Here is a 55,218-nt window from a genome sequence, read left to right as displayed (position 1 = left end):
TTTGGAAGGACTATCCGCCCATGAGATCTTGGAAAAGGTGTACGAAGATTTAAAAGGCAAAAGGATCACAATTTTGGCACCTTTGGTCAGAGGCAAAAAGGGGGAATTTAGGGACCTCCTGAGGGAACTTGACAAAAAGGGCTACAGTAGGGTTAAAGTGGATGGAGAGTATCTCCGCATAGTGGATGTTCCACCTTTGGAAAAAAACAAAAAGCATGATATTGACCTTGTAATAGACCGATTCGTTTTGGAAGAGGATGAAAGAGCAAGGGCTTTAAACGCCATAGAGAAAGCCTTTGAACATTCAAAGGGTCTTGTGAAAATTGACGATGTGGACGGTGGAAAGGAACTAATATTCAGTCAGAGTAGGACCTGTCCCGAACATGGCTTTTCGGTGCCAGAGTTAACACCAAGACTCTTTTCCTTTAACTCTCCTTACGGTGCGTGTCCTACGTGTAAGGGGCTTGGTGTAAGGTGGGAGATCAACCTCAAGCTTCTGGTGGATGAAAAAGAACCTGCGGTAGATGCCTTTAGGATTACAAAAAACGGCTTTTTTGACTACCTTAGATACCCTGTTGCCAACATACTGAGAAGGCTTGGCTACCATCCAGAAACACCCTTTGGAGAACTGCCCAATTCTGTTAAAGAGCTCATTCTTTATGGGGGTAAGGTGCTAAATACAGAATTTGAAGGCATAATTCCACACCTTGAAAGACGCTTTTTGGAAGAGGATTCAGAAAGGCTGAGAGAAGAAATCGGAGAGTATATAAAGGAAAGACCGTGCCCTGCCTGTGGAGGTTCAAGGCTAAGACCAGAAGCCCTCTCCGTGCTCTTAAACGGTAAAAACATATACCAAGTATGTAGTATGCCTATAAGACAGGCTATGGAATTCTTCAAGGAAACCTACGAAAGATTGACAGGCAAAGACCGCATAGTGGGAGAAAGGCTCATAAAGGAGATCACCGACCGGCTTAGCTTTTTGATAAAGGTAGGCTTGGACTATTTGGACTTAGCACGCAGTGCAACCACCCTCTCTGGGGGAGAAATGCAAAGGATAAGGCTTGCCACCCAGATAGGCTCCAAGCTAACGGGTGTGCTATATGTTTTGGATGAACCCTCCATTGGTTTGCATCCCAGAGACACCCATAAGCTCATAGAAACCCTCAAGGACCTTAGGGACCTTGGCAACACAGTCATAGTGGTGGAGCACGATCCGGAGACTATACTCTCTGCTGATTGGATCATAGACCTCGGTCCAGGAGCTGGGAAAAACGGAGGTTATGTAGTAGCAGAAGGTACACCTGAGGATATAATGAACAATCCAAACTCTTTAACAGGTGCCTACCTTTCTGGTAGGCAGGGCATACCTCTGCCAGAAAAGAGAAGACCTCCGGGCAAGAGGTGGCTAAAAATAATCAACGCCAGAAAGCACAATTTGAAAAACATAACCGTCCAGATTCCGGTGGGTCTCTTTGTGTGTGTAACGGGGGTCTCCGGTAGTGGAAAATCCACACTAATATACGACATACTTTGGGAGTATGCGAGGGGACTTTTCTATGGTGGCAACGTGGATGTGGAAGGGGTGGATAGTATAGAGGGGCTTGAGTACTTTGACTATGTTATCAACGTGGATCAGTCTCCCATCGGTAGAACTCCCAGAAGCAATCCCGCTACTTACACAAAGCTGTTTGACTCAATAAGAAACCTGTTTGCCCAGACGCCTACCGCAAGGGCAAGGGGTTACACACCGGGTAGGTTCTCCTTTAATGTGCCGGGTGGAAGGTGCGAAGCATGTCAAGGAGAGGGTGTGATAAAGGTAGAAATGCACTTTTTGCCACCCGTGTATGTGACCTGTGAAGTGTGCAAAGGGACCCGATACAACAGGGAGACCTTAGAAGTGCTCTATAAGGGTAAAAACATAGCGGAAGTATTAGACATGACCGTGGATGAAGCCTACGAATTCTTCTATCATCATCCTCCCATACGCAGAAGGCTTGAACTTTTGAGGGATGTGGGGCTTGGGTATATAAAGCTGGGGCAACCGGCTACTACCCTTTCCGGTGGAGAAGCCCAGAGGATCAAGCTCGCCCGAGAGCTTTCAAAGAAGGAAACAGGAAGGACCCTCTACCTCTTGGACGAGCCCACCACTGGGCTACACATGGACGACGTGAAAAAACTAATAGAGGTTCTCCAAAGGCTCGTGGATAGGGGAAACACGGTTGTGGTTATAGAGCATAACCTGGATGTGATAAAGTGTGCGGACTGGATCATAGATTTGGGTCCTGAAGGTGGAGACAGGGGCGGGTACATTGTAGCAGAGGGGACTCCAGAGCAGGTGATGGAAAATCCTAACTCCTACACAGGGCAATATCTTAAAGAGTATTTGAAGTATAATCATAGGATAGAAGCTTTAAACAGGAGGGCTTAGATGGCAAAAATATACTATGACGGAGATGCCAGTTTAGAAGCGCTAAAAGGTAAAAGGGTAGCCATTTTAGGTTATGGCAGTCAGGGGCATGCCCATGCCCTCAACCTCAGGGACAGTGGCATTGATGTGATAATTGGGCTACATCCAACCAGCAAGTCAAGGGAAAAGGCACAGAGGGATGGATTTGAGGTTTACGAACCCTCAGAAGCGGTAAAGAGGGCGGACATTATAATGTTTTTGACGCCAGACCCTGTGCAACCGGAACTCTACAAACAGTGCGTGGAGCCTCACTTAAACCCTGGGAAAACCTTAGCCTTTGCCCACGGCTTTAACATACACTTCAAGCAGATAGTTCCACCAAAGGATGTGGACGTTTTTATGGTGGCACCCAAGGGACCTGGGCATTTGGTAAGGTGGATGTATGAAGAGGGTAAAGGTGTGCCTGCCCTGGTAGCCATCTATCAAGATGCCTCCGGCAACTGCAAAGAAAAAGCCCTGGCTTACGCCAAAGCCCTTGGATGTACTAGGGCGGGTGTGATAGAAACCACCTTTAAAGAGGAGACAGAAACAGACCTCTTTGGGGAACAGATGGTTCTGTGCGGTGGTGTAACTGCCTTAATAAAGGCAGGGTTTGAAACCCTCGTGGAAGCAGGCTACCAGCCAGAGGTTGCCTACTTTGAATGCTTGCACGAGCTAAAACTGATCGTAGATTTAATATACCAATACGGTATAGCGGGTATGAGATATTCCATTTCAGACACTGCCAAGTATGGGGACCTCACCCGAGGTGAGAGAATTTACAAGGTAGTTAAGCCCTTGATGAAAGAAGCCCTTGAGGAGATCCAAAAAGGTGAGTTTGCAAGGGAGTGGGTCCTTGAAAATCAAGCAGGAAGACCTGTCTTTCATGCCCTCCTTGAGAGAGATAGACACCACCTTATAGAAAAGGTAGGAGAAGAACTCAGAAAGATGATGCCTTGGATCACGGGTAAGGAGCTAAAATGAACCTGACTAAAAGAAGGGAATCTTTAAAAAAGCTCTACACGCCCTTGGGCGTTGCCCTCTACAGGCTACACCTTCCTCCTAACTTTATAACCTTGCTGTCTGTTATAACGGGCATGCTATCCGCCTACTTTTTCTGGCATGGCAAACTTTTAACCGCGGTGGGTTTTTTGCTTCTCTCTGGGCTTTTGGACCTTATGGATGGCGTGGTAGCAAGGCTCTCTGAAAGGGCTTCAAAGTTCGGTGCGGTTTTTGATTGGTTGGCGGACAAGTGGGTGGATGGCTTTGTGCTTGGCACCGTAGGATACCTATATGCGGGTCCCTTTACAGCCATACTGGCAATTACCGCATCCATGCTACACTCTTTCATAAAGCCGGTGGTCTATTCAGAAATAGGCTACAGTGCGAGGATTAAAGGAAAAATCCAGGATCCTTTGGAGGGGGTAGGCTTCTTTGGAAGACCCGAAACCCACCTTACCTTAGCCCTTTTTGCGGTCCTTGAGAGGTTCAACATGCCCTTGGGACTCTCCTTTGGCATAAAGCTTATCGCACTCCTTACACTGCTTTCCCTATTTTTGCGCATAGCATATCTGTATAAACATTTCGGAAAGGTGTACGAAGAATGAGGCCCTATGTGATCATAGTCTCTGAGGTTAGTGTGGACGGAAAGCTCACCCTCTACCGGGGGGCTTCAAGTAAAGAGCTGATGAGTCTTATGGATATGGAGGCATACAGGTATTTACACGAAATAAGGGCTAAGGTGGATGGCATAATGGTGGGTTGTGAGACGGTAAGGACAGATAACCCAAGCCTAACGGTTAGGTACGCGGAAGGTAAAAACCCTGTGCGTATAATACCATGCTCCACCGCCAACGTGCCCTTAGACGCCAACATCTTTTCAAAGGACGCACCCACCATAATAGTTTCCACCCTGAGGGCTCCAAAGGAGAGGATAGAAAAGATCAGGGAGCTGGGTGCAGAGGTTTGGATAGTGGGCGAGGACCTTGTGGATTTTGACAAGCTCCTTCCCATGCTCTACGAGAGGGGTATAAAGAGCCTTATGGTGGAGGGTGGGTCCTCCATAAACTGGGAGTTCGTCAAGAGGGGGTATGTGGATGAAATAAGGCTTATACACCTGCCTGTTATAGTGGGTGGGGAGAATGTACCCACCTTAGTGGGTGGGGAGGGCTTTAAGAGTCTGAAGAACGTTCTCAATCTAAGACTTAGAGCCCACTTCAAGAGGGGACATCACCTGATCACTGAATGGGAGGTGGTAAGATGAACGAATACTTGGGGATTTTGATTTTTTTTGTGATAGCGTTGGGGGTCGGTTTTGTTTTCACCGTAGCAAACAGTATCCTTGGACCAAGGATCAAGGAAAAGATGGAGGATTATCCTTACGAATGCGGTGTGCCTCTGTATGACCCAGAAGCAAGGGGCACCTTCAAGCAAGGCTATTATCTGCTGGGACTTTTGCTCATTCTCTTTGACATAGAGGTTGCCTTCTTGTTCCCTTGGGCGGTTGTCTTCAAAGACATCGGCATATACGGGCTCATTGAGGCGGTTTTGTTCATAGCCATACTCTTTTTGGGCTTTGTTTATGCTTGGAGGAAGGGTGCCCTAAAGTGGCAGATTTAGAGCTTTTCCTTTGTGGAGGGAAGCTCTCCACCCACCAGAGAAACAGACTGCTTTAAGGCTAAGGCAAAGGCTTTAAAGCAAGCTTCAGCAATGTGGTGGAGGATCCTTCCGGATAAAACCCTTATATGCAATGTGCTTTTGGATTCCAAGGCAAAGCCCTTGAAGAACTCCCATATAAGCTCAAAGTCAAAGTCTGTGATCTTTCCACGCAATCCTAAGTCTTCATAAAAGAAAAGAGGTCTGCCAGAAATATCAATGCTACACAAGACCAAAGCTTCATCCATGGGAACAATGCTATAACCATACCTTTGAATGCCCCTTTTGTCTCCCAAGGCTTCAAGCACCGCCATGCCCAAGGTTATGCCCACATCCTCCACCGTGTGGTGATGGGAAACATGTACATCTCCCTTTGCCTTCAGTTCAAGGTCAAAGCGTCCGTGCCGGGCAAAGGTTTCAACCATGTGTGTGAGAAAACCTACCGGTGTGCTAACGTTGAACCTCCCAGAGCCATCCAGGTTAATCTCCAGTTCAATCTGAGTCTCCCTTGTTTCCCTCAGAACTTTTGCTTTTCGCATGGAAAAATTATAGATTAAAACCAAGTCCTTTAGCTTCTTCTATTCTCCTTAATATTTCAATTCTTAGCTCTGAAAATTTCGCCTTTATTTCTCTTGGGTCCACTGGCTCTATCATATCAACAGCCCAAAGTTCAATCTGGTCTGGAAAACTTTCAACTTCTTTTAAAGCAACAGCCAACCAGTATAGATCAAACCCTAGATCTTTTTGTTTGGCAAGCTCTGTTAGTTTCCAAAAATCTTCATTTTTCAAGATAAAAAACAGATCAACAGCATCCCTGGGTTCCACTCTTCCAAAAAACGCAAGAAGTTTATCAACTATTAAATCTGTGTAGTCATTAACTTTAATACCTATGTCTGAATCCACAGGTTCTCCAAACCTGAAGGTTGAATCAAGGGCTATTTGAACCTTTGTTTGCGCAATTCCATCTGACACTTCAAACTCAGCGAAGTTTAATAATCTTCTTATGGTCTTAACCTGAAAAAGTTTCTTCATTGTCTCCTCAAAGGTATGTGAAAATTGGATTGCAAAGCCTTTCTCGGTAGTAAAAAGATCAAGGTCATAGGACCTCCTGTGGGCTAAATAGAACTCTGATAAAGCTGTCCCGCCTGTTAGGTAGAACATCTCACTTCCTGGTATTTCAGAAAAGACTAGTAAAATCTTCCTTTGTAAGTCAGTTATGATCCCTTTGCCCTTTAGAAGCAAAATATTCCTCCCACAACGCCCTTATTGTTTCTGGAAGCCTCAGCTCAGGTAAAAGTCTCCTGACCTCTTCCCAATCAAGCTCCATAATGTCTTCTGTCCTTCCATATGTTAAAACCTGCTGTATATACCATTTTCTTTGGAAAGGGTCATCAAGGTTTATTTCTTTGTCCGTGCTCCAAACTATATATCTCTTTGGTTTAATATAACCTGAACGCATAGCATTTAATTTAATCTAAGATAATCTCTCATCTAAATCCAGTTATAATCTATGCTATGGAAGTTTTAATGGGAGTTGGAAAGGGTGGTTTAAAAGCGGGCAACAAGCCGGACATTTTGGTAATCCTTTTGCCACATCCTTGCACCGCATCTTTTCTCTTTACAACCAATCACTTCAAGTCCGCAAGCGTTATATACTCAGAAAGAGTCCTAAGGGAAAGGGATACCATAAGGGCATTGGTTATAAACAGTGGGAACGCCAACTGTGGAGTAGGAGAGGAGGGTATAATCCATGCGGAAATGATGGCAAGAGAAACCGCCAAGCATTTAGACATTGACTATAGGGAGGTCCTTGTCTTTTCCACTGGAATTATAGGAAAGCCCTTGCCCATAGAAAGCGTTCTTGAGGGTATAGCCTCCGCCTGTAGGATATTGGAACCGTTGGACCTAAAGAGGGCAAGCGAGGTAATCTCCACCACAGACCGATTTCCCAAGTATGCCTTTGTCAAAAAGGGTGCTTTAGAGGTATTTGGCTTTGCAAAGGGTGCGGGCATGATACATCCCCAGATGGCAACCATGCTGAGTTTTATCTTTACCAACGCGGAGGTAGAAGGTGATGTCCTTAGGAAACTTCATAGAGAAATAAACGAAAGGACATTTAATTCCATAAGCGTAGATGGGTGCACCAGTACTAACGATAGCTTTGGCATCATAAGCCTTGGGTTTATGAAGGAGGACTTGGAAAATCTAAGGCAGTCTTTGGAGGAGGTTTCCCTTAGCTTGGCTAAAAAGATCGTAGAGGATGGGGAAGGTGCCACTCGGATCATCAAAGTGGTTGTCAAAAACGCATCCATAAGCCTAAAAGCTAAAACCATAGCGGAAAAGATCGCCACCTCAAACCTGGTTAAAACTGCCATATTTGGAAGAGACCCTAACTGGGGCAGGATAGTCGCCAGTGCCGGTTCCACTCCATTCCCTATAGACCAGTTTAAGCTGAGAGTTTATATAGGAAGCCATCTCGTCTATGATGGAAAGCCCCATCCGAAGGCAGTAGAGTCCGCCAAAAAGTACTTGGAGGAAAACAGAGAAATTGAAATCACTTTAGACCTAAGGGAAGGCAAGGAAAGCTGGACCTACTACACCTCGGACCTAACCTACGATTACATAAAGATCAATGCGGAATACACAACTTAGCTCTTTATAAGCTCACCAAGCTTGAATATGGGCAAGTAAAGGGCTATGAGTATGAGCCCCACCACGCCACCTATGAACACAATCAACATGGGTTCTATAAGCTTTATGAGACCATCAACCGTTTTGTCAAACTCATCTTCGTAAAATCTTGCTATAGTTTCTAGCATGTCGTCAAGCCTACCAGTATCCTCTCCCACTCTTATCATAGCTATGACAATCTTTGGGAAGAGACCCGTTTTGTCAAGGGCTTTGTACATAGGCTCTCCTTCCATAACTGCCTTTCTTGCCTGATCAACAGCTTCCTTTATTACGATATTACCCGCCGTCTGCCCCGCTATTTCAAAGGCTCTCTCTAAGGCAACACCTGAGGAAAAGAGGGTAGCCATTGTTCTGGCAAACTTTGCCATCGTACTCTTTACCACCAGATCGTTCATCTTTGGTACCCTGAGGGAAAGCCTGTGTATAGCCTTTCTGAAGGTGTAGTTATTTCTGTAAAGATATCTAAAAATCCAGGAAAAAATCACTATAAATGCTATTATTGCTGGAAGGCTATTTCTCAGGGCGTTTGACGCTGCTATCAACATCTGAGTTGGCAAAGGCAACTCTCCTCCCAACCCTTCGTATATCTGCGCAAAAGTAGGAACCAAAAAGTAAAGAATACCAGAAACGATTAAAGTGGCCACCACAACCACAAAGGTGGGATAGAAGGAAGCGCTTTTTATCTTACTCTTTATCATAGCAATCTTCTCGTAATATTCCGCAGCTTTTAGCAGTGAGGTATCCAAACTACCCGTCTCTTCACCAACCCTTACCAGATTTACCACAAACTCCGGAAAAACCTTTGGATGCCTTTGCATGGCGGCGGATACTGACATACCCTCTCTGACCTTGGCAGACACATCCTTCGCCGCTTCTGAGAGTCTTTTGTTTGGCAACTGTTCTGCTATTATGTCCAAAGCATCCACCACGCTGAGACCTGCGTTGATCATTGTGCCAAGCTGTCTGCAGAAAATGGATATGTCTTGGTCGCTTACACCCCCACCAAAGGGAAGTGTTATCTTTATGGATTTTTTCTCCTTTTCTTCTTCGTCTATTCTCTCTATTCTCACTAAAGAAAGACCGCTTCTTGCAAGCTCTCCCAGAAGAACCTCTTCACTTGGATACACCACTTCCCGTTCAATCACATTCCCTGTTTCATCTATTGCTTTGTATCTAAACCTTGGCATTACACTTGACTCCTAACACCAAGCATTCTTTCCAGTTCTTTGATATCTGGAGAATACCTGAATGCATCCTCCAGGGTTATAAGACCGCTTTTGTAAAGGCTGGCTAAGGATTGGTTCATGGTTTGCATGCCCGTTTCTGCTTGTCCGTTTTGCATGATGGAGTATATCTGTTGCAGTTTGTTTTCCCTTATTAAACTCCTAATGGCAGTGTTAGGAATAAGCAGTTCATATGCCAGAACCCTACCTCCGCCTATTTTGGGTATGAGTCTTTGAGAAATAACCCCTTGCAGAACAAAGGAAAGCTGTATTCTAATTTGCTCCTGTTGGTTTGGAGGGAAAACATCTATTATACGGGTGATGGTTGAAACTGCGGTGTTAGTATGCAAAGTTCCAAAGACCAAGTGCCCCGTCTCCGCTGCCCTGAGGGCTATTTCCATTGTTTCTAAATCCCTCATTTCTCCCACAAGGATCACATCTGGGTCTTCACGAAGTGCTGCCCTGAGGGCATCCGCAAAGTTATCCACATCTTCACCTATCTCCCTCTGATTTACTATACTCTTTTTGTGGTGGAACACATACTCTATAGGGTCCTCTATGGTTATTATGTGATGAGGGAAGTTTTCGTTTATGTAATTGATGAGAGTAGCCAGAGTTGTGGTTTTACCAGAGCCAGTGGGACCGGTGACGAGAACAAGCCCCATACTTCTATGACAGAGCTCCAATACCTTTCTGGGAAGTCCTATCTCATCAATGGTCATTATTTCGCTGGGGAGCCTTCTGAAGGCTCCAGCTACAGAACCTCTCTGGAAGAAAACGTTAGCACGGAACCTGCCTACATCCTTCACACCAAAGGAAAAATCTACTTGGCCCTTTTCTTCCAACTGCTTCCTGTGTTTTTCGGACATAACTGAGTAGAGCAGTCTTTGCGTCATTTCTGGAGTCAGGATGGGATATTCCATCAAAGGTGTTATCTTTCCGTCTATTCGGACCACAGGTCTTGAACCTGCGGTTATATGAACGTCCGATGCCTTTAAAACAGTTGCTTTATAGAGTATTTCTACAAGCCTTATTTCTTGATTTTGTTGTCTATCCATCGGCTTCATCAAAAACTCCCTTCTTTTCCATTTTAAACTATCCTGAGAAAAGGAAGAACTATAGTAAGGGCTTATAGTCCTATAAGCAAATTTTAAGACATTTTTCATAATGCAGGGTGTAAAATTCCCACTATCAACAAAAGGGAGGTGATGTCATGAGAAAAGTTATCTTAGCGTCCGCACTGCTGGGTGCTGTAAGTCTTTCCTTTGCCACCAACGGAGACAACCTTATAGGTGTGTCTCCTGCTTCAAGGGGTATGGGTGGTATAGGCGTGGGTATGCCCGTAGGACCCACCGACACCATCTTCAGAAACCCCGCATGGATGAGCTACTACAAGGGCTTTAACATGAGCTTCGGTGGAATTCTGTTTTTCCCAGAAGTAAAGGCAAAGAGTAACTTTCCCACAGGCACTGAGGCATCTGCCACCAGCCAATCAAAGATGTTTGTGGTTCCTGAAGTGGGAATAGTGCATCAGATCAACGACAAACTTACCTTCGGTATAGGGGCTTTCGGTGTGTCCGGTATGGGTGTGGACTACAGGAATAAAGATATCAACTTTCTCAACATGCACACCACCTTCCAGTTTATGAGAATTATACCAGCCCTTGCCTACAAGGTAAACGATGCCATTTCTGTATCCGGTGCACTGCATTTGGCTTATGGTTCCTTGGATATGGGGATTGGAATTGGACCTATAAATCTTGGTGGCGGACAATCTCAAACCTTCGGCATTGGTGCCCAGCTTGGTGTTGCCTACAACATGGGAGATTTTGTGTATGCGGGTTTAACATACCAAAGCCCGGTGAGTATGACTTATAAGAGGGTGTTTGATAGCGACCTTAATGGACAATTTGAAGACCTTAAGCTAACCCAACCCCAAGAGCTTGCCTTTGGTATTGGTGTAAAGCCTATGGATAACCTCAAGGTGGGTATGGACATCAGGTGGATAAACTGGAAGAACGCAAAGGGATACAAACACTTCCAATGGAAGGACCAGTGGGTTATAGCTTTGGGTGGTGAGTTCAAACCAATGCAAAGGCTCGCCCTCAGGGCAGGATACAACTTCGGAAGGTCTCCCATAAGGGGTGGAGTCAAAGATACAACTCAAAACAAAACAATCCCAAATTTTGCTGCACAGTTTAGCGACTTTGATATCGCTGTGTTTAATCTTATAGGCTTCCCAGCCATCACAGAGCATCACATAACCCTTGGTTTTGGTTATGAATTCACCAAGAACTTTGGCATAGACCTTGCATACAAGCACGCCTTTAACAAGAAGGTGCGTGCTACAGATAGCTCGGGTGCAATGTTTGTGGAAGCCCAAAATGCCCAAAATGCAATCTCCATTGGTCTGAACTGGAAGTTCTAAAAACTAATCCTTCGGGGGCTTTGCCCCCTTTATCTTTATAATATCTGTATGGACTACAAAGACACTCTGAACCTTCCAAAAACTGACTTTCCTATGAAAGCGGACCTTCCCAAAAGGGAACCGCAGATTTTAAAGAAGTGGGAAGGGCTCTATCAAAAGGTACAAATTGCGAGAAAGGATGCTCCGCCTTTTGTGTTGCACGATGGACCGCCCTATGCCAACGGGCATATTCACATAGGACACGCCCTCAATAAAATCCTAAAGGATATCATCGTAAAGTATAAGCTCCTGAGGGGCTACAGAGTTGATTATGTGCCCGGTTGGGATTGCCATGGCTTGCCCATAGAACAGCAGGTGGAAAAGGAACTAAAGGCAAAAAAGCTCAAAAAGGAGGATATGTCAAAAACCGCCTTTAGAAAGCTCTGTAGGGATTACGCAAGTCGGTTTGTGGAAATTCAAAAGGAGGAGTTTATAAGGCTGGGGGTCTTGGGAGATTGGGAAAAGCCCTACATAACCATGGACCCAAAATATCAGGCACAGGAGATAAGGGAACTGGGAAGGCTCTTTAAAAAAGGTGTGGTGATAAAGAGCAAAAAGCCAGTCTATTGGTGTATATACGATAAAACCGCCGAGGCAGAGGCAGAAGTGGAATACTACGAGAAGGAAAGCCCAAGCATATACGTAAAGTTTCCTCTCAAGGATCAAGACAACACCTACCTTCTCATATGGACCACCACCCCTTGGACCCTGCCAGCCAATTTGGGCGTGATGGTGGGAGAGGACTTTGAGTATGTCTTTTATAAAGTGGGAGAGGAAACTTACATCCTTGCCAAGGCACTCCTTGAGGAGGTAAAGAAAAAGGCAAATCTTGAAGGAGAGGTGGTTAAGGAGGTTTTGGGTAAAGAGTTGGTGGGCTTGGAGTATTACACACCTTACGGGGAAAGAATTGGGAAGGTTTATCCTTCTGAGTTTGTGGAACTTACCGCTGGCACTGGTTTGGTGCATATGGCACCGGGGCACGGTAGAGAGGACTACATAGTGGGTCTAAGGTATGGTTTGGAGCCCTTTGCACCAGTGGATGATGAAGGGAAATTCATTCCACCCGCACCGGAGTTTTTAATCGGCGTTAGAGTATTCTCCGCAAACCCACTTATCATAGAAGACCTAAAGGCAAGGAATCTGCTACTGCACGAAGAAAAATACATCCACTCTTATCCACACTGCTGGAGGTGTAAAAACCCAGTGATCTTTAGGGCTACTCCTCAGTGGTTCATATCCATGTCTGCTTCTGTTGATGGTAAAAGTCTAAGGGAGCTTGCCTTGGAGGAGATAGACAAGGTTCAATGGTTTCCAGCCTCTGGGGCAAACCGCATAAGGGCTATGGTGGAAAACAGACCCGACTGGTGCATATCAAGGCAAAGATATTGGGGTGTTCCCATTACGGTCTTTTATTGCAAAAACTGTGGGCATGTAGTGGCTGAGGAGGATGTCTTTGAAAGGGTTGCCCAGTTGGTAGAAAATCATCCTGATGGTGCAGACATCTGGTTTGAGCTCAGTGCCAAAGAGCTCCTTCCAGAGGGCTATAAGTGTCCCAAGTGTGGTTCGGAGGAGTTTGTAAAAGAGGAAGATATATTGGACGTTTGGTTTGACTCTGGCTCTTCTCACGCCTTTGTACTGAGACCCAGGGGTATAGAAAAGGCAGACCTATATCTGGAGGGCTCCGACCAACACAGGGGCTGGTTTCAGGCTTCCCTTTTGGAATCGTCTGCATCCTATGGCTCCGCACCATACAAGGCTGTTTTGACCCATGGTTTTACGGTGGATGAACAGGGTAGAAAAATGTCAAAGTCCTTGGGCAATGTGATTGCACCGCAGGAGGTAATAGAGCAGTACGGCGCAGACATACTCAGGCTCTGGGTAGCCTCCGAGGATTACTCCGAGGATGTAAGGCTCAGCAAAGGCATCCTACAAAGGCTAACGGAGGACTACAAAAAAATAAGAAACACATTACGGTTTTTCCTCGGGAACCTTTACGACTTTGAACCCTCAAAGGCGGTACCCTTCAAGGAACTTCATCACTTGGATAGATGGGCAATCTCTTACCTGCAGGGAATAATAGAGCAGTCTTTGAACTTTTACGAGAACTATGCCTTCCACCGAGTTTTGCATCTAATTAGAAATTTCTGTGCGGTGGAGCTGTCTGCCTTCTATTTGGATGTGCTAAAGGACAGGCTTTATGTGTATGCGAGCAACTCTTGGGAGAGGAGGTCTGCCCAAACAGTCCTCTTTGAAATGGCAAAGGCTATCACCCTTTTGATTGCACCATTCTTGAGCTTTACGGCGGAGGAGGTTTGGGAGCATCTGAGAAAGATTGACCCATCCTTGCCAGAAAGCGTCTTTTTGCACACCATACCAACGCCAAAGGAAAGGTTAAAGGACAAAGAGGTTCTAAAGGATTACGAGATCATACTGAAGGTAAGGGATGATGTGATGTCTGCGGTGGAGCTCTGCAGGAAGGAAAAGGAAGTTAACCATCCCTACGAGGCGGAAGTTTACATCTGGGGCAACGAAGAGGTCTTAAAGGTCCTCAAAAAGTATGAGGAGGACCTAAAGTATCTCTTTACCGTCAGTAAGGTATCCCTCGAAGAGGGTGGAAATCAGCGTCTGCCCTCCGAGAGCTTCCAAGATTTGTGGGTGGGTGCCAAGCGGGTAGAGGGCAAAAAGTGCCCAAGATGCTGGCTTTACTACAGGGAAGAAGAGTTTGAAGGGGAAGTTTGCAGGCGTTGTAGTCAAGTGCTGGCGGAAGTGCTCCCATGAAGGAAGAAGACTTTAGTGCTTTTCTTCAACTCCAAGAGCAGGAAGAGGAAGTCTTCAAAAGGGAAAGGTACCTTGAAAGGCTAAAAAAGAGAATAAAGGAGTTGGACCAAAGCATAAACGAAATCTTAGAAGAACAGACGATCCTAATAGCGGAATTGAACCAGATAATTGAAGCCATAAGGGAGGAAGATCAGAAGGTCAGAAGGTGTAAAGAAAATTTAAAGAGATGTAAAGAGAGGGAAAAATTAGTCAAAAAGGTAGAGGAATACAAAGCCCTCCTGAGGGAGAAGGCAAAGAACGAAGACTGCATAATAAAGGGTGAGCAAACCCTGAGGGAGCTAAGACAAAAACGCAAAGCCATAGAAGACCGCCTGCAGGACAAAGACAAAAAGAAAAAGCTAAAGAGGATGGAAGAAGAAAAGGAGGAGTTGATCAAAGAAAGAGAAGAGGTGGAAAGGGAGTTAAAACATCAGAGGGAGAAGTTGGAACTTCTCCGGGCAAGCCTTAGCCAAGATATAGTGCAAGAGTACGAAAAGCTTAAACAGGCTGTAGGCTTTCCTCCCATCGTAAAGGCGGACATCATGGGCACATGCTCAAGCTGTGGCACCAAGCTTCCATCCATGCTATACTCTAAACTAATTAAGGGCGAAAAGGTCAGGTGTCCAAACTGTGGAAAGATTCTATACTAGAGACCCAATAATCCTCCTCTGTATGCTTTTTATTTCAGTAGTGGGACTTTTGGGTGTTTATAGTGCCACCTACTCGGGGCAAACATCTACCTTGTTTTTCAAACAGCTTTTTTACGTAGTTTTTGGCTGGTTTATTATCCTTTTGCTTTCAAGGTTCAACTTTAGAACCCTTTTGGAGTATGCACCCGTTGTTTATGGGCTAAATCTGTTTCTTCTGGTCCTTGTACCCATTGTGGGAAAAACTGTCTACGGTGCCAAAAGGTGGATAGATTTGGGTCCCGTTCACATACAACCTTCCGAGTTTATGAAGTATTCCCTCTTGCTTTTAAGTGCCTACGCCTTTTCTCGCATAAGTTCCCTAAAAAGCAGGGAATTTTTTATCCTTCTTCTTGCCTTTTTGATCCCTTCCGCTTTGGTGCTAAAGCAACCAGACCTTGGCACTGCAATTACTTACTTTTTTATTCTCTTTTCTGCCCTCTTTTTCTTTGGGCTAAAGCTAAGATACTTTATTGGCTTTTTTGTCCTTCTTTTGCTTTTGTCTCCTCTGCTGTGGCACTTTTTAAAAGACTATCAAAAAAAGAGAATACTGGCAGTCCTTGACCCTTATGAAGACTATCTGGGCAGTGGTTATCAGCTTATTCAGTCGGTTATTGCCATTGGCTCGGGTGGCCTTTTTGGAAAGGGCTTTCTGAAGGGTACCCAATCCCATTTACTTTTCCTGCCGGAAAAGCACACAGACTTTATATTTTCTGTAATAGCAGAGGAGATGGGCTTTTTTGTGAGCTTTCTGTTGATAACTGCCTTTTTTGTGATGGCTTGGAAGTTTTTAAGCTACATTCCAAGGGCGGACATAAAGGAAGAGGTGCTGTTCTTGGGCGTTTTCTCCACCTTTCTTATCTTTGAGGTTTTTGTGAATTTTGCCATGACTATGGGCTTTATGCCCGTGGTGGGAATTCCACTGCCCTTTGTTAGCTACGGTGGTTCCAGCGCACTGACCTTTAGTCTGATGGTGGGCACAGCCCTCTCCATAGTAAAGGAGCTTAGGCAAAAACCCATAAGGTTCTCCAATGATTGAAGGGCTTTATATTCATATACCATTCTGTGCCAATAAGTGTCCTTACTGCGACTTCGTATCCTTTGTTTCTGAACCTTCTAAAGAATACTTAGAGCTTTTAAAGAGGGAGTTGGAGCTTTACAAAGACTTACCCTTTGACCTAAAGACTGTATACCTGGGCGGAGGTACTCCTTCCCTTTATCCTACCAAGCTTTGGAGGGAATTCTTCAAAGACTTAGACACAAGAGGAGTAAAAGAAATCACCATGGAGTGCAATCCAGAAAGCTATAAAAGGGAGGACTTTGAAGGGCTTTTGGAACTGGGAATAAACAGACTGAGCTTTGGAGTTCAGAGTTTTTTGGAGAAAAACCTGCGGTTTTTGGGAAGATGGCATTCGCCCAAAGAAGGCATAAGGGCTATCCTTGAGGCAAAGTCCGCAGGCTTTGAAAACCTAAGCATTGACCTAATTTACGGGCTACCGGGACAGACCATCCATGACCTAAAGGAAGAGCTAAAGGTTATAAAAGACCTACCCATAACCCACCTTTCTGCCTACCTGCTAACACCTTACGAGGACACCCTCTTTGGACGTCTTTGGCAAAAGGGCGAGCTAAAGCTTCCCTCCGATGAGCAAATAGAGGAGATGTTTTTGTTTCTCTCAGAAGAGCTAAGTTCAATGGGTTTTGAACACTATGAAATAAGCAACTTTGCTAAAGAGGGCTACCGCTGTGCCCACAACCTTCTGTATTGGAGCCACAAAGAATTTTTGGGGCTTGGCGTTTCCGCTTGGAGTTTTATAAACAAAAAGAGGTTTGGAAACTACAGGAACTTGGAAAAATACAGGAGGGCAGTCCTGCAGGGGGAAAAACCCATAGAAATGGAGGAAAGCCTTGAAGGGGAGGAACTTTTAAAGGACTATCTTTTCGTAGCCCTGCGGACAAGGGATGGCGTTCCAAAAGAGGTGCTACCAAACATTCCAGACCATATAAGGGAGTTCTTTTTGGAGGAAGGTGATAGAGTGAGGCTTTCCAAGAGGGGTTGGCTTTTGATCAATGAGATTTTGCTGGAGCTGTGGGATGAAGTGGCTAACCATTGATGTGGGAAACACAAGCGTGGATGCCTGCGTCTTTGATGGAAGGGAGCTTGTCTATCTTGGCAAGTTTTCCCATCAAGAGCTTGGGGAGCTTACAAAACGGTATGAGAACATCCTCGCATCCTGCGTAAAGCCCTCCGTTCAAGATCAGATAGCTAAGGCCTTCCTCTTTAAACCGGAGGATGTTCCCATAAAAACTGCCTTTGAGGGAAAGGAAAAGGTAGGCATAGACAGACTCTTGAACCTATACGGTGCCTTGGAGTTTTACGCAGACACCTGCCTTCTGGTAAGCGCGGGCACTGCCCTGGTGGCGGATGTTTTGGTGGATGGCGTTTTTGAAGGAGGCTTTATTACCTTGGGCTTAGGGGCAAGGCTAAGATGCTTGCACGAGAGGGCAGAGCTTATTCCTCTCTTTTCCTTAGAGAGCGTGGATGTACCCTTGGGTAGAGACACAAAGTCTGCCCTTCTGGGTGGGCTAAAGAAGGAAGTTTTTTACTACTTGGAGGGATTACTTAGAGAGCTGAGGGAAAGCTACCAAAGGGACTTTAAAGTTATCCTAACAGGGGGTGATGGTTGGTTTTTAAAGGATTTTGGAATTTACGACCCTTTGCTCATCCACCGGGCTATGCTGAGGCTCAAAAGACTCTTATGATGTTGTAGTAGGTGTCCCTTTGGGCTGGCACAAAGCCAGCGGACCTTATAGCAGACACCATATCCTCCACCTTTGGTATGGAAACCTTGTAGTTGGTGGAAGAGATCACATTCTCCTCCATCATCACACTGCCGAGGTCGTTGGCACCAAAGTGAAGTCCCACAATACCCACCTGCATGGTCTGGGTTACATGACTGCTCTGGATGTTTTTGAAGTTATCAAGGTATATCCGCGAGAGGGCAAGCACCTTCAGATAATAAACCGATGAAGCCTCCTCTATGTGGTCAAGCATGGTATTGCCCTTTTTGAAGGTCCAAGGTATAAAGGCAGTAAATCCGCCCGTTTCATCTTGTATACGCCTGACCCTTTCTAAGTGTTCTACAATGTGTTCTGGCTTTTCTATATGCCCAAACATCATTGTAGCGGTGGAAGTTAGTCCAAGTTTGTGGGCAGTTCTGTGCACCTCTTCCCACTGCTCCACCGTGCATTTGCCGGGGCTTAAAAAGCTTCTAACCTCTTGGGAGAGAATTTCCGCACCACCACCGGGAATGGAGTCAAGTCCAGCATCCTTCAGAGCCTTTATAACCTCCTCTATGGTAAGCCCTTCAATCTTAGCAAGATAGACGATCTCCGGTGCAGAAAAGGAGTGGATTTGCACCATAGGGAAGTGCTTCTTTATTTCCCTCAAAAGGTCCGTGTAAAACTTAAGGGGAAGGTTCGGATTTAGTCCTCCCTGCATAAGTAGAGTAGTCCCACCCCAATCTACCAGCTCTTGCACTTTCTTTAAAATCTCCTCCGTGTCTAAAACATAACCCTCCGGTGAGCTTGGCTTCCTCTGAAAGGCGCAGAACTTGCACCCTGCCACGCAAACGTTGGTGTAGTTCACATTCCTATCTATCACAAAGGTAACAACATTGTCTGGGTGAAAGCGCCTACGCACTTGGTCCGCCAAATAGCCCAAGACCGCCAGGTCTGCCTTTTCCAAAAGCTCCAAAGCGGTAGCTTGATCTATTCTTTCCTCTAGTACATGTTCAAAGCTTGAAAGACCTTTCATAAGTATTTAGAATTTGGGAGTTACTCAGGAGATGTCAATGGCTTTTAAGCTCTCCAAAAGCTCCAGATTTTTCATTGCCCTGTCTTTGCTCCTATGGTCAAAATTTCCAGAGAGAAAGCTCTCCACCATGAGTCTGAGCTTGTCCCTGTTTTCTTTGTGAATTAGTTTTCCTTCCTTCCACACCTCTTCCTTGGCAAAATCAAGGATCAAGCTACCGCGGTTTATGAACCATCTTCTTGAAGGGTTGGGATGTTCCCAAGCGGTTTTTATAGAAAAGGGCACGCCGTCTGCTTTTCCCTCCAGATGCCAAACATCACCCACCTTGAGGGATGTAATCTGCAGATCCTTGAAAAACAGTTGAAGAAGGTAAAGGTCGTGCCATGCCAAATCCCAAAGGGGAGAAAGGTAGCCTCTCCCTCTCCCTAACCTTTCAATGTGCACTTCCTCCACATTTTTTGGAAAGTAATCAAGGCACGATGAAAAACTCTCTATTTCTGAAATATAAAGCGTTGGATAATGGTATATTTCCATAAACTCCCTTTTGCTGAGGGCTGGAGGTTTTTCAAGCAAAACCGATGCTCCACTCTCCAAAAAGAACTTAGCTAACTTAACGTGCTCCGCAGGGTCAACTGCTATTATGACTGCCTTTACAGGCTCTTTGACTTCCTCAAAGTGGCAATAAAAGGGATAGCTACCAACCGCCTTGTTTGGATCCCTGTCGCAGAGAACTGGGAGCTTTCCCATCTCCTCAAGCTTTGAAAGGTATTTCTTGCCCATATTTCCAAGACCTATGAGAAGGATATGCATGGGAATTAGTATAAAAGTTATGATGTTTCTTTACCACATACAAAAAAACTGGGCTTTAACTTTCACCTTTCATTAACCGATAGAATTCCTCTTTTGTAAGTTTTACATCCCTGAGAATTTTTGAGAATAAGCCAGGTCCTATAGTTTCTCCAGCATGGACTGGCACGACAGTTCTTCTCCCATCTGGATGTTTTAAAAATACATGACTACCCTTTTGTCTAACTTCTTCGAAACCAGCTTTTTTTTAAGATTTCTACTATCTGTTTGCCTGTTAAAGCAGGCAACTTCATATAGTAATCTCTTGAATTCCAACGAACTCAAGTTCTTTCTCCAGTGCTTCCCCCTGAACATCTAGATAGAGTTCAATAGCTTCTTTAATCCTTTCCATTAGTTCATCCAGGGACTTAGCTTGGGTGTGACAACCCGGTAGTTCAACAACTTCTCCTACAAAGTAACCTTCTTTATCCTTTTCAATTATTACAGTAAACGTCCTCATTTCATTCACCTCAGTAGGTATATGCTAATTATATAACTCTGCCTGAAAAATTAGCCCTTTAGCTTACTTTCCCTAAAAAAGCTGTATAAACCTTATCCACATCAGTTCTATTTCAACTACCTCATCTCCTGTCTGAAGCTGTTCTGATAATCCCTTATCGGTATCGTTCCCCCAGCGGATGAGGGAACTAAACCTTCCACTAACCTGTCCTACGCTCCTGTGCAAGATGGAAGAGTTTTTTCTTGCTAAGAATAGGAAAAAGAAGGGCTACCTTCAGAACCTGCTGGACAATGGCAAGGATTTTAAGGTCCTTCCCGTCTTCAGGGTTCCCTCCATTGGTTCCACAACGGGCACCCAGCAAGCTCTGAAAACTTTTTTATAGTACCCTCCTCTCCTGTCTTCTTTGTTATCTAAGCCTATGCCCATGCTTACGCAGAAACTCACATTCTCTGTAAGCCTGATAGCTTTCGCTCTTTTCCAAGCACTCTTTTTTTGCAGAAAGATCCTCTAATTTCATCTGCTTGCATTTTTCCCAATTTTGGCTGCACCACCACTCCTTGTACTGTTTTCCACCACCAATAGGATACTGTCCCTGAGAACTGCCCGATTGTGCTTGCTGGGCTGGGCTAATACCCACAAAGGCTAGGGCTAAGGCTAGTGCTGTTAGCTTCCTCATGGCTAAACCTCCTTATAGGGTTTTGATAGTTTTAATTTTAGGAAGTCAAAATGAATTTCTCATGAAAATTTAGAGGCTTGAAACTTCAGAGAGGCGGTATAATCTGAAATATTATGATATGCCTAACCCATTTGGAGCTTTGCCCACATTGTAAGAGGATTGCTTTGAAGGTGTGCGAATACGACGAGCCCTACCCAAGGGTGGAGGCGGAGTGCCAATGCTGTGGATACAAGGTCTATGACAAGCCCATGAGGCTAAACAAGGAGGACTTCAAGGAAATATTGGACAAGCTGGGAAGAAAACTGGTTGGCAGTCAGTGCGTAGATGACCGATGCGGTTCTCAAAAGGTTATAAGGCTGATAAACGAAGGGAGTTATTCGGAGTTCAGATGTTTGGAATGCGGTGCGGAGTGGAACACCGATGAACTGAAGAAGGCAATAGCAAAAGTAAAGGGTATACAAAACGCAGTGAAGGATGGCAACCGTCTTTTGGAGGTTTTAAAGGCTGGCGAGGGAGAGTGTCCCCTCTGCGGGTGGGACATAGGGCATCTGCACTCCGGCTATGCCACAGTGGTAGAGTGCTTTGTGTGTGGCTATCATAACACTGTAGAAGAATATGTCCCCAACATAGACCTAACCACCCTGAACTGTCCCGAGTATGAATACTCGGAGGAGCCCGGTTGAAAAATCCCTTTCAGGAGTTTTTTAGATACGCCCAATGGAAGGAGAGATTTTTAAAGGATTACGAAGAGATCAATTCTAAGGACCTCTCTCTTTTAGAAAGCTCCTTGCAGGGTTTTGATGTGGAAAAAACGGAAAGACTGCTGAAGGCTCTTGCATCCATGTACGTGGGCGGTTATGAAAAAAGGTTGGAAGATGAAGAGGTGCGTTATTGGACCAACTGGGCGGGCATAAAAACATACAAAACCTTTGGTGGCTTTCCTCAGCTTTCGGACCTTGAGCTAAGTTTTCTTTTCTATGCGGTGGGTAAGCTCTTTGTCCCTCTTCTTTTGCACGAAAAGGGTGTCAAATCTGAAAGTTTTAAAAGGCTGAGCCCAAAGGAGCAGGAGGACGCAGTCTCTGAGGTTTTGGATGTAATATGGGAAAATCACCTGATAAGAATTTTGCAAATCCTACCCTCCCTTTTCCAAGGGAGTTCTGAATGAGACTTTCGCATAGAATCCTCCCCTTTTTGGGAAAACCCTTATGCTCCAGCCGTGCAGTTCAAAGATGTGCTTTACCATAGCAAGCCCCAACCCCATACCCTCCGGGTTTGAAGACTTGTAGGGCATGAATATAATCTCCTCCTCCCCCTCTTGGATACCTTTCCCGTCATCTTCATACACAAAGCCCTCCTCGGTGAGGGACACCCTTACCCTTTTGGCACCCCACTCTACGCTGTTGTTAAAAAGATTAAAAAAACATTCTTTTATCATGCTTCTGTCTGCCTTTACAAAGCTACTGCCAACTACCTCCACCTCCAGGTTGGGATATAGCCTTGCTAATTCCCTTATTAGTCCTCCCAACTCAAAGCCCTCTATCTTTATCTCCCTTTGATAAGAGAGGTCCCTAAAGTAATTGACCGCAGACTTAATTCTGTTTATTTCCTCCAAAAGCAACCCGCAGACGTTTATTACCTCCTCCTTGCTTAGCCTATCCTTTTGGGCAAGGAGTTTTAGCCTCTCCAGATGTAAGCTTATGGGAGTAAGCGGGTTTTTGATCTCGTGGGCGAGCCTTTTGACTGCCTCTTGCCAAGTTCTGAACCTCTCCGCTGTAATTACGGGACGGAGGTCCTCGTAGATCTCCAAAAGACCAAGCGGAAGCTGAACCTCTGTTTTTCTAACCTGTGGGTCATCTTTGTTAATCTCCTTGTAAGCCTTGTTCTCAATAACCTCCCCTCCTTTTCCAACGAACCTTATGCCCACGGGCAAACTCTCTATCAAAGACCTCAACGTCTCCTTTTCCTTCTCAAGCCTGCTGTACAGTTCCCTTAACTCCTCCTTCATGGTGGAGAAGGACCTGGCAAGTTGGGAAACCTCATCCTCCGTGTTTGGCACCCTCACATAAACATCAAAATTTCCTTTAGCGATCTCCCGAGCCTTTGAAGAGAGTTCCTCCAGTGGGATGCTTATGTGCCTTGCCACCAAGTTTCCAAACCACAAAGACGCAAGCAGGGCAACCAAGGAAATGAGCACCAAAAAGTATATGTATATGCCACCTAAAATATCCCTTGACTTTACCAAGTTCCTAAGGCTGGTGGAAACCTCATAAAGGGCACTGATGCCACTTTTTAGCCTCTGGTCTTTTAGAACCTCCACCCTGTAATCTCCCACGCACAGGATGAAGGCATCTTCCCTTTCTTCCTCAACGCAGGGTGCTTTTTCCACACTCTTTACACCCTTTAGAACATAGACAAACCCCCTTGGGTCCTCCCCTTTGCTGATTAGGGTATAAAAAAAAGACCTGTACTCTTCAAGCTTGTCCCTCTCGTAGGCGTTAGCCATCTGCAAAAGTTCCTCCGTTTTCTGTGCCACTTCCTTGAGCTGGGAGCTAACAAAGGTCTTTGTGGATTGCAACAGAACAATTGAGGATGCCAAGTTTAGAAAAAGTATGGGCAGGAACATATACAAAAAGAGAAGGTTGGAGAGACGCCTCCTTAGGTTTCCCCTCTGGGCTTGCAGGTAGGTTTTTATGAACTTTCTAAAGAAGATAGAAAAAACGACCACAAGAATGAGAAGGTCCAGGTTTATCACCAAGAGGATCAGCGGAAAACCTACTGTCCAGATTTTCCTAAGATTGTCCAAAAAGAGTATGTTTATGCCCACAAAGAAAACAAAGAATAGGAAAAAGAGAAGGAAAAGCTTAGCCCTTTCCATTCATGGATAGATGGCTACTGTGTTGTAAAAGGTGTCCCTTTCCACAGGAATCTTGCCCGCAGACCTTATAAGGTTTATGAGTTTTTCTTTGCTCTGCCTGTAAGGGCTCTTGGTGCCGGCAGAATGGACGATCCTTTCTTCCTCTATGGTGCCATCTAGGTCATCCGCCCCCATGTTTAGGGCAATTTGGGCAATCTTTTCTCCCAAGGTGATCCAGTAGGCTTTTATGTGTGGGAAGTTGTCCAAGAAGAGCCTTGATATGGCTATGGTCTTTAGGTCATCCACCGAAGAGGTGCGTTTGCCACCCAAACGGGTACCCTCGGGCCAGTAGGCTAAAGGAATAAACACCTGAAAGCCACCCGTTTCATCCTGGAGTTCCCTTAGCTTTAACATATGCTCCACCCTCTCTTCGTAGGTTTCCACGTGTCCGTAAAGCATGGTAGCGTTGGAGGGAATGCCAAGCTTGTGGGCAGTTCTATGAACCTCCAAATATTCCTCTGCGTTGGCCTTGTAGGGTGCGATGATCTTCCTTGCCCTCTCGGAGAATATTTCCGCACCACCGCCGGGAATGGCGTCAAGCCCAGCATCCTTTAGTTCTTTGAGGATATCTTCATAACTTCTCTTTGATATTTTTGCCATGTGGTGGATCTCTATGGCAGTCCAAGCCTTTACCACCATCTGCGGAAACCTGCTTTTAATTTCCCGCACCAAGCCCACATAATCCTCCACTTTCCAATGGGGTGGCACACCACCCACAATATGCACCTCTCTACCACCTTGCTGATAGGTTTCCTCCACCTTCTTTAGAATCTCCTCCAAGCTCATTTCGTAAGCCCTTGGGTCAGACTTGAGAACACCAAAGGCACAAAAGTTGCATTGATAGACGCATATATTGGTTGGGTTGATCTGTCTATTTACCACAAAGTAGGCAAACATACCGTTCTTTTGCCTATTAACATACTCCGCCAGCGCGCCGATGTATGCAAGCTCGTTGGAATTGAATAGGGTAAGTGCGTCCTCTGGGCTAAGCCTTTTGCCCTCCAAAACCTTCTCACCGATCCGCCTTAAAGAAACATCCTTCTGAGCCTTCAGCAAAACTTCCAGTTCCATAGATTTAAGGATAAGCGAAGGTGTTTTAAAATGCAAGCGGTGGCTTTTCACACACAATCCCAAAGCTTAAACAACCACAGAGAGCAACAAAGAGGGCATAAGGTTTAGCAGTTTAACCTCCTCGAGCAAGCCTAAAATTTTTAAACCAAGGGCAAGCATTAGCCCACCACCCAAAAAGAGAGTATTAGCCATAGCCTGAGGGCTTATAAAGTTTCCAAAAAAGTAAAAGGCAAAGGTCAAAGAGAGCTGAAAAAACAGCACATAGAAGGCAGAAAACAGAACGCCCTTGCCAAAGGTAGCACTCAGAAGGGTGGATGAAATGCCGTCCATAAAAGCCTTTGAGAGCAAAAGCCCACTGTCTCCTTTTACCGCCTCCAAAAGACAGCCGGTGAAGGTAAGGGGACCCACAGTAAAGAGCAAAGACGCAGTCAAAAAACCAGAACCTCTAAAGCCCTGGGACAACCTCTCCAGCCTCTCCTCCAGCGAAAGCCAGTAGCCAATTGCACCTCCCAAGACCAAAAGAAAGAAAACCTTTATGGTCTCCGGCTTGTTTTCCACCAAGAGCTTTACTCCCAAAAGCAGGGTAAATATCCCTATTGCATGCATAACTCCCACCCTCAATCTCTCGGGAATGCCCCTCCTTGCCCATAAACCAAAGGAAGAGCCAAGCAAGACCAACCCAAAATTTACGACCGTGCCAAAGCCCAAAAACATTTATTGTACCTGCTGGGCGTTTGCTAGGATGTTAGAAAAGAGGTCATACAAAAAGTCCGCCCTGTCTTCAAAGGTGTATCTTTCAAAGATCTTTTGGCGAGCCCTTGTACCTATCTCCAGAGCCTTATCTGGGTTTTCAAGGTAAAACAGCACCTTTTCTTCAATCTCTGCCCTGTCTAAGGGAAGGTATGTGATCACCTCCTCCTCTGGTACAAAAAAGCCCGGCAGAGTAGCCCTATAGTCTACCATCAAGGCACAGCCCATGTATGCAATCTCCAAGGGGGAAAAGCCCACACCCGTTGGCACACTGTGAGGATAGGAGGTTATAACCAACTGGCTTTTTCCTAAAAGTTCCAAAAGCTCCGTCCAGTCCTTTGGAACAACCGCTTCATGCCCCTCAAAGGGCGTGCCTTGAATTTCTCCAAAGACCTTTAGCTCCATTCCATCCAAAAAGCTTAAAAGAAACCACCTCTTTTTGGCGGTGGCATAAATGGAAATAAGGTTCAAAAAGTTTAAAAAGTCCTTAGGGTTCTCTTCCCTCCACTTGGCATACTCCTCTTGCAAGGCGGGATTAAACATAGAAAGGATATAATCGTGTGCCTGCAATACATGAACTTCCGGGTTTCTAAACAAAAACTCTCCCACTTCAAAGAAGATGCCTAAAAATTCCTGCCTGTAATTTTCTACCACCTGCCCCGCAATTATGTTTGGATCTATGACCGGTCCAAAGAAGGCTAATGATATTTCCCTATCCTGGGTGGGCTCTTTCATCTGGCTTGGGTCCAAAAAGGGCGTTATGTAAGAGGGAGGCTGTTTGATGCCAAGGAATGCCAAGCTGTCTGCGTATTTAAGGTCGCAGACCACTGGCAAAAAGTTGTTGGCGTTTCTCATATCTAAGAGAGGTGCAAAGTTAAAAAGAGGTTCGTCCGCAAAGATGGAAACATGCACAAAGCCCATGGCGTCCGACAGGGCAAGCCTTTTGTCCTCTTGGCTGACGGTTATAACCCCGTTGGCGTTCAGGTCAACGCAGAACATAGGACCAAAGTCCATAAGCTCCTTTACCCTATCGTTGAGGTCTCCCTGCCCTATGTCCAGTTCCAAAACCTCCGCACCCCTTTCTCTGAACCTGCCGGCAAAGGCTTTAAAGTGCCTGAGCGTGCCCTCATACTCTCCCACTTTCAAAAAAGCAATTCGCATGAAAAGAATTTTAGCACAAACAAACTAAACTTAAAAGACCGCAAAACTTACTTTATCACTCCCAAAACCTTTAACAAAAACTAAAGGACGTTTTGATTAACAAGTATCAGGGTAAAAAAGAGAATGATAAAGATTATGATAAATTTACGGTCAGGCCTTAGGATTTTTTCCCCTGAGTTCTAATCCAACCTTTTCAACTTTTGCCTCAAGTTTTGCTTCCATAGTTTGCATGTTTGCCCTTAATGTCAATAAATCCGCCTTAAATACAGGGTTGAGCTTTGTAGCAAGTGGTTTGTGTTTTGCCTAATTACAAACGGAGGGGGAGGGATTCGAACCCTCGGTGGGCCCTAAAGACCCACAGGTGATTTCAAATCACCCACCTTCGGCCGCTCGGTCACCCCTCCAAAATAATATATTAATACCAATGCCAAAACTTTGTATAGCACTGGACACCGAATACGAGAATGCCCTTAAGCTTGTCAAAGCCCTTAGGGGCAAAGATATAACCTTCAAGGTGGGCTATAAGCTCTTCATATCTCACCACAGAAGGATCACGGAGCCCATAAAGGAGGAGGGCTTTGAACTCTTTTTGGACCTTAAACTCCACGACATACCAAGCACAGTTCAAAACGGCGTGCTGTCTGCAAAGGAGCTTGGGGCGGACTATATAACGGTTCATATAACCTCCGGAAGGGATGCCCTGAGGCGAGCGGTTGAAGTTAGCGATGGTCTAAAACTGCTGGGCGTTAGCCTTCTAACAAGTCTGGAAGAAGAACATCTAAAGGATTTTGGTGTATGTCTGTCAAAGGAGGAGTACGTGCTAAGGCTGGCAAGCCTTGCCCTTGAGTGTGGTATTACAGGTCTTGTGTGTTCTGGAAAGGAACTTCCCCTTTTAAAGTCAAGGTTCAACTTCTTTGCGGTAGTTCCCGGCGTGAGGCTCGGACAGGAAGAGAGGGAAGACCAAAGGAGAGTTGTCAGTTTGGAAGAGGCTATAAGGAATGGCGCAGACATGGTAGTTTTAGGAAGGAGTATCCTCAGGTCCCAGGACCCGGTGAAAACGGTTGAAGATATTCTTGCCTTATTACAGACCCGTCCCTGAGCTCCACAATGCGCTTTGTTTGTCTGGCTAAGTCTATCTCGTGGGTAACCATTACAATGGTTGTCTGACTTTTGTTAATCTCCTTGAAAATGTCCATAACTCTTTGAGTGTTGGTGGAATCTAAGTTTCCGGTGGGCTCGTCCGCCAAAAGGACTTTTGGTTGGTTTATAAGAGCCCTTGCTATGGCTGTTCTTTGCATCTCTCCTCCAGAGATTTCGTAGGGTTTTCTGTTTTCCTTTCCTTTCAACCCAAGTCTTTCTAAGAGAACCATAGCCATTTCCCTTGCCTCCTTTATAGGCACTCCCTTTTTTATAGCTGGCAAGATTACATTGTCCAAAAGGCTGAGCTCTTGCACCAGATAATGAAACTGAAAGACAAAGCCAATTTTAGAATTTCTCAGGTAAGAAAGACGTTTGTCGTTGGAGTAGTCTATTTTCTCACCCTCAAAGAATACCTCTCCTTTTGTTGGCTTGTCCAAAAGCCCCATTATGTAAAGAAGGGAACTTTTGCCAGAGCCCGAGGCACCTATTATGGAAACAAACTCTCCCTCATAAATCTCCAGGTCTATGCCCTTTAAAATCTGCTCAGAACCTACGGTTTTTTTAATCCCACTTAGCCTTATTAGAGGTTTCATTCCTTCAAAATTTCTTCTTTGAAGGCTTTCATTGCTCTGATTGCTCTCTCTGCAAGCAATCTCCTTTTTTCTTCTTTACTTTTGACCTTTTGGTCCAAGGGTGGCAAGAGCCCCATGACGGGTGCCATAGGCTGGAGGGTCCCTTGTTTAGAGGTGATGTATCTTATCAATGAGCCCAGCATGGTTTCCTCTGGGGGGACCACAAGGTCCAAACCTCTTATCAACCTTGACGCATTTATGCCGGCCATCAGCCCGGTGCCTACGGAAGCAGTATAACCCTCCACGCCCGTTATCTGACCGGCAAAAAAGATGTTTGGATATTTTCTCATGTTCAAAAAGGGTGTTAGTATACGGTTAGACTGAATGAAAGTATTTCTATGCATAGAACCAAGCTTTACAAAGACCGCATTCCTCAAGCATGGTATGAGCCTGAAGACCCTCTTTTGCTCTGAGTAGGTCATTCGGGTTTGAAAGCCTACCAGAGAGAGAAGCGTTCCCTCTCTGTTTTCCCTCCTGAGTTGTACCACCGCAAAGGGTTCCTTACCCGTCCTCGGGTCTATCAAACCCACCGGCTTCATGGGTCCAAAAAGGAGGGTTTTGTAGCCCCTTTCCGCCAGCATCTCTATGGGCATACAGCCCTCAAAGTATACCGCTTTTTCAAAATCTTTAAGTGGCACCTTTTCCGCCTTGAGTAGCTCTTCATAAAAAACCCTGTACTCCTCCTCTGTTAGGGTGCAGTTGAAGTAGTCCTCCTCACCCCCTTTGTTGTACCTTGAGCCCCAAAAGCCCTTGGAGAAATCCACACTGTCTGCCTCTACGATGGGAGAGATGGCATCGTAAAAGTAAAGGTATTCATAACCTACCAGCTCCTTTATATCCTCCGCAAGGGCTTGAGAGGTCAAAGGACCGCTGGCAATCACTACCACCTCATCCCTTGGTACCTTTTTAACCTCTTCATAAAAGACCTTTATGTTGGGATGATGGGTCAAAATTTCTGTGATCCTTTGGGAGAACTTTTCTCTATCCACTGCGAGGGCTGTGCCTGCGGGTACATAAAATTCCTTGGCAGTCTTTATAATCAAAGAGTCAAGGATTAAAAGCTCCTCCTTTAAAAGCCCCGCCCCGGAGGTAAGCTCCATGCTACCAAAGGTGTTGCTACAGACAAGCTCTGCAAAATTACCCGTTCTGTGTGCGGGCGTCATCTGGTGAGGTCTCATTTCGTACAGATGCACCTCTATGCCCCTATTTGCCAACTGCCAAGCACACTCACTACCAGCTAGACCTGCGCCTATGACTATAACTTTTCTCATCTTGTGTTATTATATTAAGCATTAAACTGGGAAAGGCGCGTAGCTCAGATGGAAGAGCGCCGCCCTTACAAGGCGGAGGTCGGCGGTTCGAGTCCGCCCGTGCCTATATAAAAAAAAGGAGGTTTTGCCATGGAAAAGAACCTTGCGGTATGGGATAGGGTAATAAGGGTAATAATAGGGCTCATATTTATTTACCTTGCCTTCACCAAGGGTGGTCTATGGTGGATCTTGGGTATAATAGGCTTGGTGCTTATAGGAACCGCAATAACGGGCTTTTGTCTTCTTTACAAGTTGGTGGGCTTCAGGACCGGGTGAAGGTTCTGGCTATAGATTGGGGCACAAAGAAAATAGGGCTCGCCTTAGGGGACACATCCCTAAAGCTGGCGGTCCCACTGAAACCTCTCGCCAACAGGGAGGGAGTTTACAGTTCTATCCTTTCCGTAATCCAAGAGTATGGAGTGAACCTTGTCCTTTTGGGTCTTCCTCTAACACCCAGCGGGAAGGAAGGACAGAGGGCTCTGGAAGTTAGAAAGTTTGCAAAGGAATTGGAGTCCATGCTCCCAGAGGGTGTATCCCTTGACTTTTGGGACGAAAGATACACCACAGAAGAAGCTCTTAGGCTAGTGGAGGGCTCCCGTAAGAAAAAAGAACTGAAGGATTCACTTTCAGCTTATGTAATGCTCATTGAGTTCTTTGACAGTCTATGATAAAGCTTTTGGCTGTTCTCGGTTTGATCTTTGTCTTTCTTGTCTATTCTTTTTTCCCAGTCAAGACCGAGAGGACGGTGGAGATTCCCTACGGGAAGACCAGCTTAGATATCGCCCTTTTGCTCTACAGGGAGGGTGTGATAAGAAGCCCTATATCTTTTATGGCTATCCACTCTTTAATTAGGGGAAAGCTGGAAGCGGGAGAGTATGAGTTCAAGGGTTGGGTTTTCCCTTGGGACGCTTACCTAAAAATCCACCGAGGGCAAAGAAAGCTCTACAAAATCACCGTGCCGGAGGGCTTTGACCTGTACGATATAGCAGATCTTCTGGAGGAATACTCCATCTGCAAAAGGGAAGACTTTTTGAAAGTAGCCAACTCTCCAGAAACCGCCAAAAGATATGGGCTCAGAACTTACACCATGGAAGGTTTTCTGTTCCCGGATACTTACTACTTTTCAAAAAATACTCATCCTCTCCGGGTGGTGGATGTTATGTTTAAAAACTTCCTCAGAAGGACAGAACACCTCAGGCCAAAGTTAGAAGAGAGAGGGCTAACCCTTGAGGAGTGGGTAATAATTGCCTCTATGGTGGAAAAGGAAACTGCGGTGCCGGAGGAGAGACCTATCATCGCCTCGGTAATTCTAAACAGGATAAAGTTGGGAATGCCCCTTCAGATAGACCCTACCGTCATATACGCCCTAAAAAGAAGGGGAGAGTGGAAGGGTGTCTTAACCAGGAAACATTTACAATTGGATGACCCTTATAACACTTACTACCACAAGGGACTTCCCCCATCCCCCATATGCAACCCAAGCCTTCAGTCCTTGGAGGCGGTTTTGAATCCCGCTGAAACCAACTACCTTTACTTTGTTTCCATGGGCAATGGCAGACATGCTTTTAGTTCCAATTACAAGGACCATTTGAAAAATATTGCAACATACAGAAGGTAGGTTATATATTTAACTTCTATGGTTCCAAAAGTGTATTTAGGTGTGGAATGGTTGGGGGCGGAGCGTGTACTGTCCTCCTATCAGCCTCCGGAGGACTGTGGTGCCAGTGTGGTTTTCCTTGGCATAGCCCGGGAGGATGATGGGGTGCAAGAGCTTCATTACGAGGCATTCCCAGAGATGGCAATAAAGGTAATGGAGGAGATAAGGCAGGAAGCCTTAGCCAAGTTTCCCATAAAGGAGGTTTTTATCCATCATCGGCTTGGTGTGGTTAAGGTGGGCGAGCCATCTTTCTTGGTGGTAGCCTACGGTGGGCACAGAGAAGAGACCTTTTCTGCCTGTAGGTATGTGGTAGACGAAGTAAAAAAGAGGGCACCTATTTGGAAGAAAGAAGTCTATAAAGACGGTAGGGGAGAGTGGGTTTTGGGAGCCTAAAAACTATGGAGGTGGTCCTATGCTAAGAAAGGGTGCAGACATCATTATAGAAACCCTAAAAAAAGAAGGGGTGGAGGTTATCTTTGGCATACCCGGTGGTGCCATAATGGAGGTCTATGATGCCCTTTACAGGCATGGTGGAATAAAGCATATTTTGGCAAGACACGAACAGGGTGCGGGGCATATGGCAGAGGGCTACGCAAAGGCTACCGGGAAAGTGGGCGTTGCCATGGCAACCTCTGGACCTGGTGCTACTAACCTGGTAACTCCTATTGCGGATGCATACATGGATTCGGTACCCGTGGTCTTCATCACCGGACAAGTTCCCACTCATTTGATAGGCAACGATGCCTTCCAAGAGGTGGACATAGTAGGAATTACCAGACCCATAACCAAGCATAACTTCTTAGTAAAGCGTATAGAAGACCTTCCCCTCATAATAAGGCAGGCTTTTTACATAGCATCCACAGGAAGACCGGGACCTGTGCTCATAGATATTCCAAAGGACATAACCCAAAAGCTCTCCGATGTTTCCATTCCAACGGATGAGGAGGTCAGAGAATCCCTTCCCGGCTACAAGCCCCACGTGGAGGGTAACCCTCAACAGATTAAAAAGGCTGCAAAGCTAATAATGTCTGCAAAAAGACCAGTGTTGTATGTGGGCGGTGGTGCGGTTCAATCGGAGGCACAAAAAGAGTTGGTGGAGTTGGCGGAGCTTATGAAAATACCCGTTACCACCACCAATATGGGTAAGGGTGCCTTCCCCGAAGACCATCCACTGGCTCTGCATATGTTGGGAATGCACGGCACCTACTATGCAAACATGGCGGTTTATAACTGCGACCTTTTGATCGCGGTGGGTGCCCGTTTTGACGACAGGGTTACAGGAAAGATAGAGGAGTTCGCACCCCAAGCCCAGATCATACACATAGACATAGACCCCGCATCCATATCCAAGAACATAACGGTGGATGTGCCCATAGTGGGAGATGTGAAAATAGTCCTCAGAAAGCTCATAGAGGAACTGAAAAAGGAGGGTGCAAAGATCCTCTTCCCCAAAGAAAGACAGGAGTGGATAGAGCTCATAGAAAGTTGGAAAAAGAACTATCCTTTGAGGTACAGAAATTCTGACAGCGTTATAAAGCCTCAGTACGTGGTGGAGCAAATATGGGAAGCTACAAAGGGAGATGCCATAATTACCGCAGGCGTGGGTCAGCATCAAATGTGGGCGGCCATGTTTTATAAATACAAATTCCCAAGGCAGTTTATAAACTCCGGAGGACTTGGAACAATGGGCTTTGGCTTACCCGCTGCCATTGGAGCAAAGATCGGAAGACCAGAAAAAGAGGTGTTTGTTATAGACGGGGATGGTTCTTTTGTTATGACGATGCAAGAGCTCATTACCGCAGTGCAGTATAAGGTGCCCGTAAAGATCGCCATAATAAACAACGCCTACTTGGGAATGGTTCGTCAGTGGCAAGAGCTCTTTTATGACAGAAGGTATGCGGAGGTGGACCTGAGCGTTCAGCCGGACTTTGTAAAATTGGCGGAAGCCTGTGGTGCGGTGGGTTTCAGGGCAGAAAAACCTAAAGAAGTAAGGGAAATAATAGAAGAAGCCCTGAAGATCCAAGACAAACCAGTAGTCCTTGACTTTGTTGTGGATAAGGAAGAAAACGTTCTTCCCATGGTGCCCGCGGGCAAATCTTACAGGGATATGATCCTAGAAGATGGCAAAAAGGCGGTGGAAGCGGAAACTATGTATCTTGTAGGTTAAAATATTCCCTCCGTGGCAAGGTATATATTCGTAACGGGCGGTGTCCTCTCTTCCTTAGGCAAAGGAGTATCCTCTGCCGCAATAGCTTCCCTCCTTGAGGAAATGGGCTACAGGGTCACCCTCCAGAAGCTGGACCCTTATCTAAACGTGGACCCTGGAACCATGAGTCCCTATCAGCACGGGGAGGTTTATGTGACGGAGGATGGTGCGGAAACGGACTTAGACCTTGGGCACTATGAAAGGTTTACCAAAGCTCAGATGGGCAGAGAAAACAACATCACCTCCGGGAGGGTTTACTTCAACGTCCTCCAGAGGGAAAGAAAGGGAGATTACCTTGGTGCAACGGTCCAGGTAATACCCCACATAACCGACGAGATAAAAAGACTAATAAGGTCCATTGAAAAGGACCACGACTTTGTTATCGTAGAAGTTGGTGGAACTGTGGGAGATATAGAGAGCCTTCCCTTCTTAGAGGCCATCAGACAGCTTGGAATGGAGCTTGGAAGGGAAAACTGCGTCTATGTGCACGTAACCTATGTTCCCTATGTAAAAAGCGTGGGAGAGCTAAAGACAAAACCCACCCAACATTCAGTTAAAGAGCTGAGGGCAATAGGCATTCAGCCCGATGTTTTAATATGCCGGTCTGAGTGTGAAATACCAAAGGAAGTAAAGGAAAAGATTTCTCTTTTTACAAACGTTAGCCCTTCTGCGGTAATATCTGCCCACGATGTGGAGACCATTTATGAAGTGCCTCTGCTTTTCAAAAAACAGGGACTACATCTTTGGCTTGCCAAAAGGTTTAACTTAGAACCCAAGGATGGTGAAGGAAAGTGGGAAAAGATCGTCAGCATAATAAAGAACGCAAAAGAGGAAGTAAAGGTAGCCCTCGTGGGCAAATATGTTAGCCTAAGGGATGCATACAAAAGCGTGGTGGAAGCACTTACTCACGGAAGCATTGCCAACCGTGTTAAACTGAACATCCTTTGGGTCAATTCGGAGAACGTTGAAGAGGAACTTTTACACGAAGCGGACGGTATACTGGTGCCAGGGGGCTTTGGAGAAAGAGGTATAGAGGGCAAAATTAAAGCCATCAACTACGGAAGGCTCAGCAAAAAACCCACCTTTGGTATATGCCTTGGTATGCAACTTATGTGTGTGGAGTTTGCAAGGAATGTTTTGAACCTCAAAGGTGCCAACTCTACCGAGTTTGACCCTAACACGCCCCATCCAGTTATTGACATAATGGAGGAACAAAAGCAGATAGAAGAGCTTGGGGGAACCATGCGTTTGGGGGCATACCCGTGCGTGTTAAAGGAAGGGACAAAGGTCAGGGAAATTTACAAAAAGGAGGTAATATACGAAAGGCACAGGCACAGGTATGAGTTCAACAACGCTTACAGGGAACTCTTTGAAAAGAATGGCTTTGTTATTTCTGGAGTTTCTCCCGATGGCAGGTTGGTGGAGGTAGTAGAGCTAAAGGACCATCCTTGGTTCATAGGTTGCCAGTTTCATCCCGAGTTCAAGAGCAAACCCTTTGACCCGCACCCTCTGTTTGTATCCTTCATAAAAGCGTGCATTGATGCAAAGCTTCAGAGAACCACCGATACAATCGCTCCTACATCCTTAAAACCTTCATCCTCTAAATGAATATAGTTTTCTGTAAGTGCCTTTCCTTCTTCTAAGATTATAGCCCTCAGGGTCTTTCCTTTCATTGAACCTTTGAATTCCTCTCTCTTTTTTTGGTCCAAAGCCTTGAGCAGTCTAACTCTCTCTTTCTTTATCCTTTCTTCCACCTTTGGGAACATCTTGCTTGCCTTGGTGTGAGGTCTGTCTGAATAGCTAAAGACGTGAAGGTAAGCGAAGGGTAGGTTTTGGACAAGTTTATAGGTTTCCTCAAAATCTTCCTCCGTTTCTGTGGGAAAGCCCACTATAATGTCCGTTCCTATGGCGGATATGGGTCTCCTTTGGACTATGGTTTCCACAAGTTTTGTGTAGTCTTCCACCGTGTAGTCCCTCTCCATAAGCTTCAAAATCCTGTTGGAACCGCTTTGAAGGGAGAGGTGAAAGTGGGGTGCGATCCTTTCTTCCTGTGTGATTAGGTCCAAAAGCTTTTGGTCTATCTCGGACGGATAGAGGGAAGAGAGTCTAAAAAGTTCTATGTCCTTTATGCGTAGCAGTTCCAAGAGCAGTTGATAAAGGTTTGTGTTTAGGTCCCATCCGTATTGGGTTAGCTGGGTGCCCGTAAGGACGATTTCTTTAAAGCCCCTTTCTGCCAAGCTCTTTACTTGCTCAAGGACCTTTTCCATTGGCACGCTACGGAGCTTGCCCCTCGCGTAAGGGATCACACAGAAGGTACAAAAGTTATTACATCCTTCCTGAACTTTGAGAAAGGGTCTTACCCTCTCAAAAAAGACCACCAGGTCGAAGTTTTTAACCTGGCTATCTTTGAAGATGTTATCCACAAAGACCCTTTCACCCCTGCCCTGAAGGTAATCCTCAAGGATCTCCACGAGCCGGTCCTTGTGGGAATTCCCCACCACCAAATCCACCTCCTTTAGCCTTGCCAGTGCCTGTGGGTTTGTCTGGGCATAACACCCCGTAGCCACCACTATTGCCTTTGGATTTTCCCTCTTTGCCCTGTATATAAACTGTCGGGAGGACCTGTCCGCCTCAGAGGTTACGGTGCAGGTGTTTATTATGTATATGTCTGCTTGTTCTTGAACCCTTGTGTAGCCCTTCTCTGTTAATTTCTGGGCTAAAAGCTCACCGTCAAAGTAGTTGCTCCTGCACCCAAGGTTGATGACAGAAAACTTCATAGGGATTAAAATATAAACCATGGCAGGGCACAGTCATTGGGCACAAATTAAACACAAGAAGGCAAAGCTTGATGCACAGAGGGGGAAGCTCTTTTCAAAGATCATAAGGGAGATTACCGTAGCAGTCCGGCAGGGAGGACCAAACCCGGAAACCAACCCTCGGCTGAGGGCTGCCATAGAACACGCCAAAAGGGCCAACATGCCCGCAGAGACCATAGAGAGGGCCATAAAGAAGGGAACCGGTGAGCTGGGCGGAGAGAACTACGAAGAGGTTATATACGAAGGCTACGGTCCCGGTGGTGTAGCTTTGATGATACTTGCCACTACGGACAACAGAAACAGAACCACATCGGAAATAAGGCACGTCCTATCCAAGCATGGAGGAAACTTAGGCTCTTCCGGCTGCGTAGCCTTCCTCTTTGACCGGGTGGGTCTCATAGAAGTTCCAAGGGAAAGCATCTCAGAAGAGGAGCTATACGAAAAGGCTATAGAGGCGGGCGCTGAGGATGTGCAGGTGGGAGAGGAGATTTATCTCATATACACCCTTCCGGAGGAGCTATACCAAGTTAAAGAGAAACTCGAATCTATGGGTGTTTTAGTGGAGAAAGCTGAGATCACCTACAAACCCAACAGCACTGTACCGGTAAACGACCCAGAGAACGCCAAAAAACTCCTCAAACTGTTGGAGGCCCTTGAAGAGCTGGAAGACGTGAAAGAAGTGATTGCAAACTTTGACATGGCAGAAGAACTGATTAAGCAGGCATAACTATGAAAAAGCTTTGGTTTTTTGTGGCGTTTGTTTTGGTCTTTGCCCTTTTTTCAGACATTTCCTTTGCAAGGAGAGGAAGCGTATCTCCTACGCCAAAGGTCCTTACCCCATCAAAAGTAAAACCCTACCAACCAAAGGATTTTGAAAAGGGCAAGACAAACACACAGCAAAAGGATATAAATAAAACCCAGCTTGAGAAGTCAAAGCCTGCGAACCAAACACAAAACCCCACATACACAAACCCTCTTTTTAGGTGGCTTGTGGGAGGCTTGATACTGGGTGCTTTGCTGTCTTTGCTTTTGGGACACGGCTTTCAAGTGGGCACTCCCGGACTTTTGGAGATCGGGATTTTGGTCTTGCTGGGATATTTGGCACTCAGGTTTATGCTCAACAGCCTAAGAAGGCACGAAGGTTAATTCCTCTATGTAATGGGTAATCCCACCACAGAAATTTTATACTTGTCCGCAAGCTTTAAAAATTTGTCCTTATCCACAATGTAGACTTTGCCCGCCTCCAAAAAGAGGGCGTCTGCCTTTATCTGCCTTAGGGCTTCTAAGGTATCTAAGCCCACGGTGGGAACATCTATCCTAAAGTCTTGGTTTTTTCTTGCCACCTTTATAACCCTACAGCCCTTGCCCGCCAGTTTGCCAGCCCTGTAGATAGTTTCCTGGGTGCCCTCCATCGCCTCCACGCTTACCACCGTTCCCTCCTTTACTACGATGGTCTGTCCCACATCCAACTGGGCGATCTCCTTTGCTATGGGAAAGCCAAAAAGTCCGTCTTCCATGGCTTGGCTTGAGGGCTCAAGGCTGTTCAATGTGCCCCCGCCCGCCAAAAGTTCCTCCAAATAGGGCTTTGGGTCTATGAATTCAAAGCCCATCTCCTCCAATTCATCCATCAGTGCCCTTATTAAACTCTGGGCACGTCTGTCCTTTGCCCTTTTGAGGATCTTTAAAGCTAAGCTATCTAAGGTCAAAAGGTGGGAAAAGAGCAGTTTGTGTTCAAACTTTCCAAGCAGGACGAGCTTGTTTATGTGGTGCTTTTCTAAAAGCTTTACCAATGTGCCCACCTTTCCAAGGGGCAAATAGGCGTTTGCTTCTATGGATGTAATGCCTTTAACGCCTACCACAAAGACCTCATCCCCCAACTCTTTTGCCTTTTTTACAAAGGCATTGGGAAGACTACCAGAACCTGCCACCAAGCAGATCTTCACAACATCATCTCCTCTAAAAACTTTACATGGTGCTTTGCCATTTTAAACTCCCTGGTGTTAAGGAGCCTTTTGTGAAAATCTATGTTGGTTTTCAGACCTTCCCCCTCTATGATAAACTCCTCCAGAGCCCTTTTGGCTCGGTCTATGGCTTCCTCCCTGCTTTTGCCCCAAACTATAAGCTTGGCAATGAGTGAATCATAAAAGGGAGGGATCTTGTATCCGCAGTAAATGTGGGTATCTACTCTGATGCCCAATCCGCCCGGGAGGAAGAGTCTATCTACCCTACCCGGAGAAGGTAAAAAGGTGTTTGGGTCCTCCGCGTTGATCCTGAATTCTATCGCGTAGCCTCTCCTTTCCACCTTTTTTATGCTGAGCTTTTCACCGCTTGCTATTCTTATTTGTTCCCGCACTATGTCTATGCCCGTGATAATTTCTGTGACAGGATGTTCCACCTGTATTCTTCCGTTCATTTCCATAAAGTAAAAGTTGCCCTCCTGGTCCATCAAAAACTCCACAGTGCCCGCACCCACATAGTTGATCTCTTTGCAGAAGGCTATGGCAAGCTCCTCCAGGTATTTCCTCTGTTTTTCCGAGATGCTGGCGCTGGGTGCCTCTTCCACCAGTTTTTGATATCTCCTCTGTATAGAACACTCCCTCTCGCCCAAGGCTATAACATTGCCGTACCTGTCTGCAAGAACTTGAACCTCTATGTGCTTGGGGTTCACTATGTACTTTTCCACATAGACCCTCTCGTCGCCAAAGGCAGACTTTGCCTCCTGCATAGCCAATGGCAGTTTTTCCCTCAGCTCCCTCTCATCATACACCACCCTTATGCCTCTTCCACCCCCGCCAGCTGCAGACTTTATAACCACTGGATACTTGATTTCTCTGGCAATTTCCAAGGCTTTTTGAAAATCTACTGGTCCGTCGCTCCCCGGCACCAATGGGATGCCTACCTTTTTGGCAACCTCTTTTGCTTTTATCTTGTCTCCTATAAGTTCCAAGGTCTCTGCTGAGGGTCCAATGAACACCTTTCCGCTCGCTTCTACGATCTGGGCAAACTTGGGGTTCTCCGAAAGAAAGCCATAACCCGGATGCACCCCCTCCGCAGAGGAAACCTCCACCGCCGCCATGAGCCTTGGAATATCAAGGTAGCTTTTTAGGGGCTCCGGTGGTCCTATGCATATGCTCTCATCTGCCAACTTTACGTGCATGGAGTCTCTGTCCGCCTCCGAATAGACTGCCACCGTTCTTATGCCCATCTCTTTGCAAGTCCTTATAACCCGGACTGCGATCTCCCCTCGGTTTGCTATGAGAATCTTCTTGAGCATCAAATTAAATTTTACATGCTTTCAAGCTTGTCCTCAATTCTATACTGGATTGCCTGTGCTATGTGATGTTCCTTTATTTGCTCTTCCCCCTCCAAGTCTGCGATGGTTCTTGAAACCTTTAAAAGCCTTGCGTAAGACCTTCCGCTCAAATGAAACTTGTCCATAGCCCTCTCCAAAAGTTCCTTTGCCTTTGGCGTTAAGATGCAGTACTTTTCTATCTCCTTTTCTGTCATCTGTCCGTTGAACTTGGTCCTGGAGTTTTTAAACCTCTCCCTCTGAATTTGGTATGCCCTCATAACCCTCTCCCTGACCTCTTTGGAGCTCTCGCCCGGGCTTGGATTTACCAGTTCTTGGACCTCCACTGGCTCCACCCATACCTTTAGGTCTATACGGTCTAAGATGGGTCCCGAGAGCTTGGACTGATAAGCCCTTATTTGGGCAGGAGAACATACGCATGCCTTGTAGGGATTTCGGTAGTTTCCACAGGGGCATGGGTTTGTGGCACCCACCAAGATGAAGTTGGAGGGAAAGGTTACCCTGCCACCCACCCTTGATATGCTAACGTAGCCGTCCTCTATGGGTTGCCTGAGGGCTTCCAAGGTTTTACGGTTAAACTCCACCATTTCGTCCAAAAAGAGCACTCCCCGGTGGGCTAAGGAGATCTCCCCGGGCGTTGGATTGCTACCGCCACCTATCAACGCCACCTCTGAGGCTGTGTAATGAGGTGCCCGGAAGGGTCTTTGAACCATCAGAGGCTCCTTGAGCATACCCGCCACGCTGTATATTTTGCTAACCTCTAAGGCTTCCTCCAAAGACAGAGGAGGCAAGATGGTTACGATCCTTTTGGCGAGCATGCTTTTTCCTGCCCCCGGAGGACCGATCAGCAGTAAGTTGTGCATGCCCGCTGCGGAGATCTCCAGAGCCTTTTTTGCCTCATACTGTCCTTTTACGTCCGCAAGGTCTATGCTGTAATCAAAGGCTTTTGAAAAGAGCTCGTTAAGGTCCACCTCCTCTGGCTTTAACTCCTTCTCTCCTCTCAAAAAGGCTATGAGCTGGTTTAAGGACTCAACACCGTAAACCTCTGCACCTTGAACGATGGCACCCTCTTTTGCGTTCGCCTTTGGCACCACAAACCTTCTAAAGCCCTTCTCCTTTAAGGATAAAACAATGGGAAGGACGCCACTGACCGGATTTACCTTTCCGTCCAAAGAGAGCTCTCCCAGAAAGACCGTCTCCTCGTCCACATCCAAAACTCCCGATAGCTTTAAAATACCCACCGCAATGGGAAGGTCGTATAAAGTTCCCTGCTTTTTCAGGTGGGAGGGTGCCAAATTTACGGTGATCCTTTTGGAAGGCAGTTGAAAGCCCACGTTCTTTAAGGCAGACCTAACCCTGTCCTTTGCCTCGTTTATGGCTTTGTCTGGTAGTCCCACTATGTTAAACTGAGGAAGCCCTGGAGAGAAGTCTATTTCTACATCCACCAAAAAACCGTCAATACCAATAACCCCTCCGCTCCTTATTCGGCAGAACATTATCTATTGGCTATGTACAGCACCAAATCCCTCAGCCTGCAAGAATAACCCCACTCGTTGTCATACCATGCACCCACATGAACCATATCTTCTATCACCTGAGTTAGTCCAGCGTCAAATATAGCAGAGTGTTCGTTGCCCACTATGTCTTGGGATACTATCGGGTCCTCCGTGTACTGAAGTATGCCTTTTAGCTCTCCTTCCGCAGCCTTTTTAAAGGCTTCGTTGACTTCCTCCACACTGGCTGGGGGTCTTTCTACTACCACGGTCAGGTCCACAAGGGAACCATCCGCCACAGGCACCCTCCTTGCGGTGCCGTCAAGCTTACCCTTTAGCTCTGGGATCACTTCTCCTATCGCCTTTGCAGCGCCCGTGGTGGTGGGAATAATATTTATCGCCGCAGCCCTTGCCCTTCTGAGGTCTTTATGTGGCAGGTCTAAAACCCTCTGGTCGTTGGTGTATGCGTGCACGGTAACCATGTAGCCCTTCTTTATGCCAAAGTTCTCATGAAGGACCTTCACCAAGGGAGCCAAGCAGTTGGTGGTGCAGCTTGCGTTGGAAATTATAAAGTGCCTTTCGGGGTCATACTTGTGATGATTAACTCCGAGCACTATGGTGATGTCCGGATCCTTTGCGGGTGCGGATACTATTACCCTCTTTACCGTATCCCTCAGGTGCAGGACCGCTTTTTCCCTTGATGTAAAGGCTCCTGTGCATTCCACAACGATCTCCGCCCCAACCTCACCCCAAGGGATCAAAGCTGGGTCCTTCTGGGAGAACACCTTTATCTCTTTTCCATTTACCACCAAGGCGTCATCCTTTGCGTACACCTCTCCCTTGAAGACCCCGTGCACCGAGTCGTATTTAAAGAGATGGGCTAAGGTTTTTGTGTCCGTCAGGTCGTTGATGGCTACAACTTCAATGCCTTCCTTCTGCAGGCATGCCTTCAAAAAGGATCTTCCTATCCTACCAAAGCCGTTTATGGCAACTTTTACCATAGGGTTTAATTATAAATTACTTCTGTTCCTCAAGTGCAGAAATTGCAAGCTTTATCTCGTGCAACAGAACTGCTGGTGTTCTTATTGGGTATGGAAGTTTATCCACCACCTCCTCAGCGGGATAGGTTTTTATCTTTACACCCTTTAGCCTTTCCTTTAGCACTTGGCTATCTTGAATGGGAAACTTCACGCCCCTTAGGTGCTTCAGCACCGCATAAGCCCAAGGAATGTCAAGGGCTCTTGCCACCTCTTCTGCCACAACGGTGCAAAAGTGGCTGAGGATTTCAGCCTCGTTGCCCTCCTTAACCATCTTGTAGGCAAGCTTTGCAATACCTCCCGCGGTATGCACCTTCATCTCCTTCAGCTCTTCCTTTGCCAACTCCTCAAGCTTTTGAATTTTTTCCATTGCCAAGGTTGGGTCTGCCCTTAGAATACTCCTAACTGTGTTTTTGGTGAGTCCTACCTTTTGGGCTATCTCCTCCTCGGTGCGCAGATATTCCTCCCTCAAAACCACCACATAGGCTGCCCTTGCCAAGCTGGGTAGCCATGTAAGAGTCCTGAATTCGGTAAGCTTGCTCAGACCACCCAAAAGGTCGATGGCCTTAAAGAAGACCCTCGTAACAAGCTGTTCAAGGTCTGCGCCTGCTTCACTTGTTGGCACTCCTGTGATTTCAATTACCATGGCTTTAACCTCCTATGGGTTCTTTTATTCTAACCAAGCCTGTTTCTGTGATCTCAAGGAAGTGGGTTCTTGTATCGTGCCCAGACATTCTACACCCATCTATCCTAAAGAGCCTAACTATATCTCCTACGCTCTTTTTATACATCTTTGCCTTGTAGGGAGAGTCTATAAGCTCCTTTGCCAAGACCATTGTGCCATCCACTATATGCCCTACCGCGTAGCCTCCAGCTGCCTCCGCGGTTAGCTCCTCATGACCGCTTCTCTTTTGAGACACGAAGATCGCAGTTTGATACCACTTTTTCATAAAGTTGTATAGCCGTCTAACAACAGCCCTCGCCATCATCTCCTTGTTCTCAAATAAACCCGTCACAGAGTCTATCACGGTAAATTTGACCTTGTAGTTCTTTATAACGTAGGCTAAGGTTGCCAAAAGGTCTGGCACATTTTCCCTGATTCTTGTGGAGGATGCAGCGTCTATGAGGATTATGTTATCCTGGAATTGGTCAAAGTCCAAACCCATAGCCATTGCCCTAAGCTTTAGGGATGCAGACACAAAATTGGCGGGAGATTCAACGGTTACAAAGGCAACTCTATCCCCTCTGCTGGCACGGAAAACGGTAAACTGCTCTGCCATCAGAGACTTGCCCGTGTCGGAAACCCCCGTAAGGTTCATAACAGAATAGGCTGGTATGCCTTTTAGGGAGACCTTTTCCAACTTTTTGCCTACCTGCTTTACTATGAAAAAGAGGTCATCTAAACCCTCTATGCCGGTTGCTACTCCGTAGATCTCCGGAGCTTTTGCTATAGCTTGGGAGCCCGTATATACCGCCGAAAGGTCCGGCTCTACCTCTTCCCTCCTTATTTCTTCTCTTTCTTCAAACTCTGCCATACGTAAAAATATAACACTATTTTTTCAGTTGTGAAAGTTCTCTTGCGGACGCATAAAGGATCGCCTCTGCCACCACTTGGTTATCCACCTTGGCAGTGCCTTTCATCTTTGAAAGGCTCTTTTTGAGGGCGATCGCTTCCAACTCAAGGATAAGTTGATCACCCGGATAGACGGGCTTTTTGAACCGGGCGTCATCTATGCCCGCAAAAACTACGGCGTATTTGCCGATCTCCAAGTTCAAAGACTTGATCATCAAAATTCCACCCACCTGTGCCAAAGCTTCAAGGATGTAAACACCCGGCATGAGGGGAAAGCCCGGAAAATGCCCTTGAAAGTAGGGCTCGTTTATGGACACGTTTTTTAATCCTACTATCCTTTTTCCCAGTTCTATCTCCAAAATTCTATCCACGAGCAGTAAGGGATATCTGTGGGGGAGGATTTGCATTATTTCCAGTATGTCCATCGGATAAAATTATAAGGGTGAAATTCTTAGAAGTTGCCCAATTCTTTCAGAAGCTTGAGGAGACCACCAGCCGGCTTGAAATGTCCGAGCTACTTTATGAGCTTTTTTCAAAGGCTGATAAAGAAGAGATTGGAAAGCTTGTCTATCTCACTATGGGAGAATTGGTGCCCTCCTTTGTAGGTTTGGAGTTTGGAGTTTCGGAAAAGTTAGCCCTAGAAGCCCTTTCAAAGGCGGTGGGTATTAGGTTAGCCCAAATACAGCAGATCTATAAAAGATTTGGTGATGTGGGAATGGTTGCTATGGAGGTCATAAAGAGGGAAGGAAGGGGGCTTAGCCTTTCGCAGGTCTATGATGAGCTGATGGCAATAGCCAGGGCAAGGGGAACCTTAGATAAGGTTATGCTTCTTATAAACCTTCTTAAAGCATTATCTGGCATTGAGGCAAAGTTTGCACTAAGGATCATTGTAGGAAACCTTCGTTTGGGAGTGGGCACAGCAACTATCATAGAAGCATTGGCATTGCTCTTGGGAAGTAGGTCTTACAAAGATTTAGTGGAAAGGGCATACAATCTGTGCTCGGACCTTGGTCTTGTGGCCCGCACACTGGTGGAAAAAGGAAAGGATGGACTTTTGGAGTTTAAGATAGAGCCCGGATACCCTGTTCGGATGGCTCTGGCGGAGAGGGTTGCAGATGCAGAGGAGTTAATCAGAAGGCTTGGAAGGTGCGCCATAGAGGCAAAGTATGATGGCTTTAGACTGCAAGTCCACAAAAAGGGTAAGGAGGTGTATATCTATTCTCGCAATCTGGAGCCCATGACGGATATGTTTCCTGAGATAAAGTCTGCCATTGGAGAACTTCCGATAGAAAAAATTATCTTAGAGGGTGAGGCGTTGGCGGTTAATGAGCAGACGGGAGAGTTCTATCCCTTTCAGATTACCATTCAAAGAAAGAGAAAGTATGATGTTTATGAGTTTGCCAAGGAGTACCCACTAAAGCTCTTTTGCTTTGACCTGCTGTATTTGGAAGGGGAGGACTATACGGTCAAGCCCTTCATAGAAAGAAGGAAAAAGTTGGAGGAGTTAATAGTTCCCGGTAATACTCTGGAGCTTTCGGAGCTCAAAATCGTGGACTCGGCAAAGGAGGTAGAGGATTTCTTTGAGGATGCCATAGTTAGAGGACTTGAGGGTATTATGGGCAAAAGGCTTGATGCGCCATACACAGCAGGTTCAAGAAACTTTAACTGGGTAAAGCTAAAGAGGAGCTATAAAGGACAGTTGGCGGACACCTTGGACCTGGTGATCGTGGGCTACTTTTACGGAAGGGGTGCAAGGAGCAAACTTGGAATAGGTGCTCTGCTTACCGCGGTCTATGACCCTTCCACAGACACCTTTAAAACTATCTCTAAGGTAGGCTCGGGTTTCACAGAAGAAGAATGGGTCAGGCTAAAGGAAATGTTAGACCACATAAAGTTAGAACACAGGCACGCGAGGGTTGATTCTCTTATAACTCCCGACGTGTGGGTAGAACCAAGGTATGTTATAACCGTCTCTGCGGACGAGATCACCCGCTCACCTTTGCATACTGCCGGGAAGGTAGGCGATGGTCCCGGATACGCCCTCCGATTTCCAAGGGCTGTTAGCTTTGTCAGGGCAGACAAACTGCCAGAGGATGCTACCACGGTGGAAGAGGTGCTGAGAATGTTCCAGATGCAAAGGAAGGTTAAGATTGAGGAGTAAGTGGCGGCGGGAGGACTCGAACCTCCGACCTGAGACTTATGAGATCTCCGCTCTAACCAGCTGAGCTACGCCGCCTGCTATATTAATATTATATAATGCGAGTTGTAATAGTGGGCAACGGTCCAGCCTCCGCCTCTGCCATAGAAGCCTTCAGACAAGTGGATCAGGACTCGGAAATCATTGTGCTGTCTGATGAACCTTACCCTACCTACGCACCCAACTGTATGGAGAATGTGATCCGGGGGGACATTTCAGAGTCTGCCCTCTTTTACAAGGGTGGCTTTGAGTTTTACGAGCGCTACAAGGTGGATTTCAGACCAAACAAGGAGGTGGTGGGTATTGATAACAAAAGAAAGGTGGTGATCGTCAAGGGCGGGGAGGAAATTCCCTACGATAAGTGCCTGCTTGCGGCGGGTGCCAGCGCCTTTATTCCACCCATACCCGGAAGGGAATTGGGAGGTGTAACCACCGCGAAGAATTTGGACGATGCCAAAAGGATCAGAGATCTTGTGCTCTCTGGAAAGGTTAAAAGGGTTGTGATCGTGGGAGCTGGTCCCATAGGGGTAGAGGATGCGGAGACGCTAAGAAGCATGGGTTTAGAAGTTGCAGTGGTGGAGTTCTTTGACCGAGTTCTTCCTAGGATGTTGGACAAATACATGGCGCACAGGTACATGGAAGTCCTGCAGAGGGAGGAGGGTATAGAGTTTTATCTGAACCATCAGGTTGTGGCAATTCATGGAGAGGATGGGTGGGTGGAGGCGGTGGAGATAGTTCAAAACGGGAGCGACAGGAAGAAGTTCTTGAGGGCAGATTTGGTGATCCTCTCCACCGGCGTTAGACCGAGAACCCACTTGGTTGCCAACACAGACATAAAGCTTCACATAGATGAGGTCCGTGGTAGGGTGGTGGGTGGTATCCTTGTGGATGAATATCAAAGAACCTCAGACCCGGATGTGTATGCAGCCGGGGACATATGCTCGGGCATTGATGCTTGGGGTAGGCAAAGATGGATTGCCCTGTTTCCTCCAGCCCAGCAGGGTGGTGCGGTAGCGGGCTACAACATGGCAGGCTTAAAGGTAAAGCACTCAGGTCTTGTAGATTACAACGCGGTAAAGACACGCTCGGTGCCCGCGGGCAGTGGAGGGCTCTTTGAGGATGCGGAAGAATCCTTGGTTTTTGAATACGAAGAGTACTTGATTAAGGTATTTCTAAAAGAAGGTGAGGTCTATGGCTATCAGTTTGTGGGAAGACCAACCAAAAGAAGACTAAACCAAGCTAATCCCTTCCTTAAGGGCTTAGACGCTAAGGCGTTTCTAAACAACAGAGGTTTGGGCTTAGAAGCCAGTGGCGTGCTTTTCCATCACTTCATAAAGCAGAAGGATAGGACCTTTTCCTCGGAGGTCATAGAGGTTATCAAAAGGGGCATGCTAAGAAGCTTAGGAAATCCTAAGTTTGAGCTTCCACTGTTTCATCGGGAATGAAGACCTCCACTCTGTTTCTTCCTCCCTCCTTTGCCCAATAGAGGGCAATGTCCGCCTCCTTTATAAGCTCATCTATACTCTGCATACCCTTCCTGTATTGAGAGATGCCTATGCTCACCGTAAATACGATTACAATAGAACCATGCTCTACCGGGTTTTTGGCAACTGCTGTCCTTATCCTTTCCGCCAAAACCTTTGCCCCCTCCAACTCCGTGTTGGGAAGCAGAACCACAAACTCCTCTCCGCCAAACCTTGCGCATATGTCCGATTTTCTTACTATACCTCTGAGCACACTCGCAAAGGTCTTCAAAACCAAATCTCCAACATCATGCCCATAGGTGTCGTTGATCTTCTTGAAATGGTCTATGTCCATAACCAAAAGGGAAAGGGGTTTTTCGTATCTCTTTACCTCTTCAAAGATAAGGCTTGCGTGTTCAAAGAAAAACCTTCTGTTTGGCAAACCGGTGAGTGGATCGTAATAAGCCAGTTCCTGAAGCTCTCTGTTTTTCTCCTCAAGCTCCGAAAGCAACCTACCTATGGTAAGGGCTGTATCCACTAAGTTATTCCTTAAATGGTCAAGCTCATCCTTCGGCTTGTCAGTCTTCAAAAGCTCAATTCCTGAAAAATTCCCCTCTTTGATCCCGCTGGATAACTTCTGAAGCTTTACTATTCTGTTCACCAAATTTTCAGAGAATAAATAGAGGAGTAGAAAAGACAAAAGGGAAAGTGCAAAAGAATAAACACTAAGAATACCCATAAGCACATAGAAACTTATGTATATTTGGGAGACATCCTTTATAAAAAGCACCTTTCCCATAGGAAATCCTTTCCTATCCGAGAGAGGGAACTCTACCACCAAGTTTTTGTTCCATAACTTACCATACACCGCATAGCCCCTTGTATCAAGGGGAACATCTAAAACATCCTGTTTTGACATGCCCGCGATGACATAGTTATCCTTGAATATCTTGCCTTTTACAAATCTGTCCAAAAATTCCTTAGGAAGTTCTTCTACATAGTACCTGTTGTACAAAATTACCCACTCTACACTATTAAACTTCCTTATTACCTCCAACAATTCCACAAAATTTACTCCCAAAAACCAGCATTCGTTGCCTATTGAAGTATTTTTCCCGTAATAAATTGAATCGGTGGTGAGCCAATAGTAAGGTCCGCCAGTGCAGTTGCCATTAATCCTAAAGGCTATGTAGTATTTATTCTCTGGTGGCTTTGGCAAAGCGCTAACAAGTTCAAGATCCTTAAGCTTATGCTCAAGCAAACTGTTTAGGTTGTTATACAGAAAGTCCCTTTCCTTGATTAAGCTGTGTTGGCTTATTCTTTGAAAAATAAAGAAAAGAAAGGCTACTGTGGGTAAAAAGGTTATTAAAAAAGATACAATTATCCTGAGTAAGACCCTTCTTTTTAACATTCAAAGAGTTCTCTCCTCAAAAAGCCATCAAAGACTCTGACAACCCCACCTTCAAGGAAAACTTCCCTGAAATCGTTGTCAAAGTCTATGGCAAGGACCTCTCCACCTTTGGTTAGAACTCGCACGGGTTTCTTTGAGACAATACCCTTTTTGTAGGCTACTATGGCGGAGGCGGTGGCACCTGTCCCGCAGGCTAAGGTCTCTCCCTCCACGCCCCTTTCGTATGTTCTTATTCTTATGGCATCATCTCCTTCCCGCTCTATAAAATTCACGTTTGTACCCTTAGGTTGGAACTCAGGATGGAACCTTATTGCCCTGCCAAGCTTTATCACATCAATTTTTTCAAGGTCGTTTACTACTGCCACAAAGTGTGGCACGCCCGTGTTTATAAAGTATCCTTCTATACTCTGTGTGTCCAAGCTCAAGGAGACCTCTCTGTAATCTTTAGGTGGTGTAAGCTGGACCTTTATTCTCTTTCCACCGTCCAGAACGTAAGCCCTTATAACCCCCGCCAAGGTTTCAAAGCGCACCTCTTTGCCCACTATCCCCTCATCAAAGGCAAACCTAACCGCACAGCGAGAACCATTACCGCACATTTCTGCCACAGACCCGTCCGAGTTGAAAAATTGCCACTTAAAGTGGTTCTCTGGATTCTCCGGGTTCTCTATCAGTATTAGCCCATCTGCCCCAACTCCCGTATGAAAGGCACAAACCTTTTTTACAAACTCTTTAATATCAAGGTTCAAAGACCTTAAAAACTCTTCAACTTTTCCATCTCTGTTGTCTATGACCACAAAGTCATTGCCCGAACCCTGAAGCTTGGCAAAACGCATGAAAAAATTTTAGCAAAGATCAAAGCTTTATTAGATGCTCATAAACTATCTTTCCTCCCAAAAACCCCTGATAGAAAAGCAGGATCACCAAAAGCACCAAAAGAACAGTAAATACATTTCTAAAGGCGGGTTTTTTGTCCATCAAAAACCTTACAACACCCAAAGCCAAAAAGAGAGGCGTCAGGGATAAACCAAGATACTCGTGAATTTCAAAGGCTGGTGCATGATGGAGAATATCTTCTATTGGCTCGTGGGCTATGATGCCTGAAATAGTGCCTCCTACCACCGCAAGAACGCTCAGGTAGGTGATGAGGGCGTGCAGTCCGTCGGGCTGGATTTTTTTAAACCTGTAGTAAAGGTCTATCACCAAAAGGGCAACGGGCAGGGCTATGGCAAAATGGACCACCGGCGGATGAACCTTTATAAGGTCTATTGCTTCCATCTTACCTCACCTCCTTATTAAAATCTTAATACCTTTGCACCAAAACCACACAGAAACAGGCTATTCCCTCCTCTTGGCAAAACCCTTCCCTTCTCTTGCCCTTTAGGGAAACCTGCTCCCTTTCCACACCCAAAAGCTTGGCTAAGTTCTCTATGAGCCTTTCTTTGATGGGTGCGATCTTTGGTTGGTTTGCCACCAAGGTGCAGTCCACATTGACTATGCGGTAGCCCTTTTGGTGCAATTTTTCTAATGCGGTCTTTAAAAAGATGGCAGAGTCTGCGTTCTTCCACCTTGGGTCTGTGTCTGGAAAGAGTTGTCCTATGTCCTGTTCTCCGATCGCAGACAGAAGGGCGTCTGTGATAGAGTGCAGGACCACATCTCCGTCCGAGTGTCCCCTTAGCCCCTTTGGGAAATCTACGCGCACACCCGCTAAAATTAAAGGTTTGCCCTCCTCAAAGGGATGGGCGTCAAAGCCAAAGCCTACCCGGAACATCACAAAATCTCCCTCAGCACCTCTATGGCAAAATCCACATGTTCCTTTTGGATTATCAAAGGTGGAACAAACCTTATGACCCTTTCCGCGGTGCAGTTTATGAGCAGTCCTCTTTCTAAGGCTTTTAAAACCACCTCTTGACAGTTTTCCTCCCTCTCAAGCCCCAGCATCAACCCCCTTCCCTTTACCCTTCCAAAGGGTCTGAGCCTTTCTTTGAAGTAGTTTCCCACCTCTTCCACATGGTCCAAGAGCTTTAAAACCTTTTCTATTACCACCTTTGCACAGGCGCAGGCTAAAGCATTGCCCCCAAAGGTAGAACCATGACTTCCGGGCTTAAAGGCTTGGGCTACCTCCTCCCTTGCAATCACACAGCCTATGGGAAAGCCACCACCAAGACCCTTTGCTAAGGTTATAATGTCTGGCTTTATGCCAAAGTGCTGATAGCCATAGAACTTACCCGTCCTTCCTAAGCCCGTTTGAACCTCATCCACTATAAGAAGTAGCCCCTCTCTTCTGCAGAGTTCCTCCACCTTTACCAAAAACTCGCCCTCCGCCTCGTTTATGCCCCCTTCCCCCTGGATCACCTCAAGCATTATGCCCGCAGTTTCTTTCCTCAGAAGCCTTTCCACAGATTTTATATCGTTGAGTTCTGCATAATCAAAACCATCAAGCAGTGGTTCAAACCCCTTATGGATTTTCTCCTGGGCTGTGGCGGACATTGCCCCAAAGGTCCTTCCGTGAAAGGAGTTTTTAAAGGTTATAATTCTGTATCTTTTTTCTCCCTTCTCCCAGAAGTACCTTCTTGCCAGCTTTATGGCCCCCTCGTTTGCCTCTGCACCACTGTTGCAGAAAAAGACCTTTGCAGGCTCACCAAACTGCTCCACCAACAGCTTTGCAGTTTCCTCCTGCCAAGGGTTCTGGTAAAGGTTAGAAACATGCCAAAGTTTGTGTGCCTGCTCACACAGTGCCCTTACAAGGTCTGGGTCCGAGTGTCCCAGCACATTCACCGCCACTCCACCCACCAAGTCCAAGTACCTTTTACCCTCTTCATCGTAAAGATAAACTCCCTCTCCGCGCACAAAAGATACAGGAAGCCTTTTGTAAGTGTCCATCAGAAAGCTCATGAGAGAAACTCCCTTAATCTGTTTATTGCTTCCTTTAGCTCTTCCTCTCTACGAGTGTAAGCCAGCCTTACAAAGTGATTGGTTTGGTTTTTTCCAAAGTCTATGCCCGGTGTGAGGGCTACCTTTGCCCCTTTTAGAACCTCAAGGCAGAACTCGTAAGCATCTTGGGAGTATTCGCTGATGTCCGCCCAAAGGTAAAAGGCACCACTGGGTTTTCCCTTTATAGGCAGTATATCCTTTATGCCCTCGTATAGCAGGTCCCTGCGTCTTTTGAAGGTCTCTTTGACCTTTGAAAGGTAATCGTAATCAAAGGCACCCAAGGCGGAATACTGGCTGAGGGTTGGAGCGCAGATATAGATGTTTTGCATGACTACCTCCGCCCTTCTTATGAGGTCCTCTGGTAGGATCATCCATCCCACCCTAAAACCGGGCATACAGAAAAACTTAGAAAAGCCATTTATAACAATAGCCCTGTCCCAAAACTCAAGAGCAGTTCTCTCCTTTCCTTCATAAACAAGCCCATGGTATATCTCATCGGATATTAAGTATATGTTCCTTTCCTTGCAGTATTCACACAGGGCTTTGAGGTTTTCCTCATCGTAGAGGGTGCCCGTTGGGTTTGATGGAGAAGAGATATGAACACCCTTAATGTCCAAACCTTCCAAGTGCTCTGGTGTGATCTGATAGTTTGTGCTTTCATCAACATTGATAAAGACGGGCTCCACACCCAAAAGATGGGCAAAGTTCTTGTAGCAAGGATAAGATGGGTCTGCTAGGGCTACCCTCTCTCCAATGTCAAAGAGTATGGAGTAGGCTACCAAGAAGGCAGAGGATGTGCCGGTGGTAATAACCACCCGGTTTGGGTCTATATCAACTCCGTAATAGTCCCTGTAATGTTTGGCAATCCTTTCTCTGAGTTCCCACAGCCCAAGGCTTGGAGTGTAGTTAAAGAGTCCCTTTGAGACAGCCCAATTTAAACGTTCTATTACACCCGGTGGTGGCTCCAAGTCTGGCTCTCCAATTTCCAAATGCACAACATCGGGAATTTCTTGGGCTAACTTTAGAATGTCCATTACTATGAAAGGGCTCAGTTCTTTTCGCATGGTTGGGTTCAAAAATTATAAAACCCTTCTTTTTATTCTCTTTGAAAGATTGCACATAAGCTCGTAGGGTATGGTTCCCGCCAGTTTGGCTAAATCTGTAAAGCTCTGCCTCTGACAAACTATATCTACCCAATCTCCTACCTTTGGCTGTGTTCCGCCCAAATCCACGATGGTCATATCCATAGTGATGTTGCCGAGTATTTTTACGGGCTTTCCTTGGTAATAAAGGACGCCCCTGTTGGAAAGGCTCTTCATGAGCCCGTCCGCATAACCAAAGGCAACCACACCCACCAAGGTGTCCCTTTCAAGGATATAGCTCCTTGAGTAGGATATAGGATGTCCCTTGGGAAGATTTTTAACGGATATTAGCCTTGCCCTCAAAGTGAGGACTGGCTTCAATTCAATGGGATAGTTAGGCAAAGGCTTTTCTCCATACAGGGCAAGACCGACCCTTATGTGGGTAGCAAAGGGCACTCTGTAGATCAGTCCCGCCGAGCTTTCCAAGTGCACATACTTTATTCCTTTGTATCTTTCAAGGATTTTTTTGAAAACTTCTATCTGCCTTTTGGAAAACTCCTCGTCTGCGGGAGAGGAAAGGTGTGTTAGCAAACCCTCTACCCTTGGGTCCTCTACAAACTCATCCAAAAAACCGAGCCTTCCCATACCCGTGTCAAACTTGAGATGTAAAGGAACTTTTAGCCCCTCCACCGCCCGCAAGTGTTCCCTGTGGGATATAACCGGTGTTAGCTTATAATCCACCAAAGCTTTTCCTTCACCCTTTAGCACTCCACCCAAGATTAGGATGGGCTTTTTTACCCCTAATTTTCTCAATTCAATGCCCTCCTCCACGCAGGCAACCGCCAAAAACTCCACCTCCCTTAAAGACTCCAAAAGGCTTGCAATATACTTTACTCCCACGCCGTAGGCATCAGATTTGACAACCGCTATGATGGGCTTGCCGGAAAACTGATAAAGACTCCTTACGTTATGAAATAAAGCTTCCTTGTCTATCAGGAGGACGCTCCGGGACATTAAGCTTTTATTTTAAAGTAGGGTCCTCCCTTTTTCCTGTAAGAATTTCAATGAGCTCTTTGACGGTTATTATGCACTGCTTTTTCAAAAGATGACCGTTAGCACCGCTTATGAATATGCCTTCCTCATAATCTCCAAGCCACGCCGCACCCAGCCTGTCCGCAATGCAAAATCCCACCTTTTTCGCCTCCTCTCCTTTGTTGCAAGGCACCACGCAGTGGGAAACACAACCGTTCCATCCGTTATACCCAAGCAACAGCCTTTCCACAAAGGGCGTCTTTACCACCCTCAGTGGATAACCCACAGGAGACTTAAAGAGTATGATGTCATCCTCTTCCGCCTTCAGCAAAATTTCCTTGTATATATCCGGTGCGTCGCACTCTACGGTGGCTATAAAACGAGTTGCTATTTGAACACCGCTCGCACCCCTCTCCATATACCAAAGGATGTCTTGGTAGCTCCAAATTCCTCCCGCAACTATGACGGGAATTCCACCCCACCTTTGGGCTTCCTCAAGAACTGAAGGAAACAGATTTTCCAACTGATACTCAGGCATAAAGCACTCTTCGTACTTAAAACCCTGATGCCCTCCAGACTTGGGACCCTCCAAAATCACCGCATCCGGTAGCCTTTTGTATCTCTTCTCCCATGTCCGGCATATCAGATTAAGAGCCCTTGCAGAGGAAACTATGGGAATAAGGGCAACATCCGCACCCTCTGCGTATTCTGGCATTTTCAAAGGCAATCCCGCGCCGGTTATTATGGCATCCGCCCCCGCTTCTATTGCATCCCTAAGCACACGCCCATAATCCGTTATAGCATACAAAATATTTACCCCTATAGCACCCCTACCTTGAGAAATCTCTTTGGCTTTTTGGATCATCAAAGTTAAAGCCTCTTTGCTGTGGGTGTATACAGAACCTATAGGACGCCCAAACTTATCCCTCTTGACAAGCTCCGGAAACCTATAACCTGTGCCCACCGCAGAAATAACACCCATAGCACCTTCCCTTGCCACAGCACCCGCCAGCTTCTCCCAAGAAAGACCAACACCCATACCACCTTGTATTATGGGAACTTCTAACACTTTATTTCTGAGTTTCAAAGGCTTTAAACTCATGGACCACCTCGCAAAAGTTTTGCTTATTAATTTAACCCACGGGGGTGGATAAAGCAAAATAATATAGCAGTGTTTAAAAAACTACACCCTATGAGATTGAGTTAAAATTTGAGTAATGGGATACTTGGAGGATAACTCCACGCACTACT

Annotated in this window: 57 protein-coding genes, 3 tRNA genes and 1 pseudogene (2 of these 61 only partly in view); 28 read left to right on the top strand and 33 right to left on the bottom strand. The window is 46.1% G+C overall.

The window, feature by feature from the left end:
* The 5 genes in view from uvrA to THERU_RS02980 are tightly spaced (each overlapping or abutting the next) and all read left to right on the top strand, a layout consistent with a single transcriptional unit that may run on beyond the window.
* Positions 1-2,428 carry the 3' portion of an excinuclease ABC subunit UvrA gene (gene uvrA / locus THERU_RS03000; RefSeq protein ID WP_025305807.1) on the top strand. 380 nt of this gene lie to the left of the window's left edge, so the window shows 2,428 of its 2,808 coding nt (coding positions 381-2,808); the start codon falls outside the window, past its left edge; it ends in the stop codon at positions 2,426-2,428.
* Positions 2,429-3,430, top strand: coding sequence for a ketol-acid reductoisomerase (gene ilvC, locus THERU_RS02995; RefSeq protein WP_025305806.1), 1,002 nt, complete (start codon positions 2,429-2,431; stop codon positions 3,428-3,430).
* Positions 3,427-4,053, top strand: coding sequence for a CDP-alcohol phosphatidyltransferase family protein (locus tag THERU_RS02990; RefSeq protein WP_025305805.1), 627 nt, complete (start codon positions 3,427-3,429; stop codon positions 4,051-4,053). The genes ilvC and THERU_RS02990 overlap by 4 nt, the downstream gene beginning before the upstream one ends.
* Positions 4,050-4,709 (top strand): dihydrofolate reductase family protein, encoded by a 660-nt coding sequence (locus THERU_RS02985; protein WP_025305804.1) that lies wholly within the window; start codon positions 4,050-4,052, stop codon positions 4,707-4,709. Before THERU_RS02990 ends, THERU_RS02985 begins: the two co-directional genes overlap by 4 nt.
* The gene (locus tag THERU_RS02980; RefSeq protein ID WP_025305803.1) at positions 4,706-5,065 is read left to right on the top strand and encodes an NADH-quinone oxidoreductase subunit A; all 360 of its coding nucleotides are present in this window, start codon (positions 4,706-4,708) and stop codon (positions 5,063-5,065) included. The genes THERU_RS02985 and THERU_RS02980 overlap by 4 nt, the downstream gene beginning before the upstream one ends.
* On the opposite strand, the gene hisB is transcribed toward THERU_RS02980, so the two are convergent.
* A complete protein-coding gene (gene hisB / locus THERU_RS02975) occupies positions 5,062-5,640 on the bottom strand; it encodes an imidazoleglycerol-phosphate dehydratase HisB (protein ID WP_025305802.1) in 579 nt (192 codons plus the stop codon). The two genes, THERU_RS02980 and hisB, sit on opposite strands and share 4 nt — an antisense overlap.
* A 7-nt stretch (positions 5,641-5,647) precedes the next feature.
* On the bottom strand, positions 5,648-6,343 hold the full coding sequence (locus THERU_RS02970) for a nucleotidyl transferase AbiEii/AbiGii toxin family protein (RefSeq protein WP_025305801.1): 696 nt from the start codon (positions 6,341-6,343) through the stop codon (positions 5,648-5,650).
* Between the two features lie 273 nt (positions 6,344-6,616).
* Here THERU_RS02970 and argJ point away from each other — a divergent pair, with 273 nt between their 5' ends.
* Entirely contained in the window at positions 6,617-7,753 is a 1,137-nt protein-coding gene (argJ, locus tag THERU_RS02960; protein WP_025305799.1) for a bifunctional glutamate N-acetyltransferase/amino-acid acetyltransferase ArgJ, read from the top strand.
* Here the strand turns inward: argJ and THERU_RS02955 are convergent.
* Together THERU_RS02955 and THERU_RS02950 are read right to left on the bottom strand one after the other, a co-directional pair.
* A complete protein-coding gene (locus THERU_RS02955; protein ID WP_025305798.1) occupies positions 7,750-8,979 on the bottom strand; it encodes a type II secretion system F family protein in 1,230 nt (409 codons plus the stop codon). The genes argJ and THERU_RS02955 overlap by 4 nt on opposite strands.
* A complete protein-coding gene (locus THERU_RS02950) occupies positions 8,979-10,073 on the bottom strand; it encodes a type IV pilus twitching motility protein PilT (protein ID WP_025305797.1) in 1,095 nt (364 codons plus the stop codon). The genes THERU_RS02955 and THERU_RS02950 overlap by 1 nt, the downstream gene beginning before the upstream one ends.
* Positions 10,074-10,228: 155 nt before the next feature.
* Between THERU_RS02950 and THERU_RS02945 the strand changes: the two genes are divergently transcribed.
* Genes THERU_RS02945 through THERU_RS02920 form a run of 6 tightly spaced genes read left to right on the top strand, consistent with a single transcriptional unit; the run spans position 10,229 to position 17,748 of the window.
* Entirely contained in the window at positions 10,229-11,443 is a 1,215-nt protein-coding gene (locus tag THERU_RS02945; protein ID WP_025305796.1) for an OmpP1/FadL family transporter, read from the top strand.
* A gap of 48 nt (positions 11,444-11,491) precedes the next feature.
* On the top strand, positions 11,492-14,260 hold the full coding sequence (gene ileS / locus THERU_RS02940; protein ID WP_025305795.1) for an isoleucine--tRNA ligase: 2,769 nt from the start codon (positions 11,492-11,494) through the stop codon (positions 14,258-14,260).
* A complete protein-coding gene (locus THERU_RS02935; protein WP_025305794.1) occupies positions 14,257-14,949 on the top strand; it encodes a zinc ribbon domain-containing protein in 693 nt (230 codons plus the stop codon). The genes ileS and THERU_RS02935 overlap by 4 nt, the downstream gene beginning before the upstream one ends.
* Positions 14,950-14,971: 22 nt before the next feature.
* The gene (gene rodA, locus THERU_RS02930) at positions 14,972-16,024 is read left to right on the top strand and encodes a rod shape-determining protein RodA (protein WP_051402171.1); all 1,053 of its coding nucleotides are present in this window, start codon (positions 14,972-14,974) and stop codon (positions 16,022-16,024) included.
* Positions 16,017-17,099, top strand: a complete 1,083-nt coding sequence (gene hemW / locus THERU_RS02925) for a radical SAM family heme chaperone HemW (protein WP_025305792.1) — start codon at positions 16,017-16,019, stop codon at positions 17,097-17,099. The genes rodA and hemW overlap by 8 nt, the downstream gene beginning before the upstream one ends.
* On the top strand, positions 17,080-17,748 hold the full coding sequence (locus THERU_RS02920) for a type III pantothenate kinase (protein WP_025305791.1): 669 nt from the start codon (positions 17,080-17,082) through the stop codon (positions 17,746-17,748). Before hemW ends, THERU_RS02920 begins: the two co-directional genes overlap by 20 nt.
* Here THERU_RS02920 and mqnC read toward each other — a convergent pair.
* From mqnC to THERU_RS02905, 4 genes and pseudogenes are all read right to left on the bottom strand, one after another.
* Positions 17,732-18,802, bottom strand: coding sequence for a cyclic dehypoxanthinyl futalosine synthase (gene mqnC, locus THERU_RS02915; protein ID WP_025305790.1), 1,071 nt, complete (start codon positions 18,800-18,802; stop codon positions 17,732-17,734). The genes THERU_RS02920 and mqnC overlap by 17 nt on opposite strands.
* Positions 18,803-18,826: 24 nt before the next feature.
* Complete coding sequence (locus THERU_RS02910; RefSeq protein ID WP_025305789.1) at positions 18,827-19,609, bottom strand: Gfo/Idh/MocA family oxidoreductase; 783 nt, start codon at positions 19,607-19,609, stop codon at positions 18,827-18,829.
* Between the two features lie 55 nt (positions 19,610-19,664).
* A pseudogene (locus THERU_RS08770) lies at positions 19,665-19,841 on the bottom strand (type II toxin-antitoxin system HicA family toxin); the annotation flags it as partial.
* A 54-nt stretch (positions 19,842-19,895) separates the two neighbouring features.
* Positions 19,896-20,105 (bottom strand): type II toxin-antitoxin system HicB family antitoxin, encoded by a 210-nt coding sequence (locus tag THERU_RS02905; protein ID WP_025305788.1) that lies wholly within the window; start codon positions 20,103-20,105, stop codon positions 19,896-19,898.
* A 178-nt stretch (positions 20,106-20,283) separates the two neighbouring features.
* On the opposite strand from THERU_RS02905, the gene THERU_RS02900 reads away from it, so the two are divergent.
* Positions 20,284-20,487, top strand: a complete 204-nt coding sequence (locus tag THERU_RS02900; protein WP_025305787.1) for a hypothetical protein — start codon at positions 20,284-20,286, stop codon at positions 20,485-20,487.
* A 24-nt stretch (positions 20,488-20,511) separates the two neighbouring features.
* Here THERU_RS02900 and THERU_RS02895 read toward each other — a convergent pair whose 3' ends face one another.
* A complete protein-coding gene (locus tag THERU_RS02895; RefSeq protein WP_025305786.1) occupies positions 20,512-20,781 on the bottom strand; it encodes a hypothetical protein in 270 nt (89 codons plus the stop codon).
* 113 nt (positions 20,782-20,894) lie between these two features.
* Here THERU_RS02895 and THERU_RS02890 point away from each other — a divergent pair, with 113 nt between their 5' ends.
* Positions 20,895-21,464: an SIR2 family protein gene (locus THERU_RS02890; protein WP_025305785.1), complete on the top strand. Its 570-nt coding sequence runs from the start codon at positions 20,895-20,897 to the stop codon at positions 21,462-21,464.
* Positions 21,461-21,946, top strand: coding sequence for a glycerol-3-phosphate dehydrogenase/oxidase (locus THERU_RS02885; protein WP_025305784.1), 486 nt, complete (start codon positions 21,461-21,463; stop codon positions 21,944-21,946). Before THERU_RS02890 ends, THERU_RS02885 begins: the two co-directional genes overlap by 4 nt.
* On the opposite strand, the gene THERU_RS02880 is transcribed toward THERU_RS02885, so the two are convergent.
* The 5 genes from THERU_RS02880 to THERU_RS02860 all read right to left on the bottom strand — a co-directional run bounded on the left by THERU_RS02880 (position 21,914) and on the right by THERU_RS02860 (position 27,081).
* On the bottom strand, positions 21,914-23,656 hold the full coding sequence (locus THERU_RS02880) for a sensor histidine kinase (RefSeq protein WP_025305783.1): 1,743 nt from the start codon (positions 23,654-23,656) through the stop codon (positions 21,914-21,916). The two genes, THERU_RS02885 and THERU_RS02880, sit on opposite strands and share 33 nt — an antisense overlap.
* Positions 23,657-24,766 (bottom strand): aminofutalosine synthase MqnE, encoded by a 1,110-nt coding sequence (gene mqnE, locus THERU_RS02875; protein WP_025305782.1) that lies wholly within the window; start codon positions 24,764-24,766, stop codon positions 23,657-23,659.
* Between the two features lie 66 nt (positions 24,767-24,832).
* Complete coding sequence (locus THERU_RS02870) at positions 24,833-25,480, bottom strand: DUF554 family protein (RefSeq protein ID WP_025305781.1); 648 nt, start codon at positions 25,478-25,480, stop codon at positions 24,833-24,835.
* A complete protein-coding gene (locus THERU_RS02865; RefSeq protein ID WP_025305780.1) occupies positions 25,481-26,677 on the bottom strand; it encodes a glycosyltransferase in 1,197 nt (398 codons plus the stop codon).
* A gap of 314 nt (positions 26,678-26,991) precedes the next feature.
* Positions 26,992-27,081 (bottom strand) — tRNA-Ser (locus THERU_RS02860).
* A gap of 20 nt (positions 27,082-27,101) precedes the next feature.
* Here THERU_RS02860 and pyrF point away from each other — a divergent pair.
* On the top strand, positions 27,102-27,776 hold the full coding sequence (gene pyrF, locus THERU_RS02855) for an orotidine-5'-phosphate decarboxylase (RefSeq protein WP_025305779.1): 675 nt from the start codon (positions 27,102-27,104) through the stop codon (positions 27,774-27,776).
* On the opposite strand, the gene THERU_RS02850 is transcribed toward pyrF, so the two are convergent.
* Both THERU_RS02850 and trmFO read right to left on the bottom strand, forming a co-directional pair.
* Positions 27,712-28,410 carry an ABC transporter ATP-binding protein gene (locus tag THERU_RS02850; RefSeq protein ID WP_025305778.1) on the bottom strand — a complete coding sequence of 233 codons (699 nt, stop codon included), beginning with the start codon at positions 28,408-28,410 and terminating at the stop codon, positions 27,712-27,714. The two genes, pyrF and THERU_RS02850, sit on opposite strands and share 65 nt — an antisense overlap.
* Positions 28,407-29,720, bottom strand: a complete 1,314-nt coding sequence (gene trmFO / locus THERU_RS02845) for an FADH(2)-oxidizing methylenetetrahydrofolate--tRNA-(uracil(54)-C(5))-methyltransferase TrmFO (RefSeq protein ID WP_025305777.1) — start codon at positions 29,718-29,720, stop codon at positions 28,407-28,409. The genes THERU_RS02850 and trmFO overlap by 4 nt, the downstream gene beginning before the upstream one ends.
* 33 nt (positions 29,721-29,753) lie before the next feature.
* Here trmFO and THERU_RS02840 point away from each other — a divergent pair.
* The 7 genes from THERU_RS02840 (at position 29,754) to THERU_RS02810 (ending at position 35,230) form a co-directional block, all read left to right on the top strand.
* Positions 29,754-29,826: transfer RNA gene (locus THERU_RS02840), tRNA-Val, on the top strand.
* 23 nt (positions 29,827-29,849) lie between these two features.
* Complete coding sequence (locus THERU_RS02835) at positions 29,850-30,035, top strand: YgaP family membrane protein (RefSeq protein WP_025305776.1); 186 nt, start codon at positions 29,850-29,852, stop codon at positions 30,033-30,035.
* The gene (ruvX, locus tag THERU_RS02830) at positions 30,032-30,427 is read left to right on the top strand and encodes a Holliday junction resolvase RuvX (protein ID WP_025305775.1); all 396 of its coding nucleotides are present in this window, start codon (positions 30,032-30,034) and stop codon (positions 30,425-30,427) included. Before THERU_RS02835 ends, ruvX begins: the two co-directional genes overlap by 4 nt.
* 8 nt (positions 30,428-30,435) lie before the next feature.
* Positions 30,436-31,377: an endolytic transglycosylase MltG gene (gene mltG / locus THERU_RS02825; protein ID WP_245565846.1), complete on the top strand. Its 942-nt coding sequence runs from the start codon at positions 30,436-30,438 to the stop codon at positions 31,375-31,377.
* 18 nt (positions 31,378-31,395) lie between these two features.
* The gene (locus THERU_RS02820; protein ID WP_025305773.1) at positions 31,396-31,809 is read left to right on the top strand and encodes a molybdenum cofactor biosynthesis protein MoaE; all 414 of its coding nucleotides are present in this window, start codon (positions 31,396-31,398) and stop codon (positions 31,807-31,809) included.
* Positions 31,810-31,828: 19 nt separating this feature from the next.
* Positions 31,829-33,583 (top strand): biosynthetic-type acetolactate synthase large subunit, encoded by a 1,755-nt coding sequence (gene ilvB / locus THERU_RS02815; RefSeq protein ID WP_025305772.1) that lies wholly within the window; start codon positions 31,829-31,831, stop codon positions 33,581-33,583.
* Positions 33,584-33,595: 12 nt separating this feature from the next.
* Positions 33,596-35,230 (top strand): CTP synthase, encoded by a 1,635-nt coding sequence (locus tag THERU_RS02810; RefSeq protein WP_025305771.1) that lies wholly within the window; start codon positions 33,596-33,598, stop codon positions 35,228-35,230.
* Here THERU_RS02810 and mtaB read toward each other — a convergent pair.
* Positions 35,173-36,399 carry a tRNA (N(6)-L-threonylcarbamoyladenosine(37)-C(2))-methylthiotransferase MtaB gene (gene mtaB / locus THERU_RS02805; protein WP_025305770.1) on the bottom strand — a complete coding sequence of 409 codons (1,227 nt, stop codon included), beginning with the start codon at positions 36,397-36,399 and terminating at the stop codon, positions 35,173-35,175. The genes THERU_RS02810 and mtaB overlap by 58 nt on opposite strands.
* Positions 36,400-36,418: 19 nt before the next feature.
* Between mtaB and THERU_RS02800 the strand changes: the two genes are divergently transcribed.
* Together THERU_RS02800 and THERU_RS02795 are read left to right on the top strand one after the other, a co-directional pair.
* Positions 36,419-37,165, top strand: coding sequence for a YebC/PmpR family DNA-binding transcriptional regulator (locus tag THERU_RS02800; protein WP_025305769.1), 747 nt, complete (start codon positions 36,419-36,421; stop codon positions 37,163-37,165).
* Positions 37,166-37,167: 2 nt separating this feature from the next.
* Positions 37,168-37,584, top strand: coding sequence for a hypothetical protein (locus THERU_RS02795; protein WP_025305768.1), 417 nt, complete (start codon positions 37,168-37,170; stop codon positions 37,582-37,584).
* A 5-nt stretch (positions 37,585-37,589) separates the two neighbouring features.
* On the opposite strand, the gene THERU_RS02790 is transcribed toward THERU_RS02795, so the two are convergent.
* From THERU_RS02790 to fabZ, 7 genes are read right to left on the bottom strand one after another with little or no spacing between them, the layout of a single operon-like run.
* Positions 37,590-38,381 (bottom strand): LpxI family protein, encoded by a 792-nt coding sequence (locus THERU_RS02790; RefSeq protein ID WP_025305767.1) that lies wholly within the window; start codon positions 38,379-38,381, stop codon positions 37,590-37,592.
* Positions 38,378-39,712, bottom strand: coding sequence for an acetyl-CoA carboxylase biotin carboxylase subunit (gene accC / locus THERU_RS02785; RefSeq protein WP_025305766.1), 1,335 nt, complete (start codon positions 39,710-39,712; stop codon positions 38,378-38,380). The genes THERU_RS02790 and accC overlap by 4 nt, the downstream gene beginning before the upstream one ends.
* Before the next feature lie 11 nt (positions 39,713-39,723).
* Positions 39,724-41,244: a YifB family Mg chelatase-like AAA ATPase gene (locus THERU_RS02780; protein WP_025305765.1), complete on the bottom strand. Its 1,521-nt coding sequence runs from the start codon at positions 41,242-41,244 to the stop codon at positions 39,724-39,726.
* The gene (gene gap, locus THERU_RS02775) at positions 41,244-42,242 is read right to left on the bottom strand and encodes a type I glyceraldehyde-3-phosphate dehydrogenase (RefSeq protein WP_025305764.1); all 999 of its coding nucleotides are present in this window, start codon (positions 42,240-42,242) and stop codon (positions 41,244-41,246) included. Before gap ends, THERU_RS02780 begins: the two co-directional genes overlap by 1 nt.
* 16 nt (positions 42,243-42,258) lie before the next feature.
* Entirely contained in the window at positions 42,259-42,924 is a 666-nt protein-coding gene (locus THERU_RS02770; protein WP_025305763.1) for a bacterio-opsin activator, read from the bottom strand.
* A 4-nt stretch (positions 42,925-42,928) separates the two neighbouring features.
* On the bottom strand, positions 42,929-43,813 hold the full coding sequence (locus THERU_RS02765; RefSeq protein WP_025305762.1) for a KaiC domain-containing protein: 885 nt from the start codon (positions 43,811-43,813) through the stop codon (positions 42,929-42,931).
* A 16-nt stretch (positions 43,814-43,829) separates the two neighbouring features.
* Positions 43,830-44,276: a 3-hydroxyacyl-ACP dehydratase FabZ gene (gene fabZ / locus THERU_RS02760; RefSeq protein ID WP_025305761.1), complete on the bottom strand. Its 447-nt coding sequence runs from the start codon at positions 44,274-44,276 to the stop codon at positions 43,830-43,832.
* Positions 44,277-44,293: 17 nt separating this feature from the next.
* On the opposite strand from fabZ, the gene THERU_RS02755 reads away from it, so the two are divergent.
* The gene (locus THERU_RS02755) at positions 44,294-46,012 is read left to right on the top strand and encodes an ATP-dependent DNA ligase (protein ID WP_025305760.1); all 1,719 of its coding nucleotides are present in this window, start codon (positions 44,294-44,296) and stop codon (positions 46,010-46,012) included.
* Between the two features lies 1 nt (position 46,013).
* Here the strand turns inward: THERU_RS02755 and THERU_RS02750 are convergent.
* Positions 46,014-46,087: transfer RNA gene (locus THERU_RS02750), tRNA-Met, on the bottom strand.
* A 20-nt stretch (positions 46,088-46,107) separates the two neighbouring features.
* Between THERU_RS02750 and THERU_RS02745 the strand changes: the two genes are divergently transcribed.
* Positions 46,108-47,493: an NAD(P)/FAD-dependent oxidoreductase gene (locus THERU_RS02745; protein ID WP_025305759.1), complete on the top strand. Its 1,386-nt coding sequence runs from the start codon at positions 46,108-46,110 to the stop codon at positions 47,491-47,493.
* On the opposite strand, the gene THERU_RS08290 is transcribed toward THERU_RS02745, so the two are convergent.
* The 8 genes from THERU_RS08290 to THERU_RS02705 are packed head-to-tail and all read right to left on the bottom strand — an operon-like array spanning position 47,459 to position 55,069.
* Positions 47,459-48,922, bottom strand: a complete 1,464-nt coding sequence (locus THERU_RS08290) for a GGDEF domain-containing protein (RefSeq protein ID WP_025305758.1) — start codon at positions 48,920-48,922, stop codon at positions 47,459-47,461. The genes THERU_RS02745 and THERU_RS08290 overlap by 35 nt on opposite strands.
* Positions 48,916-49,755 carry a diaminopimelate epimerase gene (gene dapF, locus THERU_RS02735; RefSeq protein WP_025305757.1) on the bottom strand — a complete coding sequence of 280 codons (840 nt, stop codon included), beginning with the start codon at positions 49,753-49,755 and terminating at the stop codon, positions 48,916-48,918. Before dapF ends, THERU_RS08290 begins: the two co-directional genes overlap by 7 nt.
* 19 nt (positions 49,756-49,774) lie before the next feature.
* Complete coding sequence (locus THERU_RS02730; protein ID WP_245565845.1) at positions 49,775-50,197, bottom strand: DUF2231 domain-containing protein; 423 nt, start codon at positions 50,195-50,197, stop codon at positions 49,775-49,777.
* Between the two features lie 25 nt (positions 50,198-50,222).
* On the bottom strand, positions 50,223-50,690 hold the full coding sequence (ispF, locus tag THERU_RS02725) for a 2-C-methyl-D-erythritol 2,4-cyclodiphosphate synthase (RefSeq protein ID WP_025305755.1): 468 nt from the start codon (positions 50,688-50,690) through the stop codon (positions 50,223-50,225).
* Positions 50,690-51,814 (bottom strand): aspartate aminotransferase family protein, encoded by a 1,125-nt coding sequence (locus THERU_RS02720; RefSeq protein ID WP_025305754.1) that lies wholly within the window; start codon positions 51,812-51,814, stop codon positions 50,690-50,692. The genes ispF and THERU_RS02720 overlap by 1 nt, the downstream gene beginning before the upstream one ends.
* The gene (locus THERU_RS02715; RefSeq protein WP_025305753.1) at positions 51,811-52,917 is read right to left on the bottom strand and encodes a pyridoxal phosphate-dependent aminotransferase; all 1,107 of its coding nucleotides are present in this window, start codon (positions 52,915-52,917) and stop codon (positions 51,811-51,813) included. The genes THERU_RS02720 and THERU_RS02715 overlap by 4 nt, the downstream gene beginning before the upstream one ends.
* 15 nt (positions 52,918-52,932) lie before the next feature.
* Positions 52,933-53,949, bottom strand: a complete 1,017-nt coding sequence (gene alr / locus THERU_RS02710) for an alanine racemase (protein WP_025305752.1) — start codon at positions 53,947-53,949, stop codon at positions 52,933-52,935.
* 7 nt (positions 53,950-53,956) lie between these two features.
* The gene (locus THERU_RS02705) at positions 53,957-55,069 is read right to left on the bottom strand and encodes an NAD(P)H-dependent flavin oxidoreductase (RefSeq protein ID WP_038532043.1); all 1,113 of its coding nucleotides are present in this window, start codon (positions 55,067-55,069) and stop codon (positions 53,957-53,959) included.
* Between the two features lie 115 nt (positions 55,070-55,184).
* Here THERU_RS02705 and THERU_RS02700 point away from each other — a divergent pair, with 115 nt between their 5' ends.
* Positions 55,185-55,218, top strand: the 5' portion of a protein-coding gene (locus tag THERU_RS02700; RefSeq protein WP_025305751.1) for a hypothetical protein. The gene runs 395 nt beyond the window's last position; only the first 34 of its 429 coding nucleotides appear in the window; its start codon is at positions 55,185-55,187; the stop codon falls past the right edge of the window.

It is taken from the genome of Thermocrinis ruber, from assembly GCF_000512735.1.
Taxonomy (GTDB): Bacteria; Aquificota; Aquificia; order Aquificales; family Aquificaceae; genus Thermocrinis; species Thermocrinis ruber.
Note: the sequence above shows the minus strand (reverse complement) of the source record. Positions and strands in the feature narration are given on the sequence as shown.

What these genes read in the sequence shown, in the direction of transcription:
- THERU_RS02800 (WP_025305769.1), top strand. Translation starts at nt 36,419, where the DNA reads ATGGCAGGGCACAGTCATTGGGCACAAATTAAACACAAGAAGGCAAAG.
- THERU_RS02950 (WP_025305797.1), bottom strand. Translation starts at nt 10,073, where the DNA reads ATGGATAGACAACAAAATCAAGAAATAAGGCTTGTAGAAATACTCTAT.
- THERU_RS02820 (WP_025305773.1), top strand. Translation starts at nt 31,396, where the DNA reads ATGGTTCCAAAAGTGTATTTAGGTGTGGAATGGTTGGGGGCGGAGCGT.
- THERU_RS08290 (WP_025305758.1), bottom strand. Translation starts at nt 48,922, where the DNA reads ATGTTAAAAAGAAGGGTCTTACTCAGGATAATTGTATCTTTTTTAATA.
- THERU_RS02780 (WP_025305765.1), bottom strand. Translation starts at nt 41,244, where the DNA reads ATGTTCTGCCGAATAAGGAGCGGAGGGGTTATTGGTATTGACGGTTTT.
- THERU_RS02715 (WP_025305753.1), bottom strand. Translation starts at nt 52,917, where the DNA reads ATGCGAAAAGAACTGAGCCCTTTCATAGTAATGGACATTCTAAAGTTA.
- fabZ (WP_025305761.1), bottom strand. Translation starts at nt 44,276, where the DNA reads ATGGACATACTGGAAATAATGCAAATCCTCCCCCACAGATATCCCTTA.
- rodA (WP_051402171.1), top strand. Translation starts at nt 14,972, where the DNA reads ATGCTTTTTATTTCAGTAGTGGGACTTTTGGGTGTTTATAGTGCCACC.
- ilvC (WP_025305806.1), top strand. Translation starts at nt 2,429, where the DNA reads ATGGCAAAAATATACTATGACGGAGATGCCAGTTTAGAAGCGCTAAAA.
- THERU_RS02955 (WP_025305798.1), bottom strand. Translation starts at nt 8,979, where the DNA reads ATGCCAAGGTTTAGATACAAAGCAATAGATGAAACAGGGAATGTGATT.
- THERU_RS02900 (WP_025305787.1), top strand. Translation starts at nt 20,284, where the DNA reads ATGAGGGAACTAAACCTTCCACTAACCTGTCCTACGCTCCTGTGCAAG.
- THERU_RS02745 (WP_025305759.1), top strand. Translation starts at nt 46,108, where the DNA reads ATGCGAGTTGTAATAGTGGGCAACGGTCCAGCCTCCGCCTCTGCCATA.
- THERU_RS02720 (WP_025305754.1), bottom strand. Translation starts at nt 51,814, where the DNA reads ATGAGCTTTCTGATGGACACTTACAAAAGGCTTCCTGTATCTTTTGTG.
- THERU_RS02945 (WP_025305796.1), top strand. Translation starts at nt 10,229, where the DNA reads ATGAGAAAAGTTATCTTAGCGTCCGCACTGCTGGGTGCTGTAAGTCTT.
- THERU_RS02935 (WP_025305794.1), top strand. Translation starts at nt 14,257, where the DNA reads ATGAAGGAAGAAGACTTTAGTGCTTTTCTTCAACTCCAAGAGCAGGAA.
- THERU_RS02880 (WP_025305783.1), bottom strand. Translation starts at nt 23,656, where the DNA reads ATGGAAAGGGCTAAGCTTTTCCTTCTCTTTTTCCTATTCTTTGTTTTC.
- mqnC (WP_025305790.1), bottom strand. Translation starts at nt 18,802, where the DNA reads ATGAAAGGTCTTTCAAGCTTTGAACATGTACTAGAGGAAAGAATAGAT.
- THERU_RS02890 (WP_025305785.1), top strand. Translation starts at nt 20,895, where the DNA reads ATGATATGCCTAACCCATTTGGAGCTTTGCCCACATTGTAAGAGGATT.
- THERU_RS02850 (WP_025305778.1), bottom strand. Translation starts at nt 28,410, where the DNA reads ATGAAACCTCTAATAAGGCTAAGTGGGATTAAAAAAACCGTAGGTTCT.
- ispF (WP_025305755.1), bottom strand. Translation starts at nt 50,690, where the DNA reads ATGTTCCGGGTAGGCTTTGGCTTTGACGCCCATCCCTTTGAGGAGGGC.
- trmFO (WP_025305777.1), bottom strand. Translation starts at nt 29,720, where the DNA reads ATGAGAAAAGTTATAGTCATAGGCGCAGGTCTAGCTGGTAGTGAGTGT.
- argJ (WP_025305799.1), top strand. Translation starts at nt 6,617, where the DNA reads ATGGAAGTTTTAATGGGAGTTGGAAAGGGTGGTTTAAAAGCGGGCAAC.
- alr (WP_025305752.1), bottom strand. Translation starts at nt 53,949, where the DNA reads ATGTCCCGGAGCGTCCTCCTGATAGACAAGGAAGCTTTATTTCATAAC.
- THERU_RS02905 (WP_025305788.1), bottom strand. Translation starts at nt 20,105, where the DNA reads ATGAGGACGTTTACTGTAATAATTGAAAAGGATAAAGAAGGTTACTTT.
- hemW (WP_025305792.1), top strand. Translation starts at nt 16,017, where the DNA reads ATGATTGAAGGGCTTTATATTCATATACCATTCTGTGCCAATAAGTGT.
- gap (WP_025305764.1), bottom strand. Translation starts at nt 42,242, where the DNA reads ATGGTAAAAGTTGCCATAAACGGCTTTGGTAGGATAGGAAGATCCTTT.
- THERU_RS02795 (WP_025305768.1), top strand. Translation starts at nt 37,168, where the DNA reads ATGAAAAAGCTTTGGTTTTTTGTGGCGTTTGTTTTGGTCTTTGCCCTT.
- dapF (WP_025305757.1), bottom strand. Translation starts at nt 49,755, where the DNA reads ATGCGTTTTGCCAAGCTTCAGGGTTCGGGCAATGACTTTGTGGTCATA.
- THERU_RS02990 (WP_025305805.1), top strand. Translation starts at nt 3,427, where the DNA reads ATGAACCTGACTAAAAGAAGGGAATCTTTAAAAAAGCTCTACACGCCC.
- mqnE (WP_025305782.1), bottom strand. Translation starts at nt 24,766, where the DNA reads ATGGAACTGGAAGTTTTGCTGAAGGCTCAGAAGGATGTTTCTTTAAGG.
- THERU_RS02835 (WP_025305776.1), top strand. Translation starts at nt 29,850, where the DNA reads ATGGAAAAGAACCTTGCGGTATGGGATAGGGTAATAAGGGTAATAATA.
- THERU_RS02920 (WP_025305791.1), top strand. Translation starts at nt 17,080, where the DNA reads ATGAAGTGGCTAACCATTGATGTGGGAAACACAAGCGTGGATGCCTGC.
- ilvB (WP_025305772.1), top strand. Translation starts at nt 31,829, where the DNA reads ATGCTAAGAAAGGGTGCAGACATCATTATAGAAACCCTAAAAAAAGAA.
- THERU_RS02980 (WP_025305803.1), top strand. Translation starts at nt 4,706, where the DNA reads ATGAACGAATACTTGGGGATTTTGATTTTTTTTGTGATAGCGTTGGGG.
- ileS (WP_025305795.1), top strand. Translation starts at nt 11,492, where the DNA reads ATGGACTACAAAGACACTCTGAACCTTCCAAAAACTGACTTTCCTATG.
- pyrF (WP_025305779.1), top strand. Translation starts at nt 27,102, where the DNA reads ATGCCAAAACTTTGTATAGCACTGGACACCGAATACGAGAATGCCCTT.
- THERU_RS02910 (WP_025305789.1), bottom strand. Translation starts at nt 19,609, where the DNA reads ATGCATATCCTTCTCATAGGTCTTGGAAATATGGGCAAGAAATACCTT.
- accC (WP_025305766.1), bottom strand. Translation starts at nt 39,712, where the DNA reads ATGCTCAAGAAGATTCTCATAGCAAACCGAGGGGAGATCGCAGTCCGG.
- THERU_RS02870 (WP_025305781.1), bottom strand. Translation starts at nt 25,480, where the DNA reads ATGTTTTTGGGCTTTGGCACGGTCGTAAATTTTGGGTTGGTCTTGCTT.
- THERU_RS02985 (WP_025305804.1), top strand. Translation starts at nt 4,050, where the DNA reads ATGAGGCCCTATGTGATCATAGTCTCTGAGGTTAGTGTGGACGGAAAG.
- THERU_RS02730 (WP_245565845.1), bottom strand. Translation starts at nt 50,197, where the DNA reads ATGGAAGCAATAGACCTTATAAAGGTTCATCCGCCGGTGGTCCATTTT.
- THERU_RS02895 (WP_025305786.1), bottom strand. Translation starts at nt 20,781, where the DNA reads ATGAGGAAGCTAACAGCACTAGCCTTAGCCCTAGCCTTTGTGGGTATT.
- hisB (WP_025305802.1), bottom strand. Translation starts at nt 5,640, where the DNA reads ATGCGAAAAGCAAAAGTTCTGAGGGAAACAAGGGAGACTCAGATTGAA.
- THERU_RS02705 (WP_038532043.1), bottom strand. Translation starts at nt 55,069, where the DNA reads ATGAGTTTAAAGCCTTTGAAACTCAGAAATAAAGTGTTAGAAGTTCCC.
- mtaB (WP_025305770.1), bottom strand. Translation starts at nt 36,399, where the DNA reads ATGAAGTTTTCTGTCATCAACCTTGGGTGCAGGAGCAACTACTTTGAC.
- THERU_RS02765 (WP_025305762.1), bottom strand. Translation starts at nt 43,813, where the DNA reads ATGGCAGAGTTTGAAGAAAGAGAAGAAATAAGGAGGGAAGAGGTAGAG.
- THERU_RS02865 (WP_025305780.1), bottom strand. Translation starts at nt 26,677, where the DNA reads ATGCGAATTGCTTTTTTGAAAGTGGGAGAGTATGAGGGCACGCTCAGG.
- THERU_RS02770 (WP_025305763.1), bottom strand. Translation starts at nt 42,924, where the DNA reads ATGGTAATTGAAATCACAGGAGTGCCAACAAGTGAAGCAGGCGCAGAC.